At 46.5% G+C, this 44,072-nt stretch carries 31 protein-coding genes and 2 pseudogenes; 12 read left to right on the forward strand and 21 right to left on the reverse strand.

Going from position 1 to position 44,072, the window contains the following annotated elements:
- A partial coding sequence (locus RIB93_RS20615; RefSeq protein ID WP_446375121.1) for a SagB/ThcOx family dehydrogenase occupies positions 1-1,267 on the forward strand: 1,267 nt, incomplete at its 5' end.
- Between the two features lie 507 nt (positions 1,268-1,774).
- On the opposite strand, the gene RIB93_RS20620 is transcribed toward RIB93_RS20615, so the two are convergent.
- Genes RIB93_RS20620 through RIB93_RS20635 form a run of 4 tightly spaced genes read right to left on the reverse strand, consistent with a single transcriptional unit; the run spans position 1,775 to position 8,059 of the window.
- Positions 1,775-4,519 (reverse strand): WD40 domain-containing protein, encoded by a 2,745-nt coding sequence (locus RIB93_RS20620; protein ID WP_446375123.1) that lies wholly within the window; start codon positions 4,517-4,519, stop codon positions 1,775-1,777.
- Positions 4,520-4,553: 34 nt separating this feature from the next.
- Positions 4,554-4,769 (reverse strand): hypothetical protein, encoded by a 216-nt coding sequence (locus RIB93_RS20625; RefSeq protein ID WP_446375125.1) that lies wholly within the window; start codon positions 4,767-4,769, stop codon positions 4,554-4,556.
- The gene (locus RIB93_RS20630; protein ID WP_446375127.1) at positions 4,745-7,471 is read right to left on the reverse strand and encodes a WD40 domain-containing protein; all 2,727 of its coding nucleotides are present in this window, start codon (positions 7,469-7,471) and stop codon (positions 4,745-4,747) included. Before RIB93_RS20630 ends, RIB93_RS20625 begins: the two co-directional genes overlap by 25 nt.
- 54 nt (positions 7,472-7,525) lie before the next feature.
- Positions 7,526-8,059, reverse strand: a complete 534-nt coding sequence (locus RIB93_RS20635) for a DUF928 domain-containing protein (RefSeq protein WP_446375129.1) — start codon at positions 8,057-8,059, stop codon at positions 7,526-7,528.
- A 262-nt stretch (positions 8,060-8,321) separates the two neighbouring features.
- Between RIB93_RS20635 and RIB93_RS20640 the strand changes: the two genes are divergently transcribed.
- A complete protein-coding gene (locus RIB93_RS20640) occupies positions 8,322-8,945 on the forward strand; it encodes a hypothetical protein (RefSeq protein ID WP_446375131.1) in 624 nt (207 codons plus the stop codon).
- A 58-nt stretch (positions 8,946-9,003) separates the two neighbouring features.
- On the opposite strand, the pseudogene RIB93_RS20645 reads toward RIB93_RS20640, so the two are convergent.
- Positions 9,004-9,249: pseudogene (locus RIB93_RS20645) on the reverse strand (zinc ribbon domain-containing protein); the annotation flags it as partial.
- A 115-nt stretch (positions 9,250-9,364) separates the two neighbouring features.
- Entirely contained in the window at positions 9,365-10,120 is a 756-nt protein-coding gene (locus RIB93_RS20650; RefSeq protein WP_446375133.1) for a hypothetical protein, read from the reverse strand.
- 602 nt (positions 10,121-10,722) lie between these two features.
- Here RIB93_RS20650 and RIB93_RS20655 point away from each other — a divergent pair.
- From RIB93_RS20655 to RIB93_RS20670, 4 genes are all read left to right on the forward strand, one after another.
- The gene (locus RIB93_RS20655) at positions 10,723-12,444 is read left to right on the forward strand and encodes a hypothetical protein (protein ID WP_446375135.1); all 1,722 of its coding nucleotides are present in this window, start codon (positions 10,723-10,725) and stop codon (positions 12,442-12,444) included.
- A gap of 595 nt (positions 12,445-13,039) precedes the next feature.
- The gene (locus tag RIB93_RS20660) at positions 13,040-13,531 is read left to right on the forward strand and encodes a hypothetical protein (RefSeq protein ID WP_446375137.1); all 492 of its coding nucleotides are present in this window, start codon (positions 13,040-13,042) and stop codon (positions 13,529-13,531) included.
- A gap of 126 nt (positions 13,532-13,657) precedes the next feature.
- A complete protein-coding gene (locus tag RIB93_RS20665) occupies positions 13,658-14,494 on the forward strand; it encodes a P pilus assembly protein, chaperone PapD (RefSeq protein ID WP_446375139.1) in 837 nt (278 codons plus the stop codon).
- A 119-nt stretch (positions 14,495-14,613) separates the two neighbouring features.
- On the forward strand, positions 14,614-17,661 hold the full coding sequence (locus RIB93_RS20670) for a carboxypeptidase regulatory-like domain-containing protein (RefSeq protein WP_446375141.1): 3,048 nt from the start codon (positions 14,614-14,616) through the stop codon (positions 17,659-17,661).
- A gap of 683 nt (positions 17,662-18,344) precedes the next feature.
- Here the strand turns inward: RIB93_RS20670 and RIB93_RS20675 are convergent.
- Both RIB93_RS20675 and RIB93_RS20680 read right to left on the reverse strand, forming a co-directional pair.
- Entirely contained in the window at positions 18,345-19,928 is a 1,584-nt protein-coding gene (locus tag RIB93_RS20675; RefSeq protein WP_446375143.1) for a response regulator, read from the reverse strand.
- A gap of 6 nt (positions 19,929-19,934) precedes the next feature.
- A complete protein-coding gene (locus RIB93_RS20680; protein WP_446375145.1) occupies positions 19,935-22,760 on the reverse strand; it encodes an ATP-binding protein in 2,826 nt (941 codons plus the stop codon).
- 411 nt (positions 22,761-23,171) lie between these two features.
- Between RIB93_RS20680 and RIB93_RS20685 the strand changes: the two genes are divergently transcribed.
- Positions 23,172-23,489 (forward strand): hypothetical protein, encoded by a 318-nt coding sequence (locus tag RIB93_RS20685; RefSeq protein ID WP_446375147.1) that lies wholly within the window; start codon positions 23,172-23,174, stop codon positions 23,487-23,489.
- 62 nt (positions 23,490-23,551) lie between these two features.
- Here RIB93_RS20685 and fcl read toward each other — a convergent pair whose 3' ends face one another.
- From fcl to galE, 7 genes are all read right to left on the reverse strand, one after another.
- Positions 23,552-24,496: a GDP-L-fucose synthase gene (gene fcl, locus RIB93_RS20690; protein WP_446375181.1), complete on the reverse strand. Its 945-nt coding sequence runs from the start codon at positions 24,494-24,496 to the stop codon at positions 23,552-23,554.
- Between the two features lie 131 nt (positions 24,497-24,627).
- Positions 24,628-25,713, reverse strand: a complete 1,086-nt coding sequence (gene gmd, locus RIB93_RS20695; RefSeq protein ID WP_446375149.1) for a GDP-mannose 4,6-dehydratase — start codon at positions 25,711-25,713, stop codon at positions 24,628-24,630.
- Positions 25,714-26,108: 395 nt separating this feature from the next.
- Positions 26,109-26,840: a sugar transferase gene (locus tag RIB93_RS20700; protein WP_446375151.1), complete on the reverse strand. Its 732-nt coding sequence runs from the start codon at positions 26,838-26,840 to the stop codon at positions 26,109-26,111.
- A gap of 91 nt (positions 26,841-26,931) precedes the next feature.
- The gene (locus tag RIB93_RS20705) at positions 26,932-28,068 is read right to left on the reverse strand and encodes a glycosyltransferase (protein WP_446375153.1); all 1,137 of its coding nucleotides are present in this window, start codon (positions 28,066-28,068) and stop codon (positions 26,932-26,934) included.
- Positions 28,069-28,232: 164 nt separating this feature from the next.
- Entirely contained in the window at positions 28,233-28,697 is a 465-nt protein-coding gene (locus RIB93_RS20710; RefSeq protein WP_446375155.1) for a hypothetical protein, read from the reverse strand.
- Positions 28,698-28,740: 43 nt separating this feature from the next.
- A complete protein-coding gene (locus RIB93_RS20715; protein WP_446375157.1) occupies positions 28,741-29,205 on the reverse strand; it encodes a hypothetical protein in 465 nt (154 codons plus the stop codon).
- A complete protein-coding gene (gene galE, locus RIB93_RS20720) occupies positions 29,171-30,169 on the reverse strand; it encodes a UDP-glucose 4-epimerase GalE (RefSeq protein WP_446375159.1) in 999 nt (332 codons plus the stop codon). The genes RIB93_RS20715 and galE overlap by 35 nt, the downstream gene beginning before the upstream one ends.
- A 330-nt stretch (positions 30,170-30,499) precedes the next feature.
- Between galE and RIB93_RS20725 the strand changes: the two genes are divergently transcribed.
- Together RIB93_RS20725 and RIB93_RS20730 are read left to right on the forward strand one after the other, a co-directional pair.
- Positions 30,500-31,477, forward strand: coding sequence for a YdcF family protein (locus RIB93_RS20725; RefSeq protein WP_446375161.1), 978 nt, complete (start codon positions 30,500-30,502; stop codon positions 31,475-31,477).
- A gap of 447 nt (positions 31,478-31,924) precedes the next feature.
- Positions 31,925-33,838: a hypothetical protein gene (locus RIB93_RS20730; protein ID WP_446375163.1), complete on the forward strand. Its 1,914-nt coding sequence runs from the start codon at positions 31,925-31,927 to the stop codon at positions 33,836-33,838.
- 239 nt (positions 33,839-34,077) lie between these two features.
- Here RIB93_RS20730 and RIB93_RS20735 read toward each other — a convergent pair whose 3' ends face one another.
- Positions 34,078-34,497 carry an HNH endonuclease gene (locus RIB93_RS20735; protein WP_446375165.1) on the reverse strand — a complete coding sequence of 140 codons (420 nt, stop codon included), beginning with the start codon at positions 34,495-34,497 and terminating at the stop codon, positions 34,078-34,080.
- Positions 34,494-34,889: a hypothetical protein gene (locus RIB93_RS20740; RefSeq protein WP_446375167.1), complete on the reverse strand. Its 396-nt coding sequence runs from the start codon at positions 34,887-34,889 to the stop codon at positions 34,494-34,496. Before RIB93_RS20740 ends, RIB93_RS20735 begins: the two co-directional genes overlap by 4 nt.
- Before the next feature lie 124 nt (positions 34,890-35,013).
- On the opposite strand from RIB93_RS20740, the pseudogene RIB93_RS20745 reads away from it, so the two are divergent.
- Positions 35,014-35,335: pseudogene (locus RIB93_RS20745) on the forward strand (pyridoxine 5'-phosphate synthase); the annotation flags it as partial.
- Here RIB93_RS20745 and RIB93_RS20750 read toward each other — a convergent pair.
- From RIB93_RS20750 to RIB93_RS20765, 4 genes are all read right to left on the reverse strand, one after another.
- On the reverse strand, positions 35,332-36,732 hold the full coding sequence (locus RIB93_RS20750) for a family 2B encapsulin nanocompartment shell protein (RefSeq protein WP_446375169.1): 1,401 nt from the start codon (positions 36,730-36,732) through the stop codon (positions 35,332-35,334). The pseudogene RIB93_RS20745 and the gene RIB93_RS20750 overlap by 4 nt on opposite strands.
- A gap of 692 nt (positions 36,733-37,424) precedes the next feature.
- Positions 37,425-38,834, reverse strand: a complete 1,410-nt coding sequence (locus tag RIB93_RS20755) for a family 2B encapsulin nanocompartment shell protein (RefSeq protein ID WP_446375171.1) — start codon at positions 38,832-38,834, stop codon at positions 37,425-37,427.
- 284 nt (positions 38,835-39,118) lie between these two features.
- Complete coding sequence (locus RIB93_RS20760; RefSeq protein ID WP_446375173.1) at positions 39,119-40,039, reverse strand: RRXRR domain-containing protein; 921 nt, start codon at positions 40,037-40,039, stop codon at positions 39,119-39,121.
- Between the two features lie 188 nt (positions 40,040-40,227).
- Complete coding sequence (locus tag RIB93_RS20765; RefSeq protein ID WP_446375175.1) at positions 40,228-42,453, reverse strand: terpene synthase family protein; 2,226 nt, start codon at positions 42,451-42,453, stop codon at positions 40,228-40,230.
- A gap of 565 nt (positions 42,454-43,018) precedes the next feature.
- Here RIB93_RS20765 and RIB93_RS20770 point away from each other — a divergent pair.
- Together RIB93_RS20770 and RIB93_RS20775 are read left to right on the forward strand one after the other, a co-directional pair.
- Positions 43,019-43,750: a pyridoxine 5'-phosphate synthase gene (locus RIB93_RS20770; RefSeq protein ID WP_446375177.1), complete on the forward strand. Its 732-nt coding sequence runs from the start codon at positions 43,019-43,021 to the stop codon at positions 43,748-43,750.
- Positions 43,751-43,776: 26 nt separating this feature from the next.
- Positions 43,777-43,953 (forward strand): glycine zipper family protein, encoded by a 177-nt coding sequence (locus RIB93_RS20775; protein WP_446375179.1) that lies wholly within the window; start codon positions 43,777-43,779, stop codon positions 43,951-43,953.
- Positions 43,954-44,072 lie beyond the last annotated feature (119 nt).

A 44,072-nucleotide genomic window follows, 5' to 3' on the forward strand; every position in this document is an offset into this window, starting at 1 on the left:
GGCACCTTCAGCCGGGGGATTGTATCCGGCGGAAGTGTATTTAATTTCCCGTGGCACTTCTATATTATCGCCGGGACTGTATAACTATCAGTGTCCTAGCCATTCTCTGGTGCATTTTTGGGATAGCGAGGTTTGGTCAGGGCTACAAGAGGCTTGTTTCCAGCATCCTAGCTTAGAGACAACGGAACTGGCGATTATCACCACTGCTATATTTTATCGTTCGGCTTGGCGCTATGAAGACCGCGCCTATCGGCGAGTGTTTCTGGATACGGGTCATTTGTTGGGTAATATTGAACTCGCGGGTGCGTTAACGGGGTATCGCCCCTATCTGATTGGTGGCTTTGTCGATCAGAAGGTGAATGATCTGCTTTATCTTAACCCAGATCAAGAAGGCGCGATCGCAGTGGTTCCCCTCGCGGATCAACTCCAGGGACAACCTAGCCCCTCTCAGCCTACTGCTTTACCGTCAGCGACGCAGTTTGACTATCCCGAACTTCCTGATGGGGAATTGCTGGCTTACCTGCATCAAGCGACGCAAATTGAACCGACAGATAAGCAGGAAATCGAATCGCCACCATCTGGGGAATCAGAGTCAGAAAAGGTAGGTGAAGACAAGTATAATTTTCCCTTCTGTACCAAAATCTCTACGACTACATCACCGATTCAATGGGGTAGTGTTACCGGGGAAGGATATGCGCCTCAAGCTTTGGAAAATACGATTTTAAAACGGCGATCAACTCGCGCTTATACGGGTGCGCCGCTATCCTTAGATGAACTTAAATTGCTACTCGATTTCACCTATCAACCCCAACACTACAGCGAACAAGGATTTGATAGTTGTCCTAATTATTTTGATCTGAGTTTAATTGAAACCTTTGTGGCAATTTCTGGAGTGGCGGGTTTAGACGAAGGCTGCTATTATTATGCGCCAAAAGCTCAAGAATTGCGGCAAATCCGCTTTAAAAACTTCCGCCGGGAATTACATTATTTGTGCTTAGGACAAGAGTTAGGGCGGGATGCCAGTGTGGTTCTCTTTCACACCGCCGACTTGAAAAAAGCTGTGGCGAAGTATGGCGATCGCGCTTATCGTTACCTGCATCTGGATGCGGGACATTTGGGACAACGGCTTAATTTAGCGGCGATTTATTTAACCTTGGGGGTGAGTGGTATTGGTGGGTTCTTTGATCAGCAAGTGAATGAGGTTTTGGGGATTCCTGCGGATGAGGCGGTTCTTTATATTACTACACTGGGGCGTCCCAGGAGTTGATGGTTATTGGTCTTATGTCATTTGCCTCGACACCCGCCAAGAACTCAAGTTCTTGGCTTATAGCTTAAGTCCATTAAAATGGACTAAAAATGGATAGAGTTTGCGTGAAATTAAAATTATTGGAGTGCGAGCATCTTGCTCGCTACTAATACCCAATTTATAGCACTACGAGGTACGGAAAGGACATTAGTTAATCCAAACAGGGAACGGGGAACAGGGAACAGGGAATAGTAGAAAATGTCCTAACCTGCTTTGGTAAGGCTATAATACCCAATTTAAATGTATAACAGCTTACTATAGCCTGTCCATTGGATTGGTACAACTCAGGTGAAGGGTCATGTCAGGGCGGGTTTTGAACAAACGTTATCATCCCTAGCCAAAAAAAAGTCCCTAAACCCGCCCCTACACAATACTCATTCTCCCCCATCTCCCTCATCTGCCCCTCACCCCCTCACCCTCTCACCCCATCTCCCTACCCCCCCACAATACTTATTCAGCAGCCCCTAATTAGTTACAAAGGGCGCGATCGCGGTCTGTTACATTGGGGTTAGTCTTCAGATAATCATCCACCCAGTTACAACTGCGAACGAGGAGATTATCCAGAACGGTTTGATTAACATCCTCCAAATTCCACAAAATGATCCTGTTGTCCAAACTGGCAGATGCCAGGGTTGGCTTATCTGGGTGGAAACTCAACCCTCTGATTTCATCCTCATGCCCTTTAAGGGTGACAATTGGCGTGCCATCACGTTGCCAGAGTTTGATCTGTCCGTCTAAACTTCCGGATGCAATGGTTTGACCGTCAGCAGAAAATGCTACCGCATAAACTGGATTATCATGACCGTCAAGCGTATTTAATAAAACGCCGTCTTTATTCCAGAGTTTCACCGTTTCATCCTCACTGGCGGTGGCAATCATCTCACCGTCAGGGGAAAAACTCACGGCTTTGATCGGTTCCTCATGCGCCTGCCATGATGAGAGGACTGTGCCAGTTTTATCCCAAATCACGGTGTTGTCATCACTAACTGAAGCAATGATCTCACCGTCGGGGGAGAAACTAATATCATTGACGCCACTACTATGTTCATTGAGGGTTTTCAGTAGCGTTCCATTCCGATTCCATAATTTAATCGTCGCATCCTCACTCGCCGTGGCAATGGTTTCGCCATCTGGAGAAAAACTGACCCGATTTATGCGATCGCGATGTCCATCCTCTAGATTTTCTTCCCCTGGTAAAGTCTTCAGGAGTTTCCCCTCTGGGTTCCACAAGCGCACCCGTTTGTCATTACCTACCGTGACAAGCGTCTCACCGTCGGGGCTAACGTTCACATCATAGACGCGATCGCTATTCTCTTGCAGCGTCGCTAACTCTGTCCCATCACTTTGCCAGAGTTTCACCGTATTGTCTGAACTCGCTGATGCCAAATAATTCCCCTGAGGACTAAACCGGACACTATTGACCGAATCCCGATGTCCCTTAAGCGTATCAACAAGTTGACGTTCACCCAGTTGCCACAGTTTGACACTCTTATCTAAACTCGCCGACGCCAACGTCTGCCCATCTGGACTAAAACTCGTCCCATAAACCGCACCCTGATGTCCAGTTAGCGTCTGTTGTAGAGACGTTGCATGCAACGTCTCTACATCTAAACGCCAGAGTTTCACGGTTTGGTCATCACTACTGGAGACAAGAGTTTGCCCATCTGGACTCCAAACCACGCCATTGATCAGGTTTTCATGTCCCGTAAGCGTGGTGATCAGGGTACCGTCTTGACTCCAGAGTTTGATCGTATTGTCTGCACTACTTGAGGCAATGAGTTGCCCATCTGGACTAAAGCTAACCCCGGTAACGCCAGCATCATGACCCGTCAGGGTTAACAGTTGTTCACCCTCTAGCGTCCAAACCTTGACCGTACCATCCCAACTCGCCGTCGCCAACGTTTCACCATCAGGGCTAAAACTGACGCCATACACTTGACCCTGATGTCCGTCTAGAGTACCCATCAACGTGCCATCTGGCTGCCAAAGTTTCACAGTTTGGTCATCACTGGCGGTGGCGAGGAGTTTACCATCGGGGCTAAACCTGACGCTATTAACCGCATTATCATGGGCGGCGATGGTTTTAATCACGGTTCCCTCTTGATTCCACAGGTTAACCGTCCCATCTAAACTGCCACTGGCAAGGGTTTGTCCATCGGGAGAGAAACTCACGCCCCGGACTTGCTGAGTATGTCCGGTGAGGGTACGAACTAATGTACCATCTGGACGCCAAAGTTTTACGGTTTGGTCATTACTCGCGGTAGCAATCCATTCACCATCGGCACTATAACTGACATCCCATACTCTGTCCGTATGACCCTCTAATTGGTTCCGTTCTCTACCCCAAGACACCGTTTGTTGCAGGGCGGTGATCACATTGGCGTTTAACTGAGTATCCTTTTGACTCCAGTTAGCATTTTGCAGTTTACGTCCCGCTTTCAGGGCTTCTAATCGGGCTTCCAAGCCTTGACCAGACGCAAACAACGCTTCTGCGGTTTTACTGTGGCTAATAATCTGCCCGGTGTAGGCTTGCATCCGCAGTCGTTCTGCTTTTAAATATTGAACGAACGCCACTCCGCCTAAAATAACCGAAGCGCCTAACGCCACACTAACGCCAGCGAGGAGTCGTCTTTGACCACGGGTTCTGGCTTGGCGTCCCGCATCAATATACTCTCGCTGAAGTTGGGTCGGTTTGGGTTCGATTTCCGCATTGGTGGTGAACCATTGTTCGGCGGCTTCGAGTTCACTTCCTCGGAGTAAAAGGTGATTATTGCGTTGTTTCTTATCCCACTCTTTCGCCAGTTGTTGTAAGCGGGTATGTTCTTTAATATGGTCTAAATCGGTATCTAGGGTTTTGAGGAGGGACTCAAATGACCCATTAAAATTATCGGTTTGGCGGAAGAAGACCCAGTTGAGTCTAGCTAATTCTGGATGCACGCCTTTGAGTTGATCATCCCGCAGCACAATTGGAATAATGCGTTTGCAGCGTTGGATGGCATATTCCAGTTCTTGAGTACAGCGTTCCGATTGAATCGCATGGGGACTAATAAAGAAGATACAGGTGTGGGCTGCCTCAATTTCTGGTTCAGTCTGGGTTAGAGGACGTTCTTCCCAATTCACCCAAATATCTCGTTTCTCCCGCTTGAGGGCGTCACAAATTCTCTGAATTGCGTCTTTGTCTGGAGAAGAGTAGGAAATAAAAATGTCAGCCATGTTTTGTTATTCGTCCTTTGTTATTCGTCCTTTGTTATTCGTCCTTTGTTATTCGTCCTTTGTTATTCGTCTTATGTCGCAGAATGCGAGTAATTCGTTGGGGCGGGTTTAGGGATATCAGGGTGCAAAGCTTCCCGTTAGTGGTAAAACCCGCCCCTACAATTCCCTTATCTCCCTCATCTCCCTTATCTCCCCAAGCTTCCAGACGTTCCGGTGGAGAAGTCTCTACGAACTGCTGTCTGTTGTACAAAAGTCTTGAGACGGTGAATGAGTTTGCAGGTAGTCTCCTGCCCAATTACAACCCGCTGCGATGAGATTGTTGAGTAATTGGTCATCCAAATACTCTAAATTCCAGAGAATCATGGTGTCGTTTCTATCCGTAGATGCCAGGGTGTTGCCATCGGAACTGAAACTGAGATGGTCTACTCCCGCTTGATGTCCGTTCAAGGTAACGACTTCTGTGCCATCTAGCGTCCAAAGTTTTACGGTACCGTCTAAACTGGCTGTAGCCAGGAACTGACCATCGGGTCGAAAGGTGACGCGATAGACGCGATCGCTATGTCCTGCCAGAGTCTGGAGTAATTTGCCCTCAGTTGTCCAGAGTTTCACGGTTTGATCATCACTGGCGGTGGCAATGATTTGACCATCGGGAGAAAAGTTAACACTACCAACGGCGGCGTCATGTCCCTCAATCGTCTGTAGAGACGTTGCATGCAACGTCTCTCCATCTAGACGCCACAGTTTCACGGTGCCATCGGTACTGGCGGAGGCAATGGTTTGGCTATCCGGGCTGAAGCTGACATCTAACACCATACCCTGATGACCTTTGAGAGTCTGCACCAGTTCACCATCAGGTGTCCAGAGTTTCACGGTTTGGTCTTGACTCCCTGAGGCAAGATACTCTCCATCGGGAGAAAATTGTACCGTCCAGACGATTCCCTCATGCCCGTTTAGCGTCTGTAATTCTTTCCCGTCTTTTGTCCAGAGTTTCACGGTTTGGTCATCACTGGCTGAGGCAATGGTTTCACCGTCGGGAGAAAAACTGACACTTTCCACCCAATTTTGATGTCCAGACAGGGTGTTCAATTGCTTGCCTTCTGGACTCCAGAGAGTGACATCGATTCCGGATGCGATCGCGATTACGTCTCCATTGGGGCTAAAACTGGGACTAATACCGGATTGGGGCAAGGTTTTGACGAAGGGATTGTCTAGTTTCCAGAGTTTCACAGTTCTATCATCACTCGCTGATGCTAGAGTTTGCCCATCTGGAGAGAAATCTACACCAAATACCTGACTGCTATGTCCGGTGAGGGTATTGAGTAGGGTTCCCTCCCGATTCCAGAGTTTGATGGTTTTGTCTTTACTACTGGTGGCAAGGCGTTGACTGTCGGGGCTAAATGTAACCTGCCAAATACCATCCTTGTGACCCGTTAGCGTTTGCAGTTCTTCCCCCTCAATCGTCCAGAGTTTCACTGTTTTATCCTGACTGGCGCTGGCGATGAGTTGACCATCCCCGGAAAAACTCACACTTGTGACCTCTCCTTGGTGTCCTGTCAGGGTTTGTAATTCTTTACCCTCGATTGTCCAGAGTTTCACCGTCTGATCGGCGCTAGCGGATGCCAACTGTTGACCGTCAGCCGAGAAGCTGACACTGATAACCGGGGCATTATGTCCGCTTAAGGAATTGAGGCGTTCACCCTCTCGACTCCATAGGTTTACTGTCCCATCCTGGCTGGCTGAGGCAATGATTTGACTATCGGGGGAAAAAGTGACATCGTAAATATCATTATCATGGGCATTAATGCTATGTAGCTTCGCCCCGTCTTTTGTCCACAGGTTTACCGTCCCATCCCGGCTAGCCGAAGCAATCATTTCACCATCAGGGCTAAAGCTGACCTCTCGGACGCGATCGCGATGCCCTTCTAGGGTTTTGATTAAACTCCCATCTCGCTGCCAGAGTTTAACCGTATGATCACTACTAGCCGAGGCAATACGTTCACCGTCGGGGCTAAAACTAACGCTGCGAACTTTATTTGTATGCCCGTCTAATTGATTCGATTGATTCACCCAATAGACAGACTGAAGTAACGCCGTGGAAATCGTTGAATGAAGTTGAGGTTCTCGGCTAACCCAGTTGGCTTGTTGCAGCGTTTTAGCCGCCTCTAGGGATTCTAAAAGGGCAGGAAATTTTTGCTGGGAAACAAATAAAGCGTCGGAGGTGGTACTTTGGACAATAAGCTGTTCTTGCTGGGCTTGGACAAAAAGTTTTTGCGATCGCTGATATTGCCAGAACGCGACAAGTCCTAAGAGAGTAGACACACCCAGCGCCAAGCTAACTCCAATAATGGATCGTTTTGCCTGACGAGTGACCCATTGACGACTGAGCCCAACGTATTCTCGATGCAGAGGTGTAGGAAAAGGTTTTTGTTCAGAACTCCACACCAGCCAGGATTCTCCTGATGTTAGTTCACTTCCGCTTAATAGGAGGCTAGTATTGCGTCCTTTTTTTTCCCATTCCATGGCTTGCACTAACAAGCGCGTATGTTCTTGGGTATCCTCTTTATTGTTATCAATGGCTTGCAGCAGTTCTGCAAACGCCTGTTCAAAATCCGTACCTTCGCGAAAATCAATCTGGGGAAGTTCTCTCATCTCTGGATGGATCGCGTCTGGGTCAACATCCAGATATAGTATCGGCAGAATTCGCTTATGGTGTTTTAGGGAACAGTCTACTTCGACACCGCACTCTTTGGATGCCACTGAATCTGGGCTAATCACAAAGACGATATTATTCGATTCTTCAATTCCTTGGTAGATTTCTTGTCGCCAATCAGCGGTTAGGGGAATGCCTTCCCAATCCACCCAAACCTCACGGTTAGCGTTTTTAAATGCCTCCCGCAGTTTCAGCACAAATTCCTTATTGCGCCGGGAATAAGAAATAAAGGCTTCTTTCATAAATTGCACACCTTGAAGTGTCTAGGTTCTATGAATCGGGTTCAGTAATGATCCTTATTCTTCTGGGGTGGAAGCATCGGGGGCGGTGAACTGCACTGCGCCTTGGATGGCATTATCTTTGGTGCGATCAGCCGCATCACAGACTAAGGCAAACTGGAAGTAATGATCCGTTTCCCTTTCTAGAGAAAGATCATTGGGAAGCGTGATTTCAAACTCACCGCCTGCTTCAGGAATCTCAATCATGGTTTGATACACTGGATTCCAACTCTGATCCACCAGGAGAAATTCGGCGGAGGTGACAGTGGTTTCCGGTACTTGCCATGAAAGTGTTGCGGGCGAGTTCAGCGCCACTAAATAAACCCCCTGATCGTTAGTAGGCATCAAGGGGGTAATCGTTGCTTCGCCACATCCAGCACCGCGCAACCCAGCGCCGCGATCGCGCGATGGTGAAAGCTGGGCAGTTAAAACGTTTACATCTTCATTAGACTGGGCTTGTAGCGGGGGTTGCCAGCCGATCCCCATTACCCAGATTGTCGTGAATACCCCGGTTACCAGACTCAAAGACTTAAAAGACTTTAATCTATCCATTGGTAGATATGTGAAACTTTGATTGAGACTTATAGACCTATAATAATCGAAAACTGGAAGTTTTATCTAGAAAAATAAAATTAAGCTGATCTTCATCAAAACTTTAAAAAATCCAGAGTTTTTTAAAGACAATCTTCATAATTCTTGTTTTGTCTCCTCTTGTGAGAGGCAATGGAGGCGGTAATACCTAGTAATATATATATTACAGATCTAAGGCGACTCCTTAGATATTTTTGCGCTGTTCTGAATCGTTGTCATTGGTGTGCCAGTAACCATTAACTATCAATCCCCAATCAAACCCATCGAAACTAGCTGTAGCGTCTGGTTGCAGTGGCTATTGGTGACGCTGTTGGGTTTTGTGGCAAGTCTATTTTGGATCGAGATTGGAGAAAGACCCGATATTAATATGATTGAGGGGATCATTGGCGGGACGATAATCGGATTCGCCCAATGGCTAGTCTTGAGACGATACCTTTCCTCCGCCTGGTGGTGGATTATTGCCAGTCTCCTCGGTTGGGGAGTCATGGGGTTGAGTTCCTTTGGAGTCATCGGTTGGTTTGCTCCCCGAACGATGCGTCTTTTCCCTCGGTTGGTGTATGGAGTCGTCGATGGTGCAACTCTGGGGCTAATCCTGGGAATGGCACAATGGTGGGTTCTCAGACAGTATGTTAGCCAAGCTTGGGGATGGATTTTTGCCAATAGTTTAAATTGGTCAATCAGTTTAGCCGTAGGTTGGATTGTCGGCGGAATTTTGCGCCGCTTTACCCAGATGTTTCTCAGCGAAGTTCTGGGTTTAGGGGTAACTTGGATGTTAGTTGCAGGGTTAACTGGAATAAGTTTAATTCGATTGCTGGGAAAGGTTCCAACTATCAAGGGTCATGGTTAAAAGGGGGTAATTTGACATTCTCCCCGCCTTACTTCGTTGAAGGCGGGGATTCCCATCATCACTGATGAGGTTTCCTGGTTCTACGAGCAACCTTACTTTTTGGAGTTTCCTCCTCTAAGCCGCGGGTCATCTCATCCCCAGGCGTAACTTTCCGAGTGCCCCTCGGTAGTTGAGCTAGTCCTTGCAGCGCTTTCATTAAGATATTAATGGCAGCATTTACGTCTCGGTCGTCAACGTACCCACAGTGGTAACATTTGTGAGTACGGGTAGACAAAGCTTTCTTAACTTCTTGTCCACAATTGGAGCGAGCGCTCTTTAGGCGAGCCAACGCCGTCAACTGGAAGGACTTCAGGGTCAAAATGAATAAACAATAGAGTTTTTGGTAACTCCCTGAGATTCGTTCAATTTTTCCCTACACCCTACACCCTACACCCTACATCCAGTAGTACCTTCAAGTCCCTTGTCACCCCCTCAGGGGTAGTAGTGTACGCTTGCCAAGCTAATTCTAGGGTTGCCATTTCACTCCAAAAATCATTGGTATTTCGTAACGCTAATAATCGTGAGGCGCATTCATCCCGGTTGATGACACTGCACGCCCAGGTTACCAGATTTTCAAAGTTTACTGCTTGTCCTGTGGGGTAACTCCAGCGTGTGCCAAATTTAGCGATTTCCCCATTGGGATAGTACCAGCGAGAGGCGATTTTTGCGGTTTGTCCATTGGGATAGTTCCAAATTGCGCCAAATTTTGCTGTTTGTCCGTTGGGATACTGCCAATTATCACCGATTTTCGCCCGTTGTCCATTTGGATATTCAATGATAGCCCTTCCCCAGGTATCGGCTAATCCACAGGCGAATTGTTGCTGACTCTCGACTAATCGCACTAGATTGCTATTTCCGTCAGATAGTCGCGCCAATCGCGTCATGATGGTGAGATCCAGACATTCGCGGCTAGCGGTTGGCGGTGGAATGGTTTCTACTGCTGAGGGTTGGGCGGTGTCACAGTATTGCGCTTCTAGGGTAGCCAGGTTTTCGTCGTCTAAACCTTGTTGTATCGCGAGGCGGCGTACCTGGCGAATTTGACGGCATTGAGTAGACGTGGCGTCAGCGCGATCGCGACTTATGCCCAGCACCAGTAGGGGTAATAGAAATAGTACCACCCGAATCGCCTGTTTCATAGATACAAATCATCCTTATCTTCGATAATCCCCATATCTGAATTATTGTAAGGGATAAGGGGTCAAACCCCTCGTTGGTTGATCAGAGTCTCCTTGGAGTTGATGAGTAAGTATCACAGAGAAATGGCTGCTGAGAAATATGCTCATCTCTGTATCTATCCCTAAAATCTAAGCATGATTAGGGTTTTCAGGTTTCTTGAAGTGACAGATGGTTAATTTAACGGACAGACCTCAGTTTATGCGGTTTGCCGTTTAAGGGAAATACTAAGGATTTAACATCCCCCATCAAGTTCATCTTTTCGGGTGAACTTAAGCCGTCTATAAGAATGATAAAAAATCACCCTTGTGGATGAACTAAACGGATGAAGTAAGCGATCAACGAGTCGATGTAAATTACAATTATAATGTTTTTACAAATAAAGTTAGTCGCTATAACCAATAAGGAGTCGGACAAAAGCAAAGTTAACGCTTGAGATTAGGCAACCAAAAACAGTAAAAATTAATTTTTTTTAATATCTCTTAATACAAGCTAAATACTTTATGCCCAACTACTTAATATCGCTGACCCCCAACAACAAGATAGCAATGATCCAGGAGCAACTATGCAACTCATAATAATCTTACACCTCATCAAATTAGTTTTGGCTCTCTCTCTGTGTGGATTTTTACTCTACTTGTTATGGAAAAAACGACAACAGTTTATCCAAAAGCGTGCTGATCTCAAGAATGGTATGAACCATTGTCTTGTAACCTACATTGAGCCGACTAAGTTCGGAGATTTTCCTAGATTTATGTCCACGGGGACAATAGCAGCCTTAGAATATGATGACAATCATGTCCGTTGTCTCATTCAAAAACCAAAAGTACCTCTGCAAACGATTGAATTTGCTTCAAACACTAACGTTACACTATTTCATCCTAAATCGTCGCTGATTAAATTTACAACGCTAATTAAATTTACGCCTAAACCTTCATATAAAACTCCTGTTAGCCCCTCCAGTTATTACTTTGCTGCTATCAATGCTCTAGGGCAAACCGATCAGAATAAAACTAAACAATTATTTGCCCAAATAGAACCCCTATTCAAAACAACAGGGGTCAAAATGGTCAAGCAAAAACGATGGATCAATGTTTTTGCTTATCTTTTTATTATTGCTGCAATTGGTGGTATCATCATCGCCATTGACAGTGGTTCCCGTGCCGCCTTATATCATGGACCTACCTTAGTGGCGACAACAAACCAAGGTGAGGTTGTGACTGCTAGCAGTCACTATCTTTATCAGTTCGATACTCAGGGTCAAGTTCAAAATCGATACCCCTTAGAGGTTTTAGGAATTAAAAACTTAACCGATATTCATGCCCTTGATCCCAATCAAGTATTAATCGGCGATTGGGAACGCGGGAATATTCAACGATGCCAACTTGACCAAAATCGTTGTGAGCCATTACCTAGATTTCAGTCGAATCTCGCCAACTCTTCTCCGTTTCAAGGGGCATTTAAGTTTGTCGTTGATCCTCAACACGATCTAATTTATGCAACCCACACAGGAGAGCATCGCTTACTGGTTTTGGATCAGGATGGACGAGAAATTGAACATACACGGGGCAAGGATTTATTACTCTGTTATCCCAATGGAATAACTCTGAGTAATGAAGGAAAATTAGTGGTTGCTGATACCAATAATTTTAGACTATTAACCTGGTCAACAAATTCCCAAGGATTGAATCTCACTCCCGATCAATCAATTGATATGATTCAAGCGCCTAGACCGGAAACTAGCTGCATCCCGATTGAGCAAGCCCCCAGCCAAATCCCCCTCGTGAAACGGTTTAACTCCGTATTTGATCCTGTCATAGAGTATGACGTAAACAGAGATGCGATCGCCTTAAACCCAGCTCGCCAAGGTCGAGTTTTTCCTGTCTTTGTGCAGCAAGATAATCAAGGGTTTTGGTGGGTGTTGATTGGGGATAAAAATTTGGTTCGGGAGGATTTATTACGCTTTGATTCAAACTGGCAAAATCCAATTCGGATTGATCTACCGGATTCAGCGAATAATTTTAATATCGCTGTCGGATCAGATCAGCTCATTTTGACCCAACCGAGTCGTTATCGTCTGTTATCAGTTTCTTTAACCGATCTCACTGTCCAACCCTTTGGAGATGACAGGTTTGAGGCGATGATGCAACAAGAACAAAAGGTAAAAGCGAAGTTATGGCGGTTTTATCTGTTTAGTTTATTTGTGCCGGTTTTCGGATTAGTGGGTTTGGGTGTGTTAGCTATCTTTGATTTTCAACAACAATGGACTGATATGATAAAATTTTAAACAACAGTTGTCTATTGAACCCTTCACTTCGTTCGAGGGCAGGCTCCATGACGCTCGCGCATCTGTCCAGATTCTCGTATCTCGTTCCTCGCTATAGCGAAAGCTTCACGCTTCGCTCTTCCTAGACATGATAGAACGCAACTTGGTATTATGCCAAGCACCAATAGGGGTAATAGAAATAGTACCACCCGAATCGCCTGTTTCATAGAGACAAATCATCCTTATTCTAGAGAATCCCCATATCTAGATTATTTTAAAGGATCAGGGGTCACACCCCTCATTGGTGGAGAAAAGTCTTCTCGAAGTTTATCGGTAAGTGTCACAGAGAAATGGCTGCTGAGAAGGATAATACTCTCGGTTTCCTAGCCTTCGATACAACAACGCTCAAAGCTTTACTGGATGAAGGGTTCAAGGGTTTGAGGCGTCCTTTAAAATTACAGTTCTCATATTTTGTCTGACTCAACCTCAGTGTATATACGGATTTTGATTGCAGTAGTTATTAACAAATTCCCGTAATTTACCCGATTTTTTCAGGCTGGGCTTTTGAATAAGATTAACTTGTAAATCAAACAAAGCTTTTGAGGAATTCAAGCCAATGATTCGTAAGACCCTAATCGCTTCTACTTTAGTTTTGTGCGGTACTGTTGGATTCACTTCTTCGGCACAAGCTCAGGAAAGTACTGATGTTAATTTTACTGCTAATGTGCCTGCATCTTGTACGTTTAGCGATGTTGTTGATGGAACGTTAGGACTCCTCGCCGGAACCACACTAACCAGTGCTGTTGCTGATGGTGGTACGGCTGGTACTGCCAAACTTACCTGCAACAATGTTCTTGCCACACTAGAAGCAGATGCTCCTGCCCAACAAGGAACAGTTGATGGTTACGATCATAGTACCGCATTAACCACTGTTGCTGTTACAGGTACCGGTGCTAACGCTGTCGTTATTGGAACACCTGATACTCCAACAGCCGTACCTCTTCCAGGTGAAACGGATCTGATAGTTGACATGACAACAACTCCGGCGACGGGATTTATTCCTAGTGGTGACTATGACTTTTATGTGCGGTTGACTGTAGCTCCCTAGCCACAAGGTTCTTCGTCAATCTTCGCTCTTGTCTAGTCAATTAGCTGCTGGGGAAATCTAGGGGAATGTAACCCTAGCAGCTATTTATTCGCTTGGAAAATACTTGAACAGACAAAATTTAGCATCATGCTTGATTACACTAAAAAGATTACCTTTTTTTCTAAGCTTGCTGTCAAAGCGTTTCAAATAGGTAGCGGTGCTTTATCAGCCACTTTCCTGTTAAGTAGCACCGCATTAGCACAGCTTGGCGCATCGCCATTAATTATTGAAGCCGAGACTAACCGGGGTCAAGCGCAAACAATGATTAATGTGATTAATGCTGGTGATACACCCTTACGGGCAAGAATTTACACTGAACCTTTTACATACGATCGCGATAAAGGATTTCAAACCTTACCCTCTGATACGAATGATCTTAGCCCCTATCTGCAATTTTCCCCCAGAGAATTAACCATACCACCAGGAGTCACGCGGCGGGTACGTCTAAGAGCAATCCTGGCTCCCAGCTTACCCGATGGAGAATACCGCACAGCCGTTTTTGCTGAAACCTTAAAAGAGTCGGTTAATGGTAGTGGTAAAAACGTGGGGGTTATCACTCGCGTAGCGACAACGGTTTATATCCGTAAAGGGGATGTCTCTCCTAACTTAACCGTTGATAGCGCTCAGTTTAATGCCAATCAAAAAACACTTCAATTATTGGTTGAAAATATCGGCGATGCTTCTGTCCGGTTAGGGGCTAACTGGCAGTTAAAGCAGGGAGAAAGAATTATCCAAACAGGAGAATCCGTTCCGACTGCTATTGTAGCACAAAGCGATCGCAACTTGATATTGAATAATCATCCCGAATCGGAAGCGTTAGCACTTCTTCCTGGTAACTACCAACTCACTGGAGAATTAATTTGGGGTGATGATAATAGCAACCAACTTCCCTTCAGCGTTACTCTCACTGTTCCTGAGCAATAAAACATTGATCCGGGCAAATTGTTCATTATTGATTGTTCATCGTTGATTGTTGATTGCGATCAACTATGAACTATGAACGTAAAATCCACCTTTTTTAAGCAGACGTTAATATCTGCCCTATGTTTCATGCCGTACCCCCTCACTCACCCCCAGAAATTGTACACCACGTAACTCCCGAAAAGGCAGATAAAGTTGGCGAACATCCATTTATAATCGCCAACACGCCAGCCTCTCCCAGCCAAAATCCTGTTGCGTCTCATTCGATTCCGAGTTCACCGGAATTATTCTTACCCGAATATTCAGACTCGAATTTGCCGACTTTGCCAGAAGAAATAGAATCATCTAACGCCGCCAAACTCGGACAACCGATTTCAGTCAGTATCTCCGATAATCAGTCAAGACAACCAGAATTTTCTGCTTCTACTCCTTCTATTCAATTCAATCCCGTCAATCTAGATCTGATTCTCTATCCGGCTGAACTAAATAATTCAACATCGAATAGTTTACCTTCCCCAGAAAACTCAAATCCTAGCTTAAATCCCGCCAATTCAACACCGGAACCCGAAAACATCGCTGACGAAGAACCCACACCCCAACCTGACACATTACCCCCCCAAAACCCAGATATATCAACCCTTCCAAAAAATCAATTTTCAATCGCCCAAGTTCCCGATAATTTCTCCTCCTTTCTGGTAGGAATAAAAGTCAACAACCGCCCGGTAATTACTAGCACCTTAATTCGGGGACAAGAAGATGGAGAAGCCGCGATTAATTTTGAGCAATGGTTATTACCTTACGACGCCATCGTTAAAGCCTTAAAATTAACCGCTACTATTTTACCCGACAATCAAATCGAACTGCGATCGCCTACCCAGGTTATTCGCCTCAACCCCAGTCAACTCAAGACTGATCCAGAATTAGGCTTGGTGTTTTCGGTGGCGGATGTGCGAACCTTATTCGGGGTAGAAATCGAATTTGATATTATTGATTATGCGGTTTCTATCCAAGCCCCCTGGTTAAATCAACGGCGTCAACGGGGAAAACGAGAAGTTATTATCCAAACCGAAGGATTACCCCGAATTGCGCCATCTGGGTTCTCCCTTTCCGCTGTCGAACAACGAATTGATGCCAGTGGAACGGCGACTCAATCACCGAACTATCGGGGAAATGTATCCGCTGTTGGCAGTATTTTTGGGGGGAGTTGGTATATCCGCGCCAATCAACCCCAACTCTTCTCCTCCGATACCTGGAGTTTAGCGGAAGCGCGATTTCAACGCCAAACGGATACGGCGGATTATATTATTGGATCTCAACCCCCTTTCTGGCGTAGTCAAAGTCCCGGAGATTATTGGGGATTCACCACGATTCAACGCAATGGTTTTATCCCTCAACTTCAACTCTACGGCGGTTCTGATCCCCGTCAACGCCTACAAGCCGCGCAAATCGGGCGCACGATTTCTGGAACAGCGGAACCGGGAACATTGGTGCGTTTGGTGCGAGGATTAAGTGATGACGCGATCGCAGAAGTTCTGGTGGATTCTTCGGGTGTTTACCGCTTCGAGGATGTGGAATTCGAGAGTCAATCGTTTAATAATTATCGTATTTTACTCTATCCCCAAGGGCGACTCACGGAAACCCCAGAAATTCGAGACGCTACCTTTTCCAATGTCCCCGGACAAATCCCCGCCGGATCAACAGCCGTTATTGTGTCTGGAGGATGGCGGCGACAATTGTCGGGTTTGAATCAAGAAATATTGGGCAATTTTACCGACGTTCAAGGTGGAGTGATGGGGCGTTGGGGGGTTTCTAATAGCCTGACATTAGGGGCTGGTGCGGTTTATGACGAATCGTTTCGGGGATTAGCAGAAGCCTTTTTTCAGTCAGAAGGCTTCCCTTTAAAAGCCGCCGTCTCGGTTCTAAGTGGTACAGAGGAGTCCGACTGGGATATTAACGCCAACGTACTCTTTGAACCCTCCCCTAATTTTACCGCCCGTTTCACAAGCGATCGCTTCGCCCAACGGTTGAATGCGTCTTGGCAAGTGTTACCCGGTTTCACCCTATTTGCCAATACCAGCACCAATGATGCGACGGCGGCTGGTGTACAATTCGCTTTAAGCAACAAAAACGCCTTTACCTTTGCCCGTCTCAGCGTCGATACCCAAAGCCGTTTCCGGTGGAACCTGATTCAACGCCTGAATCAATGGGAATTTCGGTCATTGGGGAATGAAATTAGCACCCAATCTGAACTCGGTTATCGTTTCTCGGATAGCTTAAGTACGGGTCATGCCCTGGTTCTCGGTTATGATACCCGTAACCAAAATGGTCATAACTATTTAGCCAGCCTCACTTGGCGTTATCGTTCCCCCCAAAAATCGGGGGATGGGAACCCCCTCTGGGATGCCCAACTAGGGTATGGTATCGGTTCTCGCGGTTCGGGAATTGTCGCCTCAGTCGGAACCTCGATTTTCCCTGGTTTACGCCTACAAGCGCGATATCAAGGGATAGCTGTGAGTTCCGATAACGCCGCTTTCAGCTTAAACCTCGTCTCCAGTCTCAATTTACAGCAAGGGATTACCCCCAGAGATACCAAAACCGACTATCTCCGCACCCAAGGCGGACTCTTGATTCAACCCTTTTTTGACCGCAATCAAAATGGCAAACCTGATCCGGGGGAAAAATACTACACTGACTCCACCTTACTCTTGGTGAATCAGCAGTCTCTGGGATCATTACGCGCCGATATTCAAGAGGATCGCATCATCATGAATTTATCCCCTGGAACCTACCGCCTCGACTTTGATCCGGCGGGTTTTCCCTTTGATTGGCAAGTAATCAATGAAGCCTTGGCGGTGGAGGTGGTGGCGGGGAGTTATACACCGATTCTCATTCCCTTGGTTCAGTCTTACACAATATCTGGAATTGTCACCGATAACCAAGGTCAACCTGTGAGTGGGGCGAGAGTTGAAGCCATCCAACCGGATGCTGGTACTCGGTCATTTTCCATTACTAACGATGCTGGCGTGTATTATTTAGAACGGTTACAGCAAGGAAAATACCGCCTGCAAATCAACAATCAGCCTGCGTTTCCCCAGACGATTGATCTGAAAAATAGTTCGGAATTTTTCCAGGAACTGAATCTGAATTTACCGACCTCTGTAGATGGCTAATCTAGCTATTTTAACTGGAATAACTTATAGGAAACCAACAGTTACAGCAGTTTGCTCTGCTATGCGGTACATTGTCGATCCCCCTCGCATCCCCCATGCAAAAAAAGCTCCCGCATCCTCTGGCTTCCCCCTTTTTAAGGGGGACGGGAGGGGGATCTACAAGGGAAGAGGGGGATCAAAAGGGAAGAGGGGGATCAAAAGGGGGACTTTGATCTACTGTACTTTATTACACAAAAAGCGCTGTATTTACAAAGAGGTGATTATCTACAAACTCAAACTGTACCGACTGGGGAACCTAATCCTGATTGTTTGAGAATTTTGGCAAAGATTCTGAGTTATCTATTCGGTGGATTAACCCATACTATTGATGGTGTCACCTTCAACGGTCGTAACAAACAATTACAGAAGCTTAAAGAAATTTGTCAAACACAAGAAAGAGGGGTCTTCCGTACTTAGTGTGCTAAATTGTTAGTTTGATTAGTCCGAACAATGAACAGTAAGAGCTTTAGCCATTTCTTCCCATATTTCAAGTCATTTTGATGGACTTAGGCGCTACAGTACTTGTGTGGTGAGCATTATGAACTCGCTCAAGCTGATAGTTTAGCACACGCTTGTCCGGAAGAACCGGGATTCCATCTGAAGAGCTACTTATTTAGACTACTTATTTAGACGTTTTGTTCGACTCAAAGATATATTAACGGTAGCGTAACCGTAAACGTTGTACCTACATTGACCTCGCTGGATAAGGTAATCGTTCCCCCGTGGGCGTCCACACTATTTTTGACAATTGCCAGTCCCAATCCAGTTCCCTCGATATTACCCACATTAGCCGCCCGGTGAAACGTTTCAAAAAGTCGTTTCTGGTCTGTTTCGGGAATGCCAATTCCTTTGTCTTGAATCGTGAAAATAGCGTTCTTTTGCGAATATAGTAAAGAAAGTCGCACAGTAGACTCTTCGGGGGAATATTTAATCGCATTGGAGAGCAAATTTCCAAGAATATGCCGCACCAGTTTTTCGTCTAAACAGGTAGCAATGCTGTTTGGGGTTTTGGGGGTATTATACTCACAGGCAAACTCAATATGATGTCCTTTACCAATCCCCTGTTGTAACTCTTCTATCAGTTCGCCACACAAGGAGGGCAAATCCAGAGAGGTGGGATTGAATTCAACTTTACCCGCTTCGGCTTTGCCCAGGACTAACATATCATTTAACATATCAATCATCTGGTTGGTCGCCCTTTGCACTCGATGCAGGTGGATTATTTTTTTCTCTTCAGTCAACTTGTGGCTGTAATATTCCAACATTTGAGCCGATGAAAAAATAGTCGTTAGCGGAGTGCGAAATTCATGAGATGTCATCGACACGAAGCGGGATTTTAATTCATTGAGTTCCTTTTCTTTCGTCAGCGCCATAGAAATGGCGGCTTCGGCTTGCTTAAGCTTGCTAATATCCATAACCATACCATACCAAAGAATATCACCGTTCTCGAGTCGTTCTGGACGAGCTGCACCTTGAATCCATTTACACTGACCGGATGGTAAAATGATTTGTCCTTCCCAGTTCCAGGGTTGTAAAGTTTGGGCTGAAATGGCAACGGATTGATCAAAATACTCGCGATGATTCGGGTGAATTAGCTCAATAATTACTGTAGCATTCTCCTGGATAACTTCAGGTTCGAGTTCATAGATTTGGCGACAGCCAGGACTAACATAGGGAAAAGCCATTGAACCATCTGGACGCAAGCAAAATTGGTAAAGCATTCCCGGTACATTTTTCGCTAGCTTTTGTAAGCGCTGTTCACTTTGCCGGAGTGCCTCTTGTGCTTGCTGACGTTCAAGAATTTCCTGTTTCAGACAGGCGTTTTTCTGTTGCAGTTTCTGTGTCAGTTTGCGGATTGTTAGGTGAGTTCTGACTCTGGCTAAAACTTCTTCATGCTGAACGGGTTTGGTGATGTAATCCACTGCACCCAGTTCAAATCCTTTCACCTTATCCACTGTGTCAGAAAGCGCCGTCATAAAAATGACCGGAATGTCTTGAGTGGATGGGTTGGCTTTCAACTGACGGCAGGTTTCAAAGCCATCAATTCCTGGCATGAGTACGTCCAACAAGATAATATCAGGATGAGCATAGTCTACCCGTTCGATCGCGCTTTCTCCATCTTGAGCAATCCAGACTTCAAAGCCAGAACCGCTCAAACAATCGGACAATACGCCCAAGTTTGTGGGATTATCGTCAACGATTAGAATTATCCCTTGTTCTATATCCATACTCAATCACTCTACTTCTCTATTCATATATTCCTTCAAGAACTCTCGAATCCGTCTTTCCTGAAACCCTTTGGCAAAGTGGCGCAATTGGGTTGTAAACGGTACAAAACATTGATTCGCTTGTTCCAGGAGAATGGCTTGCTCTATGATACCATTAATGTTACCTCGCATGGCTAGATCGAACAAGATTGCCAATTCTTCCGGTGGTGGGACAATGACTTTACTATTCAGCAATGGTTCACTATCGCTGACTTGGGTTGTCTGACTTTTGACCTGTGACTCTTTATACACCCATTCCAAACCCAGATGCACCCTTAACTGTTCTAAAAGTTCCGGCAATTGAATTGGTTTAGGCAGAAAATTATCACAACCTGCCTGACAACTTTGCTGACGATTGTAATCAAAAACACTGGCAGACATGGCAATAATTGCTACAGTCTGAAACTTGGGATCTTGACGGAGCTGTCTGATCGTCTCGAAACCGTCCATTACTGGCATCACTAAGTCAGTAAAAATAATATCGGGTTTCAATGTCCTGGCTTTATGCAATCCATCTTGCCCATCTGTTGCCTCAATCAGTTTAAATCCTAACGGTTCCAGAAAATCAACCAATATCGAGCGATTTTCCCACTTGTCGTCTATAACCAAAACCTTATAGGGTAAGCCCTTAAATCCCGTAATTTCGCCCAAGTTACTTCGAGGAATAGTTCTCCTGGCTTGAACCTGCGGCAACCTTAAATCCAGCCAAAAAATACTCCCCCTACCCAAACTACTTTTAACCTGAATTTCCCCGCCCATCATTTGCACGAACCGTTGAGCGATCGCGAGTCCCAATCCTGTTCCTTCTACTTGACGAGAATGCTCACCCATTTGATGAAACGGTAAAAATATTTCGGCTACTTGTTCGGGTGTCATCCCGATGCCCGTATCTTCAATTTGAAACCGAAGTTTGCCGATTTCTGGGGAGTTTTCCGCTACAATATCCGTCCGGAGTGAATGTTGATTTAACTCAAACTCTTCTCCCTGATTCTGCCCATTTTCCATCTCGGTTACATAGCCAACCTTAAACACCACCCCACCCGCTTGGGTGAACTTAATCGCATTACTCAACAAATTCAGCAACACCTGTCGCAACCGTTGCTGATCTCCCCGCACAGCTACAGGTAGTGAGGCAGAAAATTGCTCAGTAAACGCAATTCCTTTTTGGTCGGCACGAATGCGAACCAGTTCAGCAATACTTTTAAGAAATTGAGGCAAATGAAACTCACTCGGATGGAGTTCCATTTTTCGCGCTTCAATTTTAGACAGGTCTAAGATATCATTAATTAGAGTAAGCAGATGTTCACCACTGTGCTGAATAATTTCTAAACCATCCTGTTGTTTAGCACTCAAACTTTTTTCTCGCTTGAGAATTTGAGCATAGCCCAAGATACCATTCAGGGGTGTTCTCAATTCGTGGCTCATGTTTGCCAGGAATTCACTCTTAGCGCGATTGGCAACATCAGCCGCTTCCTTAGCCGTCTGTAATTCCTGAGTTCGCTGTTGAACGTTCACTTCTAAGGTGCGGGAATAGTCCTCTAACTGTTGCTTGGCGGCGGCTAAATTAGCATTGGTGGCTAACAGCGCTTGTTCTTTTTGTCCCAGTGTGTTCATCAGTTTCTGGAACGACATTGAGAGTCTGGCTACCTCATCTTTCCCCGGTAATACTTTGATTTTCACGTCTTTTTTACCCCGTTGCAGGCGATCGGCGATCGCCGTAATCACCAGTAGGGGACGAGTGATACGTTCAACAAACAGCCAACTCCCACTGGCAAAGACTAAACCCAGGACTAATCCCCAGAGGAAGATGCGCTGTTGGAGTTGTCTGGCGGCGGTAAAGGCAAGGGGTGTGGGTTGTCGCACCAGTACAATCCATCCTAATCCCGGATACGCTTTAAACCCGTTTGTCTTCTGAAAAGCCGTCAGGTAAGACTTGCCATCAGACCAAGTTTCCACCCCATAACCCGATTCCCCAGGTTGAGACTCCCTCAAGTTCACCAACGCCAGAGGGGACAATTGCGCCTCAGGGGAACCCACTAGCACCGTGCCATCAGCCGCTAAAATCAACAGTTCAACCTGTTCCCGTTGCTGTACAGGATCGAGTAAATTATCCTGAATTTTTTCTGCCCATTGCCAATATAAATGCGCCCCCAAAACCCCGCGAAACTGCCCATTATTATCCCATACAGGTGCAGCGATATCTACAAAACGCAGGGGTTGGTTTGTGGGATTAGGAAGATATTTTTCTAACAATAATGCTGGGTGAACATCACCCACAAAGGGATTGATTTTAGCCCGGTCAAACCAAGGTCGGGCTGAGACATCTTCACCGGAGAGAATACCGCCCGTACTGGCAACCACTTGACCTTGGGGGTCAGTTAAACCAATCCAGGCATAATCAGGGTAGGTTTCCTGTAACCTTTCCAGAAGCGATCGCTTCTCAGCGTTGGTTGTGTCTGGACTGCTGAGTGTTTCTAGGGAGGCAACAATTTGAATCTCCCGATAGCGCTCAAACATGCCTCGATCCAACAGTTCAGTAGTATTATGTGCCAGCTTGGTAAAGAGTTGTCCCCGCAGCGCTTTTAGCTGATTTCCTGTGGTGTATCCTACTGCCAGACTGGTGAGGCTGGAAAAGAGTAGAGTCAGCAAGAGTAATCCCAACCCCAGTTGTGTGGGAAGTCGTCGGCGTGGATTGAAGTGGGAGGCGACAAAGCGCCAGTTTTGGGTCAGTTTAGCCAGTTTCCTGGGACGTGAACGAAGGCGAGATGAGGGATTTGGACGCAAGGGAATCATCAGGAAAGACTGATTCTATTCTCTCCAGTGTGTTCCACTAGACACAACCGTGATTTTACGGAAGTCTATCTTGAGTTCGTCTCGATTTGTTCAGGATTTAATTAAGTTGTAGAGACGCGCCATGGCGCGTCTCTACAACTTGCCCGTTAGTCAGTAGCCAATTAATTTGGGTAAGGGTTCCTCTACCTATAAGTTCCCCTAACTGATAAACTAATAAGTTTAGACGAGAACAACGATGAGCCAACCTCCACGCGATCGCGCTTTTGATCTGAACTAGGGAAACCCGATAATGGCATGCTGCTGCTACCTCAGAAAATGCGGAGAAAATAGCCCAAAAGCTAGGCTGGTCTAACTACTCGATCAAAAAAGCACCGAGTAGCTGGGGATTATCCTTGTTGTCAAGGAGGATTAATGTTCAACGCCGTTTCTAGAAAGGGCTTAAAAATAAGACAGCAAACAAGTTCCCAGATAGTGCCAGGAACAATCGCTCGATATCGGGGCAGTATTGATCGTCTTAAGGAGTTCTTATTAATTCACGAAATTAACCCCGAATATACGGCGCTCAAAAATGCTGATGGTAGTCCCCAGCGTGAACATGATATGGTCAAAGCCGAAGTTCTCAAACCGGAAAATCGTTACTGTGATTACTGCCTATTTTGGGTGGAAAAGAAGCAGTTAACTCCTCTGAACGAAAAGGAGTACAGAGAGATTTTGGCACACATTATTTAGACGCCTCACTATGAATTCGTTGTCATTTGCACAGAACAGATCATTCAAATTCATCGGTCAGACTATTTTCCTTTAATACTCTCATAGTTTTCGGCAAACCATTGATAGGTCAATTCTAGACCTTTCTTTAACGAAATTTTGGGGTGCCAACCAGCGGCATTAACTTTTGAGGTATCCAACAGCTTACGCGGTGTGCCATCGGGTTTAGAGGAATCAAATTTCAACTCACCCTCATAACCAACCACCGCTTTAATTAACATCGCCAAGTCTTTAATCGAAACCTCTTCTCCTGTCCCCACATTCACGAATTGGATATCGTCATAGTGATTCATCAGGAAAACTAAGGCATCAGCTAAGTCATCCACGTATAAAAATTCCCGCAGCGGCGAACCCGTTCCCCAAATTTCTACAGCCTGATCATTGTTAATTTTAGCTTCATGGGTTTTTCGCAACAGGGCGGGGAGAACGTGGGAATTGGCTAAATCGAAATTATCATTAGCACCATAGAGATTCGTGGGCATAGCGGAGATGAAATTCACCCCATATTGCCGACAATAATTTTCGCAAAGTTTGAGTCCAGCAATTTTGGCGATCGCGTAAGGTTCATTTGTCGGTTCCAGAAACCCCGTGAGTAGGTGTTCTTCCTGCATCGGCTGGGGACAGTGTTTGGGATAGATACAGGATGAGCCGAGAAATAACAACTTTTCTACACCAGACAAATAGGCGCTATGAATAATATTTGACTCAATCATTAAGTTGTCATAGAGAAACTCAGCCCGGTAGGTATTATTGGCATTAATTCCCCCCACTTTTGCCGCCGCGAGGAAAACGTACTCTGGGCGTTCAGCGCCAAAGAAATCTTCTACGGCTTGCTGGCGTCTTAAATCCACCTCTTGGCTGGTTTTGAGGATAAGATTGGTATACCCGTTATCGCGTAAACATCTAACAATGGCGCTACCGACTAAGCCACGATGACCGGCTACATAAATTTTTGAGTCCTTGTTCATGGTCATATTAGATAGTTGAAAACACTGAATAATCCATAATTCCAGGGCGGATAATATTGATATATTATTGGTTACCGTCTTCTCTGAGTAACTCGCGTCCGCCCTTACAAATACATACTTTTGACCTTTGCTCAATCAACAGGTGCGTGAGCAGCGGAATGTTCGTAAGTATTTTCTTTGTGTTTTTCAAACAGTTCCGCCCCTTCACCATTCGATGATTTGCCGAAGGTTCGTAAATCGGCTTCTACCATCAGGGCGACTAACTGTTCAAACGATAAAGATGGTTGCCAATTTAGCTTTTCCTTGGCTTTGGTGGGATCACCAATGAGTAATTCGACTTCCGCAGGACGTAAATAACGGGAGTCAAACTCTACATAATCTTGCCAATTCTTATCGACACAGTTAAAGGCAATATCCAAAAATTCGCGAATTGAGTGAGTTTCACCGGTGGCGACGACGTAATCGTCGGGTTCGTCTTGTTGCAGCATCAACCACATGGCTTGAACATAGTCTTTGGCATAGCCCCAGTCTCGCTTGGCGTCTAGATTGCCCAGATAGAGTTTCTTCTGCTGTCCCGAGAGAATCCGGGCGATCGCGCGAGTAATCTTACGGGTAACAAAGGTTTCTCCCCGACGCGGCGATTCATGGTTAAACAAGATACCATTGCAACCAAATATCTCGTAAGACTCGCGATAATTCACCGTTTGCCAATGGGCATACACCTTAGCACAAGCATAAGGACTGCGGGGATAAAATGGAGTGGTTTCCTTTTGGGGAACTTCCTGGACTTTACCAAACATTTCCGACGAACCCGCCTGATAGAAGCGCACATCAATACCTGTGCGATTTCGATAATCCCGAATCGCTTCCAACAGGCGCAGGGTTCCCATTCCCACTGCATCCACCGTATATTCCGGACAGTCAAAACTGACGCGAACGTGAGATTGAGCGCCCAAATTGTAAATTTCTTTGGGTCTAACTTCTTCGAGAATGCGGCGCAAGGTTACGCCATCGGTCAAGTCTCCGTAGTGCAGAAATAATCGGGCAACTTGATTGTGAGGATCAACATAGATATGGTCAATGCGATCGGTGTTAAAGGTGGAAGTCCGCCGGACAATCCCGTGAACTTCGTAGCCTTTGTCCAGTAATAACTCACTTAAGTAGGAACCGTCTTGACCAGTTATGCCTGTAATCAGCGCTCGTTTGGGTTGCGTCATCCTTGAATCGTCCTGTGATGCGTATGGGCAACAGTGGTTGACAAAAGTGTTAATCTCCCAACTGGATTTTGGAATCAGGGAAATTATTCCTTAGATTATCCTAAAATTCCCAGCATCGATCAACTTTCTTTTGACTCATAACTTATCAAGCCTACCATGTCGGAGTTCGATGCTCTCTCTGGCGCGATTTTGCCATCGTTGTTCAGTCCGGTGTTTGGTTTGTTGCCGTCAACACCCAGGAAAGTCCTGTCTGGAATAGTCTGCTCCCTGTTTTGATGATTCAACGGTTGCCAATCCCAACACCGAAGCCATCCCAATACTACGCTGATTTACTCCATTTGAGCCGAGAGGTTTAATTCTGGATTAATCCTCCCATGCTCCCAATGCTTAATTCGTCAGTAAGCCCCATTATTTTTTGGGGCAATCATTACGCCGATTGTTTTCAAAAGCAGCCATAAATCAAGCCAAAAATTTTGAAAATTAACGTAATAAACATCGATTTGTACCCGACGCTTATAGGGAATATCATTGCGCCCTGAAACTTGCCATAGTCCAGTAATGCCTGGTTTAATTGTCAAGATTTTATCCATGTAACGCCCGTACTTATGCATTTCTTCCGGGACTAAGGGGCGAGGACCGACCACACTCATATCTCCTTTCAAAACATTCCAAAATTGGGGAAATTCATCCAAACTGGTATATCGCAAGAATTTACCAATCCAGGTTACTCTGGGGTCTTCTTTGAGCTTGAAGTTAGCTTCAAATTCATAACGAATAGAGGTTGATTCTGTCATCATTTCTATCAACATTTCATCAGCATTTTCCACCATGGTTCTAAATTTAATGCAGCTAAACGGCTTATAATCTTTACCGATTCGCTCCTGAACATAAAAAATAGGACCCGGTGAACTGATAGCGATTAGGATGGCTAAGAGCAGGTAAATCGGGAAAAACAACGTGAGAATCGATAGGGAAAATACGACATCAAACAGCCGCTTGGCAAAAATTCCGTCTAAGCGATATCGAGACAGACCTTTGGGTCTACTGCGTGGAGCGCGGGGCTGGATACCACGCTTCACGAACGCTCGCAACGTCTTGACGGAGATAAGTTGGCTTTGGGCAGTCATCTTACTCCTTCACTTCACACCACACGTCACGATCATAAAGCCAGAAGCGGTTAGCTAAGGCAATAGCGACCAGGAAACTGGAATTTATGACTCAAGATCGTGACAGGTGGTCTCGATAGCAGCCGTCCAGAAACGTCAAGTAGCGATCGCTAAACACAGTTGGCGCAAATTGAGCCGCGTTTAATTGTATCTGTTCGGGACTAAAGGCAGTGGCTCGTGCTTCAAAGGCTTTCACCGCCTCCATCAAAGCCTGGGGACTTTGGTCTAGAAAAAACAGACCCGTACCCTTATCCGGATGTTTCCGGATATCCCGAACGGTTTCTAAAGCCCCACCCGCACCATAAGCAATAACGGGTGTACCACAAGCTTGCGCTTCCACCAAGGCAATGCCAAAATCTTCACAGGCAGCATAGACAAAGGCTTTTGCCTGTGCCATATACTCCTCGACCACGCGATCGGGACAAAAACCCAGGACTTGCACGTTGGGTTTAGCGAGATGGCGCAGCGCCTGCAATTGTGATCCCTCGCCAATGACGACCAAAGGATATCCCAGTTGATTGAACGCCTCCACGATTAAAGTCACTTGCTTATAACTAACCAATCGAGAAACCGTCAAGTAAAAATCTGACTTTTGAGCCTGGAAAGAAAACCGTTCAGTCTGAACCGGAGGATAAATCACCTGTGCCTCTCGCCTGTAGCAGCGCCAAATCCGTTGTGCGGTATGGCGGGAGTTGGCAATAAAATAATCCACTCGATTGGCTGAGATCACATCCCATTGACGCAACCGATGCAGCAGATACCGCGTGATTGACCCAGGGAGTCCCCGCCCCACAGCGCTGCTGTTGAGGTAATCAAAGGTCAAATCCCAAGCGTAGCGCATCGGTGTATGGCAGTAGCAGATGTGTAGCTGTTGTGGACGGGTGAGGACACCTTTAGCAACCGCATGGGAGGAGGAGAGGATCACATCGTAATCCCGCAAGTCTAGCTGTTCAATGGCTAAGGGCAGCAGGGGTAAATACTTCTGTACCCCCTGCCTCGCCCCAGGAAAATGCTGTAGAAAGGTCGTGCCAATCCGACGCTCAAACAAGTAACTCTGGGGATTCGAGGATTCAAAATCAATCAAGGCATACAAATCCGCCTCAACGGACTTGAGGATTTCTCGAACCACCAGTTCAGAACCCCCCGTTGCGTTGGGCGTTAGCCACTCATGCACCAAGGCATACTTCAAGAATCGTTATCCCCCAATCCAATACTGCTCAGATAAGCGTAGTTTCATTCATTTATTTTTCCCCAGCTTCCAGACGTGCCATGGCACGTCTCTACATGATCCTCATTTCCCTCATCTCCCTCATCTCCCTCATCTCCCCCATCTCCCTCATCTCCCTCATATCACTATTGACCGGAGCAGTAAGCATTAAGATTATCAACTAATTGCTTTTCTGGAGTCGTTGCTTGCTGTAAACTCACCTGTGCTGTTTCCGCCCCTTGGCGGTCTTTCTGCTCAAACGCCACCGCGAAATTCCGCATCGCTTGACTCGTATCGCGATACATGTTGACAAAACTGGCTTGATAGTCTTGCAACGTCTCGTCGGTTACCTCGATCGCGTTCATTTCTTCAGAAGCCTTATCCATGACAGCCGCCGCTTGTCGCATTGCCTCAGCTTGCGGATTTTCCTCTTGAACACCACTGGTCACGACTTTGGCGTCACTGACCGCCTGATTCGCCACTTGAATCATTTGATTACACTGGGCAACCTTGCTCTGACCACAGCTTACTGCCAATAGGCTAATCACAGCCGTGACACTTAGCCACAGGAAATTTCGCCGGGGACGATACATGAATGCTCTTAGGTTCATTAAGAATAAGCCGTCCAACAGTTTAACGCTACTCCTAGCTTACTTACTTCTGCTGGGCTTCGATGGCAGCCGCAAGGCGTTGGAGTGTTTCAGTGAGTTCTCCAAGTTCTGCGAGTGACTCATTTTGGTTTTCGGCTAAGGTTTGCACCGCATCACTCAAGGCAAAGAGTTGGTAACCCTGTTGTTGAACTTGATGCCCTTGGTGTTGCACCTGCACAGCCAAAGCATCAACCCGCTTGCCTAGACACTCAACCGTCTCGGTTGTGGCAAGCACCGCCTCACCAATTTGTCCAACAATGGATTCCAAACGGCTGAGTCGAGCTTCTAGGGCAAGAGTCCTTTTGTTGGTAGAGTTGAGGTTGTTTGTAGCCTTTCCAGTCTGGGTGTGTTTATTCACCGATAATTGTTTCACTGCTTCAAAAAACTTATGTGAACTCCCAGTTTCTAAGAAAATAGCAATTGTCCATACTTTACTAATGATGACGCCGTTGATGCCACTGCCAAGCATCGCTGATAATTTTACTGATCTCCGGGTATTTGGCAGACCAACCCAAAATTTTCCTCGCCTTGTCGCTACTACCCACCAAAATCGGTGCATCACCAGGGCGGCGATCGCACTCAATGATTTTAATCTCTTTCTGGGTGACTTGCCTTGCTGTTTCAATCACCTGTCGCACGGAGAAACCATTGCCACTGCCTAAATTAAAGATTTCACTCTTGCCGCCACCTAACAAATACTCTAGCCCGAGGATATGGGCATCTGCCAAGTCACTGACATGAATATAATCGCGCAAGCAGGTTCCGTCTGGGGTGGAGTAGTCTGTCCCCCAAATAGCGATCGAGTCCCGTTTGCCTAATGCTGTCCACAGAACTAAGGGAATCAGATGGGTTTCTGGGTAATGGTCTTCACCGAGTAGTCCTTCGGGATTCGCCCCAGCCGCGTTGAAGAAGCGAAACACAATGGAACGTAAATTATAAGCGCGATCAAAGTCGGCTAACATGCGCTCCATCATCCACTTACTCGTCGCATAAGGATTAATCGGATTTTGCGGATGGTCTTCGGTCATTGGTACTCGCTGAGGCATCCCGTAGACCGCACAGGTGGAGGGAAACACTAAGGTTTTCACATTGGCGGCGACCATGGCTTCTAAGAGAGTCAGCGTACCACTGACGTTATTGCGGTAGTATTTAGCCGGACAGGTGACCGACTCGCCCACGGCAATATAGGCGGCAAAGTGAAGTACAGCAGCAATATTGTGGCTGGCGAAGAGTTGGTCTAACAGAGTGCGATCGCCCACATCCCCGATCACCAATTTCGCTTTCAGGATCTCTTCTAGGAATTCTCGATGTCCACAGACCAGGTTATCCAGTACAACGACGTTGTAACCTGCCCGTTGTAGGGCTAAGACTGTGTGAGAGCCAATGTATCCAGCTCCGCCAGTCACTAGAATTTCCGGTTGGACTTGCGACACGCTCAAACCGTCCCTGTTTCGTTTTATAGACTAACTTTACAAATATTTTCGCTATTTGTCTTTGCTTGAATAGTAATTTGGCTCAAAACGGCTTCTCCCCCCTCTTCTCCATCGCCCCTCTCCCCCCTTTCCCTCATTTCCCTCATCCTTGTGGACAATGACGAGTATAATGCCCGTGTTAGGGTTATTTGAACCATGCTCTCCCCAAGTGATACGTTACACAAAACCTGATCCCAATCACCCCTAACTTGTTAATTGTTATTTTGAGGAGTCAGACTAACAAGTAACAATTCCTCGCTCACTGTCCAAACGTTACACCGTCAAAACACAATGTTTTTACTACTGACTCGAATCCTACTCTGGCTGCTGATTGCAGTTATTCTCTACAACCTGTTTAAGAAGGTAATCCCCAAGGAGTATTTTACCTTGCTTGGGGGTTTATTTCTGTTTGGCTTCATTGTTGTGGCGTTTTTCTCTCCCGGCAATGATGCCATATCAACGATTTGGCAGGTTCTCTCGTTTTTCTTGAAACCTGTCGGTGCTTCCATCGTGCTGTTGGGTTTTGCCCTCCGCCAAGGGCTGGATAAGTCAAAGAACCAGGTTATGGCAGCCTTACTAATCTTACTCCTCGCCAGCACGCCCTTTTTCTCTAACTTGTTGGCGGCTAGCACGGAACAAGCTGTGGTTACGCCTGAGTCGGCGGCGGCTCAAACCGCCTCAGCGATTGTGGTTCTTGGACAAGGCACTACCCAACCCGATGAACCGCCTCGAACCCAAATTCAACTCACCGATACAGGCGATCGCATTCTTTATGCCGCTCAACTGTATCGACAATCTGGCAATAACCCCTTAGTCGTGGTTAGTGCTGGTCCTCGACCTAACCTGCAAGGAAATCAAGACCAAATTGTCGAAGCCAATGATATCCGCGCCTTACTGGTTCAGTTTGGGGTTCCCCAAACTCGGATTGTGCTTGAACCCACGGGTACCAATCTCCGCACCAGCGCCGAAGAAGTTGAAGATATATTACGCGATCAGGGAATAGCAGACAATCGCGTTTTTCTGGTTACTTCAGCCTATAACAGCCGTCGTGCTCAACAGGCGTTTAGAAGTGTAGGTCTTAACAATATTGTGGCTAAACCGACCGGCTTCTTTACCGTTCAACCCGGAACAACATCCACAGTCAACCAGTGGATTGAATCCTTTATCCCCTCTGTAGAAGCGCTGACTGTCACGACGCGAATTGTGGAAGAGTTTTACGCCTCGATTTACTATTATTTGCGAGGTTGGCAAGCTCCCGCCGTTGTTTAACCATTTCGCGAATCTGAAAAATCGGCAAGGTGGTAACCCTTCACTTGGCTCAAGGGAACCGGGTTTGTAGGGGCGGGTTTCACCATTATTGTTGCTTACTTTACCCAGATACAGCTAAACCCGCCCTATCTTCCCTATCATTCAAGACTTTATCGGATAAGCTAAAAACAGCCTATAACCTCAGGTCGATGACAAGTTCAGTCAGTGAGCAAGAAACTAGAGATTCACTCCCCGGAGATCCCCCTCCCGTCCCCCTTTTAGATCCCCCTCCCGTCCCCCTTTTAGATCCCCCTCCCGTCCCCCTTCAAAAGGGGGAAGCCAGATGTTGCTTCGCGTTTTTTGCACGGGGAAATTTGCCTACTGTTTTATGATTCAAGTAAATTCAATTTTATTCATCTTGCTAAAGTAATACCATTTTACTTTAAGCTTTAAGAGTAGAGACACGCCATGGCGTGTCTCTACACGAGAGGATTATACTTAAACCTTTACCATTTTATGCGACGTAAACCTCTGCAAAACGTTTTAACTCAACCTAGAACAACAGGGTTAACGGTTCACGTTGTATTTTGGTTCAGTTTAAGCTTAACCATCGCCGCAATTTACAGTGGGTTAGCCCTGCGGGAAGCCTTTAGTCATGCCTATATTGTTCAAGATGATGCCCGCCAGCATGTCTTTTGGATGCAACGGTTTATTGATGGCGAATTATTTCCCCATGACTTAATTGCCAATTATTTCCAATCCGTCGCCCCTGTGGGATATACTGCCATTTACCGCATCGCCGCCGCTTTTGGCATCCATCCCTTTCTCTTCAACAAACTCCTACCACCAATTCTCTGCGCGATCGCGACAGGGTATTGTTTTGGTATATCCCTACAACTCCTACCCGTACCTGTGGCTGGCTTTATCACCACAGTACTACTCAATCAAAGTCTTTGGATGAAAGATGATCTAATCTCAGCCACCCCCAGAGCCTTTGTTTACCCCCTATTCCTCGCCTTTTTATACTACTTACTACGCCAATCTCTACTGCCTTGCCTAGCCACAATTATCCTGTTAGCCCTATTCTATCCCCAATACCTATTAATTTGTGCCGCCCTATTTATCCTACAAATTTTTCCCTCAAAAAACTCACCTCTACGAACCTCTGCGCCCCTCTGCGCTTACCTCTGCGCCCCTCTGCGTTTCCCAAAAAAATTCAAACTCCATACCCATTATCTATCAATAATAGCTCTAATCGTAACAATAATCGCCATTTCCAGCTACGCCCTAATCCCCGGAAAATTCGATCCAGTCATCACCGCCACTCAAGCCAAAGAATTACCGGAATTTTGGGGAACTGGACGCAGTTATTTTTTCAGTAATAATCCCTGGTATTTCTTTTTGCTCGGTCCCCGCAGTGGTGTATTAAACGTAGGCTTCGTTAGACCCGCAACTTTAGCCTTAGGCATACTATTACCCATTCTAATCCGATATCCCAACTTATTCCCCCTAGTTAAATCGATTTCTCCTCAGATCCGAGTATTAGCTCAAGTTTTCTGGTCATCTATCTCAATGTTCATCGTTGCTCATTTACTTCTATTTAACCTACATCTTCCCAGTCGTTATACAGAACATAGTTTTCGCATTCTTTTATCCGTATCAGCCGGGATAGTTTTAACAATTGTTATTGATGCTATTTTAAGAACAGATTGCCATCCCAAAAAACTCAAAAATCTCATCCTGTCTCCGGGCAGATTTAGTGACCGCAGGGCGAAAAGAAACAATAATAGAGAAACTCGCCTCTACTCAAAACTAAGAATTTACCACTACCTAACCATTAGCTTTATCACCGCCGCGTTACTTTGCTATCCCTACTTAGTTGAACCCTTTCCCTTAACTAAATACAAAGACGGTCATTTTCCTGCTTTGTATCAATTCTTCCAACAGCAACCCAAAGACAGTTTAATTGCTTCAGTATCAGAAGAGGCAGATAACCTACCCACCTTTGCCCAACGCTCTATTTTAGTCGGGCGGGAATATGCGATTCCTTATCATTGGGTGTATTATCGTCAATTTCGCCAACGCACAATTGACTTGATTCAAGCCCAGTACAGTCCAGATTTAGAAGAGGTGAAACAGTTTATTCAACGCTATGGAATAGACTTTTGGTTATTAGACAATACTGCCTTTACGCCAGAGTATCTAGCCAATCATGATTGGCTGCGAGATTATCAACCTGTCACTTTAGAGGCGCAAGAGAGGCTAACTCAGGGAATCACTCCAGCATTAGCTGGGGTAGTTGAGGATTGTTCAGTATTTCAGATGGAGAGATTTGTGGTGTTACAAACAAGTTGTATAAGTAAATTGTCGGGGCGGGTTTAGCCACCATTGGTGTCAACTTAAGGTTAAATCGTTACTCAATAAGAGATCCCCCCTAGTTCCCCCCTTTTTAAGGGGGAATAATAAACGATCAAAGTCCCCCTTTTGAAGGGGGATTTAGGGGGATCTAAACTGTGAAGCACTGCTAACATCCATAACGAAAATCAATCGGGGAGAGGGGTTGAACTTAAGTTGACACGGGTGGTTTAGCCACTGGACAAACTAGGGAGGAATTTATGATTTTAGTTTGGTGGATGCCAACCCGCTTTCACCCAATTTTTACGCACAACAACAGCTAAATTATTATTTAATCTTAGGGCAGAAATTGTCGCTCGACCACAAGCCGTTAAGCCGATAATTTCTGTTCCCTCGGTACTCCAAGTAAAATGTTCTCTCCACTCCTGTTGACGAGGATTGAATAAAGAGACTGTTTCCCCCGATTGAGGATCTACACTGACCGTTTGTATCCACTTATATTGATTACATAGTTCACAGGCTAAGCATAGATCATCTTCCGTGTCAAGTCCTCCTTTTGCTAGAGGTTGTATATGATCAATTTGCAATCTACCCATAATATAATCTTGATGGCTGAGGCAATATTCACAGCGATTTTCTGCTCTTTGCCGAACTTTTTGGCGTAGAGTTTCAGATATAAAACTCATGGTAATAAAGGACTTTTTAATCCTCGTCGAACGGCTTCAGCTAATCCGGCTGATTTTCTGAATTGACCAATTTGATAAATTGACATTAAAACTAATAGCTCATAGCGTTCTGATTCAGTCAAGCCAGTATTTTTTCCTTTAGCTTGGAGTTCTCCGATACGTTGGTTTTGATTGGCATCCATTTTTAAATTAGCTAACTCAATTACATCCTCATTGGAAAGCTGATAAACTTCTGAATTAATGTTGATTTCTGAGAGATTATTAAAGGTCGGCAAAATAATCTCTAGCGTATCAACTAAAACGTCTGAGATATTTCGCGCTGTAGCTTCTCCAAGACGTTGAGCCGATTCAACTAAACCTTCGGGTAAGTTAATAGTTATTGGGACAGTCATGATGTAGGAATAAGAGCTTGCATCTATTATAGAGTAGGACAGCGGGCATCGTTTTGATAGTTCTATGATAATTTCAGATACAATAAAGGGCTGTAGAGAAAACGGTTTCAGGAGAAAAACGCGAGTGCTAACTCACTTCAATATGGAAATGACACCAACCGAAGAAATGGTCGCGATCGCACTCTTAGTTAAACCCGATTATATTACTCTGGTTCCAGAACGGCGGGAGGAAGTTACCACCGAGGGCGGATTGGATATTGCAGGTCAAAAATCGCGCCTGGGTGAAGTCGTCGCGCAGTTGCAAGAGGCAGGGATTCCCGTTAGTCTATTTATTTATCGATGCCGATCCTGCCCAGATCGAAGCATCGGCGGCAATTAACGCCAAGTTTATTGAACTGCATACAGGTTCCTATGCAGAAGCCAAAGACGAAGCCTCCTTTGCTCAGCGCCCGATTTCGACGTCCTCAAGGATGCCTAGTGCGTCAGGGACAAGCACGGCTACAGAATAGTAAACGCTGAGCAGATAAGACATAATCGCCTTTTCGTTGATGCTCATAAACCGGACAGACAAGCTGGGTTGGTATTCGTCGGGGATACCTGTTTGGTGTAAACCAACCACCCCTTCATTCTCCTCACCGATGCGGAGTGCCAGGATGGAGCTAGTACCAGCTTTCGTAATCGGAATCTTGTTGCAGGGAAAGATAGGAACGCTGCGCCAACCGAAGATCATCTGCCCGTTTACCTCAACACTCTGGGGATAAATGCCACGGTGGTTACATTCCCGACCAAAGGCAGCAATGGTGCGGGGGTGAGCCAGGAAGAACTTCGTCTTCTTCCGCAGAGAGAGGAGTTCATCCATGTCATTTGGGGTAGGTGGACCGGTGCGGGTAAAAATGCGCTCCTTGAGATCCGCATTGTGCAATAACCCGAATTCGCGGTTATTAATCACTTCGTATTCCTGCCGTTCCCGCAACGCCTCAATCGTTAGCCGTAACTGTTGCTCAACCTGATTGATGGGTTCATTGTACAGATCAGCCACTCGCGTGTTGATCCGCAAAATGGTTTGAGCCACACTCAACTCATACTCGCGCGGTTTTAATTCGTAATCCACAAAAGTCCCTGGTAGCACTGTTTCCACCGGATGTCCTGCTGATATAGCGATCGCGGCTTGACCGTGTTTGTCTTGGGGCTGTCTCAACCGAGCTCTAAATTGATCCAGCTGAGCCTGTAGCGCCTCGGACTGGTTGAGTAACTGCCGAAATGCCTGAATCGGCAGGGATAATACTGTACAGCTGGTTACTGCCCGTAGGGTGACATTCCAACTCTCCTGGGACTCAACCATTCCTTGATACCCAAAATAGTCACCATCAGCGAGTACATCTCGTAAAGCGTCTTCCTCATATTTTCCCGGTGTCATCTTGTTGACTTTACCGTGAGCCATGAGTAACACGCGATCGGCGGGTTGACCCGCCTGGACAATCACGTCACCTGCGGCAAACTCTTGTTGCACAAATCGATCCGCTAAGGCATTTAACACCCCAACATCGTCAAACCCTCGCAGTAAGGGTAGCTCACATAGGGATTGGGGAATCACCCGCACGTCGGTGCCCGTGTTGGTAAAGCTGACTCGTCCATCCCCGACGGTATAGCGTAACCGACGGTTCACCCGATAAGCACCCCCCTTGATCTGCACCCAGGGCAACATCTTTAACAGCCACCGTGGGGTGATGCCTTGCATCTGCGGCACGGTTTTGGTCGTGGTTGCCAAATTCCGGGCGGCGGCTGTGTTCAAACTCATCTGCGGCTGTTCACTCTCAACCGGCAAATTGGCGGCATCTGTCATAAAAACTCCTTCGTTGTGGGAAACCCCGTGTATGCGAGACCGGGGATGAACACGCGATAGCGGTTTTAACCGCATACCCCTTTCGGGGGTGGAGGGGTATGGTTGCCCCTCCGATGAGGTAGGGTTGCCTCAGTCTCCTTTCGGGTAAAGTTAGCTTCGCCAATGTTATCGGTCGGTAACTATCCAAAAAGCACTGTTTCAGTGACCTTAAAACTGTTTAACTTTTCGGTTCTAGAGCAGTAAACTAGCTACGCATTTACTGGTAGGTCTTAAACACTTGCCGATAACGTAGTCAGTTAAGACTTAGGCTGGTAAGCACAGCTTTAACTTATTTGGCTTTTGCTCCGTGTCTTTAGACCGGGGTTGCTTACAATTTAATACTCCATACTGCTCGTAACTCACAAAAAGATATACCGTAGGGTGGGCACTGCCCACCATGGGTGTCAACTTAAGCCACAACCCTTGCCCCTTCTAATTTTTAGCGACGGGGTTCCTGCTCCCTCGGCTGATAGCGATCGCCACCGGAAAAGGGCGGGTTGAATGTAGGGGCGGGTTTTACTACTATCATTGGCGGGTTGCACCCAGATATGAATAAACCCGCCCCGACAAAGTTGTTGCCATAAGTTATCTGTAAAACCCGCCCCGACTTGCCCCTTAATTAGCTCTCGGTAGACAGCGTTCTCACCTTCTTCCTAACGACCGACTTCGACATCTTCAAGGATGCCCAGGGCGTCGGGGACGAGGACGGCGGTGGAGTAGTAGGCACTGACGAGGTAGGAGATGATCGCCTTTTCGTTGATGCCCATAAACCGGACAGACAGACTGGGTTGGTATTCGTCGGGGATACCGGTTTTGTGGAGACCGATGACACCTTGGTTCGCTTCTCCCACACGCATCAACATGAAGGAGCTAGTCCGGGTTTTGGAGATGGGAATCTTGTTGCTGGGAAAGATGGGGATACCACGCCAAGCGGGTATTGAGCTGTTGCCCATGGGGACTGTGTTGGGATAGAGTCCCAGTCGGTTACACTCCCGACCAAAGGCGGCGATCGCGCGGGGGTGGGCGAGGAAGAAGCTCGGCTCTTTCCAGACAATGGAGATTAATTCATCCAGGTCATCTGGGGTGGGTGGACCGCTACGGGTAAAGATGCGCTGCTTCAGGTCTGCATTGTGCAGCAACCCAAAGTCGCGGTTATTAATCAGTTCATGTTCCTGCTGTTCCCGCAATGTCTCAATCGTCAGCCGCAATTGCTGCTCAGTCTGATTCATCGGTTCGTTGTACAAGTCAGACACTCGCGAGTTGACCCGCAACACCGTTTGAGCCAAGCTCAACTCATACTCACGGGGAGCGACTTCATAATCTACGAAGGTTCCAGGCAATGGGGTTTCACTCTGATGTCCTGCAGATAAATCGATTAAGGCTTCCCCTTCGGCGCTCTGGGGTTTGCTCAGGCTAGCGCGGTATTGATCGACCTGTGTCTGCAATGATTCGGACTGACTAACTAACTGCCGAAACGCCTCTTCTGGTAGTGACAAAACAATGCAGCGAGTCACTGCTTGTAGGGTAACGTCCCAAGTATCTTCCGACTGCACGACGGCTTGGTCACCAAAATGATCGCCGTCAGCCAGCACCCCTAAGACGACTTCATCATCATATTTTCCAGGTCCAATTACGTTCACTTTACCATGGGCAATCAGGATGACCTGGTTAGCGGATTGACCCGCCTGAATGATCACATCACCGGCGGCAAATTCTTGCTGCACAAATCGGTCAGCTAAGGCAGAGAGTATCTCTTCATCCGCAAACCCCCGCAGCAATGGCAGTTCACACAGTTCTTGGGGAATCACGCGGATATCAGCCCCAACGTTGGTGAAGGTGACGCGCCCATCGCCAACGGTATAGGTAAACCGACGGTTCACCCGATAGGCACCACCGACGACTTGTATCCAGGGCAGCATTTTTAACAACCACCGTGACGAAATGCCCTGCATCTGGGGCTTGGTTTTGGTGGTGGTTGCTAAATTCCGGGCGGCGGCTGTGTTTAAGCTCAACTGCGGTTGATCATTTTCATTGTCTAGGGGCGTATTGGCTGCATCTGTCATGATGATTTTCCTTTGGTTAATGTTAGTTAATGTTTAGTAAACTTTTGGTCAATTATGGTTATTACCTCTAGTTGTCTTTGCTTGCGGCTGGGTGCTTTTAGCTTGACTAGATTTCCTCACCTGTATGGAATTTGAGTTGTGCTGTTGGGGGATTAAAGTGCGAACTCAATCCTATGGATTACCCCTTCAGCATCCGGTTCCTCCTTATGGTTTCACCGGAATGAATCGCACCAAGAAAGCCCTACAGACCTTGACTAGATTAAGACCATAGACCCCTCCAAAAATTAGGTTTGAGCCAGAGTTTTGACTTTTGATACCCGTAATTTCGCCAAATCAGCTTTTGGTTTGTGGCTGTCGGGATTGGAGAAGTGAAGCTGACGCCTGTAAACACCTACTCTAGCTATCACCTTGAAGGGGGCTACAGTGGCAACCACTTCACCATCCCAATAGCCTCCATGTGCATTTTTGTCATGCCAGTCTTTCCACTTAACAAAATGACTAGCAGCCAGTGCCACACCATCATTGCTGTGAGTTTCTGCCACAGCTTTTGACTTGTCGCTTTTTTCCTTGGTCAGCTTTAGCCACTGCCTGAGATTAGAGGTTTGCCAGCCGTACTGAGTAGTTGTTGGTGCCAGCTTCTCCAGCCATTTCAACATGACTTTTTGACCAACCATTACCGGACTAAAACCTTTGTCACCACGAGCTTTGATGTACTCGTAAACAATATTAGAGATAGGGAATAGTCGAACTATTTTTTTGACTACTCTCAGTTCTAACTGGCGATTAGCTCTAATACTTGGAGGTAGTTTCTTGTGGACTCTGTTATCAAACCGTTTGGCTTTATGACACCGTTGTTTATAAGGCAGTTTGCGATTGATTCTTCGTCCGCGTCTAGCTCTCCTGAGTATCCGCCTTGCTGTGATCTTTTTTGTGACATTGGGGAACGGGAGAATTAGATGCAGCAGTAGCAGGGTTGCCTTATAACTCTGAACCCCAACGCCGCTGAACAGTTTACCGGGATCGATACCAATAGCTACGTCCTGAGTGTCATGCCCAGACGGGTTGAATATAAGTTGAATTGCAAACACATTCAAGTCATTCGGATAAACTTTTGCCTTTCCTTGTCTGAGCCAACGCCTAGCTCTTGATGCCTTTGTGGGCATTAGCGGATGTCCGCCCGGTGAAATTACTGGTACTCGCTGCATAGGAGATAATCCTTATACAAGTTACTTGTTCCTTACCGCCATTTCTAGAAAGATGTCCCCTCTTAAGGCGACCTAATCAGAGGTCTTGCAGTTTTTCCGAACTAGGAAAACATCCGGAGGTGCGTACCATCTAGAAACTCATGCGGTAGACAACTGTTACTCGAATCTGATTCTTCCAAGCTCACGGTTCAACGAAGTAACCGTGAGTAGTTGACCAACGATGTTATCCGTGCGGCTGAACAACCTAAAGCGGTAGGCACATTGAACAAGTTCCTGGGGCTGGGATCTCGTTTAAATTCAAATTCTTTGTAGTAGTCGGAACCCAAGAACCATTTGGACAGACCAGACATCATGATCTGTAGTTGTTCAACATAGCTAAAGAGCAGCTCGCGATTCCTTGCATCTAAGTCAAAGTCCTCACAGAGCGCTGGGAGTTCGGTGGCGACGATGTGTTCAAACTCACGCACCCGCGCCGTGATCAGGTTGTTAACAATCTCAACCGCTTGTGCTACATCACAGTCAAGAAAATGCTGAGCGATCAACACGCTATTGAAGAGTATGCCTTCAGATTCCATTTCTTTCTGATAGGATACGATGTCATTGACTAAACCGGAAACATTGGCAGCCGCTTTGTGCATGCTTTGTACCGGTTGAGTGTCATAAAGCTCAGGGGGCATTTTCTCGCCTTGGTTCAAGAGCATCACGAAATCAAAACCAAATGTCTTGCCGCTTGTCTCGATATAATCGATTGGGTCGGGGATACGATTTTGTGCCTGGTGGTCAAGTTGCCACGCCCAACTTTCAAATATTTTTACCAGGGAGCCCCTCATCTGCTCCTTGTTCTCGGCAGACAAAAAAGAAGTCATTCTCTGCCATAGATACACTAAACCACGTTCCGATGGGTTAGTTGGCATCAACATCGGACCAGAGTCGCTAGCGATCAATGCCAATAGTCGAGCCAGGTACATTCTACCCCCCACTATGTTGCGGGTCGCTAAGTAGCGTCCCTCAAATACACCATCAATGTAAAAACCCCAAACCTGGCCTTTTGCCGCCAGCTCATAGACAGCTTGGGGAGCATCCGGATAAATTAATGCAGACATCAACGCCACATCGATCGCATCAAACTTCTGTTCATCCCAGAAACTGATGCCAGGAATACCGATCATTCCCATTTCGTAAGCCCATTCCTTAGATGTCCGTCGCCCTTCTTCTAGGTGCGGATTCAATCTTGTCGAAAAGGGCATATAAAACTCGGGTAGGGGCGTTTTTCCCACCGTCTGGAAAGGAATATAATTATAAGTTCTTACCCTTAGTCCCATCGCCGCCGGCGATAAGCCGATACGCGCCGCTGCCGTACCCAAGCCCTTGGGGCCTCCGAGTGCCGATTCCTTTTTCGATTCGGCGGGTAGGTATCGACCTCCGGGTCGGAGTTCCCACTCCAGATCCCCAGCCATCCAGTCTTGCAGTGCTTTCACATAGCGAAATACCCGGTATCGTACCTCACTATCCAACCTATACTCATCCAATAGTGGGGGTAGTTCCACCGTCATGGTATTCTCGAACAGGAATAGTCGTGAAGTCACCAAGTCATTGACGACGTTAACAGCTTCCTGGATCTCCGTGTTGAAGAAGTGTTCCGCGACCACTACACAGTTATTGACCTTGCCGTCATCAATATCCTTCTGGTAGGAAATGATATCGTTGCGTAGACCGACGCTATCCGCGTAGGTGTCATTGAGTACCTGGATCGGTCGCTTGTCATAGATCTGGGGTGGAATCTCAACCGTTAGGGAATGTTCGACCAAGTCGGCCGACCAAAACACCCCGCCTATCTGACGGCGCAGCGCGATGTATTCAACTGGATCGAGTATCCACTCCTGGTTATTGCCCGTGTTGAACAGTTCTCGTAGGTTGGCTTCTGCCATGACTCGGATGTGTTCAACAAACCGCTGTCGCCACTGCACTGACATCGTTGGTGCGGTACGAGGCCACAGATCTGCTAGGGCGTATTCAGTCGGGTTCTGGGACTCCGGTATAGGAGTGGCTAGATCGCTGGGCATAAAGGACAGCAGTCGAGTCAAATACGCCTTTGCCTCTTTTATATCTGAACTTCCACCCTCGAATGTTCGCGGAAAGTAGTCATCGACAAACCACCCCCAAACATACCAATCGCTGAGTAAGTCCAACTCCGGTGCCGGTGCATCTGGGTGAGTGGCAGCGGCAAAGCCAGCGAAATCCATTGCCTCAAAGGTTTCTTCATCCCATACGGTATCCTCATCCGAGCTGAGGATGCCCATCCGATACGCCCATTCCTTGCAGTGTAGGCGTGCCCCCTGTACATTGGGGTTCACACGCGCGGGCCAAGGCATATAAAAATCCGGTAATTCAAAGGGTAGCTGGCTTGATGTCATTGTTCATTTACGCTTATTTGCTGAAAATTGTTGTTACGCCTGGGTGGAAGTTCAATGAATTGGATAGCTATAGTAAATTTTGATATAAGATAGTCGTCTTATACCTTGTCTTCAACACTTCATAAAAAACCTGCCAAAACTGGCGATTAGCACGGTTTCGATTGGTTCACAGCTAGCTAGTTAGGCTGGCTTGACTCAATTAGGCAGTTTTAAAGTAACACTGATTCTTTAAATAAATGATTATGCTATCGCTTAGTACCAACTTACTAAAGCCCATCTAGTGGCTGATAATCACCAGAAAAAAACACCTAATTTTCATCTCAGTAGCCAGAGTATCTCAAATCATTGAGTCTAATTTTTTTTTGTCATAAAACTTAACCAGTTGGGCAACGTGGTTCAGCTGTGGCGTTTTGACGTTAAAACATTGTTAATTTTCTCCAAGCCCATTGCCTTTTTGTGCTTAATTGAACAGACCCTGGGGGAACTGGTAGGGGTTTGGTTCCCAAACCCCTACTCAGATACAATAAAGGGCTGTAGAGAAAACGGTTTCAGGAGAAAAACGCGAGTGCTAACCCTTGGCGTCAACATTGACCACATTGCCACAATTCGACAGGCGCGGCGCACTGTGGAACCCGATCCGGTGGCGGCGGCGGTGTTAGCCGAATTAGCGGGTGCGGATGGGATTACCGCACACCTGCGGGAAGATCGACGCCATATCCAAGATCGGGATATCCGACTCTTGCGTCAGACGGTGCGAACTCACTTAAATATGGAAATGGCACCAACGGAGGAAATGATCGCGATCGCACTCGATATTAAACCAGACTATATTACCCTAGTTCCAGAACGGCGGGAGGAAGTCACAACCGAGGGAGGATTGGATATTGCGGGTCAAAAATCCCGCCTGGGTGAAGTGGTGGCTCAGTTGCAAGATGCCGGGATTCCCGTTAGTCTATTTATCGATGCTGATCCTGCCCAGATCCAAGCATCGGCGGCAATTAACGCTAAGTTTATTGAACTGCATACAGGTTCCTATGCAGAAGCCAAAGACGAAGCCAGTCGCCAAACGCAACTGGATCTGTTAGCCAAAGGATGCCAAGATGCGATCGCGGCTGGGTTGCGGGTGAATGCAGGTCATGGTTTAACCTATTGGAATGTCTACCCAGTGGCTTGTTTAGAAGGTATGGAAGAACTTAATATTGGTCATAGCATTATCGCACGAGCTTCGCTAGTTGGATTAGAACGGGCAGTTCGGGAGATGAAGCAAGCTATGCGGAGAAAGGATGAAGGGAGTTAAGTCAAAACTTATTTTCCACACATACCATGACACATTTGTCAATTATAGGGGCGGGTTTAGCCATAATTGTAGGGGCGGGTTTAGCCATAATTGTAGGGGCGGGTTTAGGGAATAAATTCCGCTATTCACCGATAACGGAACAACAAAACCCGCCCTATCTCACCGATAACGGAACAACAAAACCCACCCTATCTCACCGATAACGGAACAACAAAACCCGCCCTATCTCACCGATAACGGAACAACAAAACCCACCCTATCTCACCGATAACGGAACAACAAAACCCGCCCTATCTCACCGATAACGGAACAACAAAACCCG

It is taken from the genome of Coleofasciculus sp. D1-CHI-01 (genome assembly GCF_040218875.1).
Taxonomy (GTDB): Bacteria; Cyanobacteriota; Cyanobacteriia; order Cyanobacteriales; family Coleofasciculaceae; genus Coleofasciculus.

What these genes read in the sequence shown, in the direction of transcription:
- RIB93_RS20775 (WP_446375179.1), top strand. Translation starts at nt 43,777, where the DNA reads ATGACACATTTGTCAATTATAGGGGCGGGTTTAGCCATAATTGTAGGG.
- RIB93_RS20765 (WP_446375175.1), bottom strand. Translation starts at nt 42,453, where the DNA reads ATGACATCAAGCCAGCTACCCTTTGAATTACCGGATTTTTATATGCCT.
- RIB93_RS20680 (WP_446375145.1), bottom strand. Translation starts at nt 22,760, where the DNA reads ATGATTCCCTTGCGTCCAAATCCCTCATCTCGCCTTCGTTCACGTCCC.
- RIB93_RS20630 (WP_446375127.1), bottom strand. Translation starts at nt 7,471, where the DNA reads ATGAAAGAAGCCTTTATTTCTTATTCCCGGCGCAATAAGGAATTTGTG.
- RIB93_RS20665 (WP_446375139.1), top strand. Translation starts at nt 13,658, where the DNA reads ATGCTTGATTACACTAAAAAGATTACCTTTTTTTCTAAGCTTGCTGTC.
- RIB93_RS20760 (WP_446375173.1), bottom strand. Translation starts at nt 40,039, where the DNA reads ATGCAGCGAGTACCAGTAATTTCACCGGGCGGACATCCGCTAATGCCC.
- RIB93_RS20635 (WP_446375129.1), bottom strand. Translation starts at nt 8,059, where the DNA reads ATGGATAGATTAAAGTCTTTTAAGTCTTTGAGTCTGGTAACCGGGGTA.
- RIB93_RS20650 (WP_446375133.1), bottom strand. Translation starts at nt 10,120, where the DNA reads ATGAAACAGGCGATTCGGGTGGTACTATTTCTATTACCCCTACTGGTG.
- RIB93_RS20675 (WP_446375143.1), bottom strand. Translation starts at nt 19,928, where the DNA reads ATGGATATAGAACAAGGGATAATTCTAATCGTTGACGATAATCCCACA.
- RIB93_RS20710 (WP_446375155.1), bottom strand. Translation starts at nt 28,697, where the DNA reads ATGAACCTAAGAGCATTCATGTATCGTCCCCGGCGAAATTTCCTGTGG.
- RIB93_RS20670 (WP_446375141.1), top strand. Translation starts at nt 14,614, where the DNA reads ATGTTTCATGCCGTACCCCCTCACTCACCCCCAGAAATTGTACACCAC.
- RIB93_RS20725 (WP_446375161.1), top strand. Translation starts at nt 30,500, where the DNA reads ATGTTTTTACTACTGACTCGAATCCTACTCTGGCTGCTGATTGCAGTT.
- gmd (WP_446375149.1), bottom strand. Translation starts at nt 25,713, where the DNA reads ATGACGCAACCCAAACGAGCGCTGATTACAGGCATAACTGGTCAAGAC.
- RIB93_RS20755 (WP_446375171.1), bottom strand. Translation starts at nt 38,834, where the DNA reads ATGACAGATGCAGCCAATACGCCCCTAGACAATGAAAATGATCAACCG.
- RIB93_RS20700 (WP_446375151.1), bottom strand. Translation starts at nt 26,840, where the DNA reads ATGACTGCCCAAAGCCAACTTATCTCCGTCAAGACGTTGCGAGCGTTC.
- RIB93_RS20715 (WP_446375157.1), bottom strand. Translation starts at nt 29,205, where the DNA reads ATGCTTGGCAGTGGCATCAACGGCGTCATCATTAGTAAAGTATGGACA.
- RIB93_RS20685 (WP_446375147.1), top strand. Translation starts at nt 23,172, where the DNA reads ATGTTCAACGCCGTTTCTAGAAAGGGCTTAAAAATAAGACAGCAAACA.
- RIB93_RS20740 (WP_446375167.1), bottom strand. Translation starts at nt 34,889, where the DNA reads ATGACTGTCCCAATAACTATTAACTTACCCGAAGGTTTAGTTGAATCG.
- RIB93_RS20750 (WP_446375169.1), bottom strand. Translation starts at nt 36,732, where the DNA reads ATGACAGATGCCGCCAATTTGCCGGTTGAGAGTGAACAGCCGCAGATG.
- fcl (WP_446375181.1), bottom strand. Translation starts at nt 24,496, where the DNA reads ATGAACAAGGACTCAAAAATTTATGTAGCCGGTCATCGTGGCTTAGTC.
- RIB93_RS20660 (WP_446375137.1), top strand. Translation starts at nt 13,040, where the DNA reads ATGATTCGTAAGACCCTAATCGCTTCTACTTTAGTTTTGTGCGGTACT.
- RIB93_RS20730 (WP_446375163.1), top strand. Translation starts at nt 31,925, where the DNA reads ATGGCGTGTCTCTACACGAGAGGATTATACTTAAACCTTTACCATTTT.
- RIB93_RS20735 (WP_446375165.1), bottom strand. Translation starts at nt 34,497, where the DNA reads ATGAGTTTTATATCTGAAACTCTACGCCAAAAAGTTCGGCAAAGAGCA.
- RIB93_RS20620 (WP_446375123.1), bottom strand. Translation starts at nt 4,519, where the DNA reads ATGGCTGACATTTTTATTTCCTACTCTTCTCCAGACAAAGACGCAATT.
- RIB93_RS20655 (WP_446375135.1), top strand. Translation starts at nt 10,723, where the DNA reads ATGCAACTCATAATAATCTTACACCTCATCAAATTAGTTTTGGCTCTC.